General features: G+C 61.6%; 54 protein-coding genes and 2 pseudogenes (1 of these 56 running past the window's edge). 30 read left to right on the forward strand and 26 right to left on the reverse strand.

The features are described 5' to 3' along the window. Nucleotides 1-383, forward strand: partial view of a TonB-dependent receptor gene (locus tag C9422_RS17575; RefSeq protein ID WP_116581542.1) — the final stretch only. 2041 nt of this gene lie to the left of the window's left edge; the window shows 383 of its 2424 coding nt (coding positions 2042-2424); the start codon falls outside the window, past its left edge; its stop codon occupies nt 381-383. Between the two features lie 93 nt (nt 384-476). Here the strand turns inward: C9422_RS17575 and C9422_RS17580 are convergent, their stop codons facing one another. Further along, a complete protein-coding gene (locus tag C9422_RS17580) occupies nt 477-1628 on the reverse strand; it encodes an MFS transporter (RefSeq protein WP_116581543.1) in 1152 nt (383 codons plus the stop codon). 165 nt (nt 1629-1793) lie between these two features. Here C9422_RS17580 and C9422_RS17585 point away from each other — a divergent pair, with 165 nt between their 5' ends. Further along, nucleotides 1794-2786 (forward strand): diaminopimelate epimerase, encoded by a 993-nt coding sequence (locus tag C9422_RS17585; RefSeq protein ID WP_116581544.1) that lies wholly within the window; start codon nt 1794-1796, stop codon nt 2784-2786. 112 nt (nt 2787-2898) lie between these two features. On the opposite strand, the gene codA is transcribed toward C9422_RS17585, so the two are convergent. The 4 genes from codA to C9422_RS17605 all read right to left on the reverse strand — a co-directional run bounded on the left by codA (nt 2899) and on the right by C9422_RS17605 (nt 6888). After that, entirely contained in the window at nt 2899-4143 is a 1245-nt protein-coding gene (gene codA / locus C9422_RS17590; RefSeq protein ID WP_102702356.1) for a cytosine deaminase, read from the reverse strand. 189 nt (nt 4144-4332) lie between these two features. After that, nucleotides 4333-5163: an alpha/beta fold hydrolase gene (locus tag C9422_RS17595; RefSeq protein WP_116581545.1), complete on the reverse strand. Its 831-nt coding sequence runs from the start codon at nt 5161-5163 to the stop codon at nt 4333-4335. Between the two features lie 213 nt (nt 5164-5376). Continuing rightward, a complete protein-coding gene (gene queD, locus C9422_RS17600) occupies nt 5377-5733 on the reverse strand; it encodes a 6-carboxytetrahydropterin synthase QueD (protein ID WP_003223505.1) in 357 nt (118 codons plus the stop codon). A 75-nt stretch (nt 5734-5808) separates the two neighbouring features. Beyond that, nucleotides 5809-6888, reverse strand: coding sequence for a patatin-like phospholipase family protein (locus C9422_RS17605; protein ID WP_116581546.1), 1080 nt, complete (start codon nt 6886-6888; stop codon nt 5809-5811). A 322-nt stretch (nt 6889-7210) separates the two neighbouring features. Between C9422_RS17605 and C9422_RS17615 the strand changes: the two genes are divergently transcribed. From C9422_RS17615 to C9422_RS17625, 3 genes are read left to right on the forward strand one after another with little or no spacing between them, the layout of a single operon-like run. Then, nucleotides 7211-7531, forward strand: a complete 321-nt coding sequence (locus C9422_RS17615) for a PepSY domain-containing protein (protein ID WP_104447942.1) — start codon at nt 7211-7213, stop codon at nt 7529-7531. A gap of 3 nt (nt 7532-7534) precedes the next feature. Then, the gene (locus C9422_RS17620) at nt 7535-8203 is read left to right on the forward strand and encodes a response regulator transcription factor (RefSeq protein WP_007971994.1); all 669 of its coding nucleotides are present in this window, start codon (nt 7535-7537) and stop codon (nt 8201-8203) included. Continuing rightward, nucleotides 8200-9513, forward strand: a complete 1314-nt coding sequence (locus tag C9422_RS17625) for a sensor histidine kinase (RefSeq protein WP_116581548.1) — start codon at nt 8200-8202, stop codon at nt 9511-9513. The genes C9422_RS17620 and C9422_RS17625 overlap by 4 nt, the downstream gene beginning before the upstream one ends. A 123-nt stretch (nt 9514-9636) precedes the next feature. On the opposite strand, the gene C9422_RS17635 is transcribed toward C9422_RS17625, so the two are convergent. The 3 genes and pseudogenes from C9422_RS17635 to C9422_RS32955 form a co-directional block, all read right to left on the reverse strand. Continuing rightward, a complete protein-coding gene (locus C9422_RS17635) occupies nt 9637-11313 on the reverse strand; it encodes an MFS transporter (RefSeq protein ID WP_116581549.1) in 1677 nt (558 codons plus the stop codon). 280 nt (nt 11314-11593) lie between these two features. Beyond that, nucleotides 11594-12349, reverse strand: a complete 756-nt coding sequence (locus tag C9422_RS32950) for a methyl-accepting chemotaxis protein (protein ID WP_371924791.1) — start codon at nt 12347-12349, stop codon at nt 11594-11596. 102 nt (nt 12350-12451) lie between these two features. After that, nucleotides 12452-13882, reverse strand: a pseudogene (locus C9422_RS32955) (HAMP domain-containing protein); the annotation flags it as partial. A 99-nt stretch (nt 13883-13981) separates the two neighbouring features. Between C9422_RS32955 and C9422_RS17645 the strand changes: the two are divergent. The 4 genes and pseudogenes from C9422_RS17645 to C9422_RS17655 all read left to right on the forward strand — a co-directional run bounded on the left by C9422_RS17645 (nt 13982) and on the right by C9422_RS17655 (nt 17417). Then, nucleotides 13982-15298 (forward strand): Na+/H+ antiporter family protein, encoded by a 1317-nt coding sequence (locus C9422_RS17645; protein ID WP_007971986.1) that lies wholly within the window; start codon nt 13982-13984, stop codon nt 15296-15298. A 162-nt stretch (nt 15299-15460) separates the two neighbouring features. After that, a pseudogene (locus C9422_RS32960) lies at nt 15461-16279 on the forward strand (cache domain-containing protein); the annotation flags it as partial. 102 nt (nt 16280-16381) lie between these two features. Then, a complete protein-coding gene (locus C9422_RS32965; protein WP_371924792.1) occupies nt 16382-17137 on the forward strand; it encodes a methyl-accepting chemotaxis protein in 756 nt (251 codons plus the stop codon). A gap of 115 nt (nt 17138-17252) precedes the next feature. Beyond that, complete coding sequence (locus C9422_RS17655) at nt 17253-17417, forward strand: metallothionein (protein WP_015094211.1); 165 nt, start codon at nt 17253-17255, stop codon at nt 17415-17417. 32 nt (nt 17418-17449) lie between these two features. Here C9422_RS17655 and C9422_RS17660 read toward each other — a convergent pair whose 3' ends face one another. Further along, the gene (locus C9422_RS17660) at nt 17450-17728 is read right to left on the reverse strand and encodes a hypothetical protein (RefSeq protein ID WP_116581552.1); all 279 of its coding nucleotides are present in this window, start codon (nt 17726-17728) and stop codon (nt 17450-17452) included. Nucleotides 17729-17761: 33 nt separating this feature from the next. Continuing rightward, nucleotides 17762-17989 (reverse strand): DUF6555 family protein, encoded by a 228-nt coding sequence (locus tag C9422_RS17665; RefSeq protein ID WP_102701839.1) that lies wholly within the window; start codon nt 17987-17989, stop codon nt 17762-17764. Nucleotides 17990-18135: 146 nt separating this feature from the next. Between C9422_RS17665 and C9422_RS17670 the strand changes: the two genes are divergently transcribed. The 5 genes from C9422_RS17670 to mnmH all read left to right on the forward strand — a co-directional run bounded on the left by C9422_RS17670 (nt 18136) and on the right by mnmH (nt 22517). After that, a complete protein-coding gene (locus C9422_RS17670) occupies nt 18136-18915 on the forward strand; it encodes a helix-turn-helix transcriptional regulator (RefSeq protein WP_116581553.1) in 780 nt (259 codons plus the stop codon). A gap of 105 nt (nt 18916-19020) precedes the next feature. After that, a complete protein-coding gene (locus C9422_RS17675; RefSeq protein WP_007971979.1) occupies nt 19021-19194 on the forward strand; it encodes a DUF1427 family protein in 174 nt (57 codons plus the stop codon). A gap of 27 nt (nt 19195-19221) precedes the next feature. After that, nucleotides 19222-20178, forward strand: coding sequence for a zinc-binding alcohol dehydrogenase family protein (locus C9422_RS17680; protein ID WP_116581554.1), 957 nt, complete (start codon nt 19222-19224; stop codon nt 20176-20178). Nucleotides 20179-20379: 201 nt separating this feature from the next. Further along, nucleotides 20380-21414: a selenide, water dikinase SelD gene (gene selD, locus C9422_RS17685; protein ID WP_116581555.1), complete on the forward strand. Its 1035-nt coding sequence runs from the start codon at nt 20380-20382 to the stop codon at nt 21412-21414. Further along, nucleotides 21414-22517, forward strand: coding sequence for a tRNA 2-selenouridine(34) synthase MnmH (gene mnmH, locus C9422_RS17690; RefSeq protein WP_116581556.1), 1104 nt, complete (start codon nt 21414-21416; stop codon nt 22515-22517). Before selD ends, mnmH begins: the two co-directional genes overlap by 1 nt. A 138-nt stretch (nt 22518-22655) precedes the next feature. On the opposite strand, the gene C9422_RS17695 is transcribed toward mnmH, so the two are convergent. Beyond that, a complete protein-coding gene (locus C9422_RS17695) occupies nt 22656-23327 on the reverse strand; it encodes a histidine phosphatase family protein (RefSeq protein WP_116581557.1) in 672 nt (223 codons plus the stop codon). 370 nt (nt 23328-23697) lie between these two features. Here C9422_RS17695 and C9422_RS17700 point away from each other — a divergent pair, with 370 nt between their 5' ends. Further along, entirely contained in the window at nt 23698-24408 is a 711-nt protein-coding gene (locus C9422_RS17700; RefSeq protein ID WP_116581558.1) for a glutathione S-transferase family protein, read from the forward strand. 147 nt (nt 24409-24555) lie between these two features. Next, complete coding sequence (hemB, locus tag C9422_RS17705) at nt 24556-25530, forward strand: porphobilinogen synthase (RefSeq protein ID WP_116581559.1); 975 nt, start codon at nt 24556-24558, stop codon at nt 25528-25530. A 122-nt stretch (nt 25531-25652) separates the two neighbouring features. Here the strand turns inward: hemB and C9422_RS17710 are convergent, their stop codons facing one another. Together C9422_RS17710 and C9422_RS17715 are read right to left on the reverse strand one after the other, a co-directional pair. Then, nucleotides 25653-27188, reverse strand: a complete 1536-nt coding sequence (locus C9422_RS17710) for an FAD-dependent oxidoreductase (RefSeq protein WP_116581560.1) — start codon at nt 27186-27188, stop codon at nt 25653-25655. 173 nt (nt 27189-27361) lie between these two features. Beyond that, a complete protein-coding gene (locus C9422_RS17715; protein WP_116581561.1) occupies nt 27362-29572 on the reverse strand; it encodes a TonB-dependent siderophore receptor in 2211 nt (736 codons plus the stop codon). Nucleotides 29573-29854: 282 nt separating this feature from the next. On the opposite strand from C9422_RS17715, the gene C9422_RS17720 reads away from it, so the two are divergent. Further along, nucleotides 29855-30949 carry a DUF1615 domain-containing protein gene (locus tag C9422_RS17720; RefSeq protein WP_116581562.1) on the forward strand — a complete coding sequence of 365 codons (1095 nt, stop codon included), beginning with the start codon at nt 29855-29857 and terminating at the stop codon, nt 30947-30949. 76 nt (nt 30950-31025) lie between these two features. Here C9422_RS17720 and C9422_RS17725 read toward each other — a convergent pair whose 3' ends face one another. Beyond that, nucleotides 31026-31427, reverse strand: a complete 402-nt coding sequence (locus tag C9422_RS17725) for a hypothetical protein (RefSeq protein WP_095967461.1) — start codon at nt 31425-31427, stop codon at nt 31026-31028. A 261-nt stretch (nt 31428-31688) separates the two neighbouring features. Here C9422_RS17725 and C9422_RS17730 point away from each other — a divergent pair, with 261 nt between their 5' ends. Beyond that, nucleotides 31689-32312 carry a glutathione S-transferase family protein gene (locus tag C9422_RS17730; protein WP_116581563.1) on the forward strand — a complete coding sequence of 208 codons (624 nt, stop codon included), beginning with the start codon at nt 31689-31691 and terminating at the stop codon, nt 32310-32312. 125 nt (nt 32313-32437) lie between these two features. Here C9422_RS17730 and C9422_RS17735 read toward each other — a convergent pair whose 3' ends face one another. After that, nucleotides 32438-32878 (reverse strand): CBS domain-containing protein, encoded by a 441-nt coding sequence (locus tag C9422_RS17735; RefSeq protein ID WP_007976812.1) that lies wholly within the window; start codon nt 32876-32878, stop codon nt 32438-32440. 331 nt (nt 32879-33209) lie between these two features. Between C9422_RS17735 and C9422_RS17745 the strand changes: the two genes are divergently transcribed. Beyond that, nucleotides 33210-35570, forward strand: a complete 2361-nt coding sequence (locus C9422_RS17745) for a DNA polymerase II (protein WP_165824788.1) — start codon at nt 33210-33212, stop codon at nt 35568-35570. Here the strand turns inward: C9422_RS17745 and C9422_RS17750 are convergent. Continuing rightward, on the reverse strand, nt 35535-36005 hold the full coding sequence (locus C9422_RS17750; RefSeq protein WP_116581565.1) for a DUF1810 domain-containing protein: 471 nt from the start codon (nt 36003-36005) through the stop codon (nt 35535-35537). The two genes, C9422_RS17745 and C9422_RS17750, sit on opposite strands and share 36 nt — an antisense overlap. A 25-nt stretch (nt 36006-36030) precedes the next feature. After that, nucleotides 36031-36852 (reverse strand): aldo/keto reductase, encoded by an 822-nt coding sequence (locus tag C9422_RS17755; RefSeq protein WP_116581566.1) that lies wholly within the window; start codon nt 36850-36852, stop codon nt 36031-36033. Nucleotides 36853-37124: 272 nt separating this feature from the next. Between C9422_RS17755 and C9422_RS17760 the strand changes: the two genes are divergently transcribed. From C9422_RS17760 to C9422_RS17770, 3 genes are all read left to right on the forward strand, one after another. Continuing rightward, nucleotides 37125-37874: a hypothetical protein gene (locus C9422_RS17760; RefSeq protein ID WP_116581594.1), complete on the forward strand. Its 750-nt coding sequence runs from the start codon at nt 37125-37127 to the stop codon at nt 37872-37874. A 205-nt stretch (nt 37875-38079) separates the two neighbouring features. Then, nucleotides 38080-38865 (forward strand): sulfite exporter TauE/SafE family protein, encoded by a 786-nt coding sequence (locus C9422_RS17765; protein WP_095967456.1) that lies wholly within the window; start codon nt 38080-38082, stop codon nt 38863-38865. A gap of 248 nt (nt 38866-39113) precedes the next feature. Next, nucleotides 39114-39665: a DUF4174 domain-containing protein gene (locus C9422_RS17770; RefSeq protein WP_116581567.1), complete on the forward strand. Its 552-nt coding sequence runs from the start codon at nt 39114-39116 to the stop codon at nt 39663-39665. A gap of 188 nt (nt 39666-39853) precedes the next feature. Here the strand turns inward: C9422_RS17770 and ampC are convergent, their stop codons facing one another. The 3 genes from ampC to C9422_RS17785 form a co-directional block, all read right to left on the reverse strand. After that, the gene (gene ampC / locus C9422_RS17775; RefSeq protein ID WP_371924793.1) at nt 39854-40963 is read right to left on the reverse strand and encodes a class C beta-lactamase; all 1110 of its coding nucleotides are present in this window, start codon (nt 40961-40963) and stop codon (nt 39854-39856) included. A gap of 176 nt (nt 40964-41139) precedes the next feature. After that, complete coding sequence (gudD, locus tag C9422_RS17780; protein ID WP_116581569.1) at nt 41140-42483, reverse strand: glucarate dehydratase; 1344 nt, start codon at nt 42481-42483, stop codon at nt 41140-41142. A 25-nt stretch (nt 42484-42508) separates the two neighbouring features. Beyond that, complete coding sequence (locus tag C9422_RS17785; protein ID WP_116581570.1) at nt 42509-43855, reverse strand: MFS transporter; 1347 nt, start codon at nt 43853-43855, stop codon at nt 42509-42511. A 279-nt stretch (nt 43856-44134) separates the two neighbouring features. Here C9422_RS17785 and C9422_RS17790 point away from each other — a divergent pair, with 279 nt between their 5' ends. After that, the gene (locus C9422_RS17790) at nt 44135-44845 is read left to right on the forward strand and encodes a FadR/GntR family transcriptional regulator (protein ID WP_007976831.1); all 711 of its coding nucleotides are present in this window, start codon (nt 44135-44137) and stop codon (nt 44843-44845) included. Nucleotides 44846-44991: 146 nt separating this feature from the next. Here the strand turns inward: C9422_RS17790 and C9422_RS17795 are convergent, their stop codons facing one another. After that, nucleotides 44992-45903, reverse strand: coding sequence for a DMT family transporter (locus C9422_RS17795; RefSeq protein WP_116581571.1), 912 nt, complete (start codon nt 45901-45903; stop codon nt 44992-44994). A 96-nt stretch (nt 45904-45999) separates the two neighbouring features. Here C9422_RS17795 and C9422_RS17800 point away from each other — a divergent pair, with 96 nt between their 5' ends. Next, on the forward strand, nt 46000-46863 hold the full coding sequence (locus tag C9422_RS17800; protein WP_116581572.1) for a LysR family transcriptional regulator: 864 nt from the start codon (nt 46000-46002) through the stop codon (nt 46861-46863). Nucleotides 46864-46996: 133 nt separating this feature from the next. On the opposite strand, the gene yegQ is transcribed toward C9422_RS17800, so the two are convergent. Continuing rightward, nucleotides 46997-48322: a tRNA 5-hydroxyuridine modification protein YegQ gene (gene yegQ / locus C9422_RS17810; RefSeq protein ID WP_116581573.1), complete on the reverse strand. Its 1326-nt coding sequence runs from the start codon at nt 48320-48322 to the stop codon at nt 46997-46999. Nucleotides 48323-48482: 160 nt separating this feature from the next. Here yegQ and C9422_RS17815 point away from each other — a divergent pair, with 160 nt between their 5' ends. After that, nucleotides 48483-49544, forward strand: coding sequence for an AI-2E family transporter (locus C9422_RS17815; RefSeq protein WP_116581574.1), 1062 nt, complete (start codon nt 48483-48485; stop codon nt 49542-49544). Here C9422_RS17815 and C9422_RS17820 read toward each other — a convergent pair. The 3 genes from C9422_RS17820 to C9422_RS17830 form a co-directional block, all read right to left on the reverse strand. Next, a complete protein-coding gene (locus tag C9422_RS17820) occupies nt 49541-49732 on the reverse strand; it encodes a hypothetical protein (RefSeq protein ID WP_095967442.1) in 192 nt (63 codons plus the stop codon). The genes C9422_RS17815 and C9422_RS17820 overlap by 4 nt on opposite strands. 115 nt (nt 49733-49847) lie before the next feature. Next, a complete protein-coding gene (locus C9422_RS17825; RefSeq protein ID WP_007976845.1) occupies nt 49848-50042 on the reverse strand; it encodes a hypothetical protein in 195 nt (64 codons plus the stop codon). Between the two features lie 393 nt (nt 50043-50435). Further along, nucleotides 50436-50801, reverse strand: coding sequence for a hypothetical protein (locus tag C9422_RS17830; protein ID WP_103395354.1), 366 nt, complete (start codon nt 50799-50801; stop codon nt 50436-50438). Nucleotides 50802-51047: 246 nt separating this feature from the next. Between C9422_RS17830 and C9422_RS17835 the strand changes: the two genes are divergently transcribed. Then, on the forward strand, nt 51048-51866 hold the full coding sequence (locus C9422_RS17835) for a shikimate 5-dehydrogenase (protein ID WP_116581575.1): 819 nt from the start codon (nt 51048-51050) through the stop codon (nt 51864-51866). Between the two features lie 9 nt (nt 51867-51875). After that, nucleotides 51876-52394, forward strand: a complete 519-nt coding sequence (locus tag C9422_RS17840) for a cupin domain-containing protein (protein ID WP_116581576.1) — start codon at nt 51876-51878, stop codon at nt 52392-52394. 203 nt (nt 52395-52597) lie between these two features. Here the strand turns inward: C9422_RS17840 and C9422_RS17845 are convergent, their stop codons facing one another. Beyond that, nucleotides 52598-53242 carry a YceH family protein gene (locus tag C9422_RS17845; RefSeq protein ID WP_116581577.1) on the reverse strand — a complete coding sequence of 215 codons (645 nt, stop codon included), beginning with the start codon at nt 53240-53242 and terminating at the stop codon, nt 52598-52600. Nucleotides 53243-53545: 303 nt separating this feature from the next. Here C9422_RS17845 and C9422_RS17850 point away from each other — a divergent pair, with 303 nt between their 5' ends. The 3 genes from C9422_RS17850 to C9422_RS17860 are packed head-to-tail and all read left to right on the forward strand — an operon-like array spanning nt 53546 to nt 55974. Then, nucleotides 53546-54286, forward strand: coding sequence for a glycosyltransferase family 2 protein (locus C9422_RS17850; RefSeq protein ID WP_116581578.1), 741 nt, complete (start codon nt 53546-53548; stop codon nt 54284-54286). Continuing rightward, nucleotides 54283-54561, forward strand: coding sequence for a lipid-A-disaccharide synthase N-terminal domain-containing protein (locus tag C9422_RS17855; protein WP_116581579.1), 279 nt, complete (start codon nt 54283-54285; stop codon nt 54559-54561). Before C9422_RS17850 ends, C9422_RS17855 begins: the two co-directional genes overlap by 4 nt. Before the next feature lie 3 nt (nt 54562-54564). After that, nucleotides 54565-55974, forward strand: coding sequence for a glycosyltransferase family 39 protein (locus C9422_RS17860; RefSeq protein WP_116581580.1), 1410 nt, complete (start codon nt 54565-54567; stop codon nt 55972-55974). Nucleotides 55975-55980 lie beyond the last annotated feature (6 nt).

Raw genomic sequence — 55980 nt, forward strand, 5'->3', positions numbered from 1 at the left:
GCCGTGACCTGCCGTTCTACTCCCGTCAGGTGGCCACCGCCGGCCTGCGTTACGACATCAACCGCTGGACCTGGAACCTCGATGCGTTCGCCCAGTCGAAACAGCGCTCGCCGGGCACCGGGGTGAACGCCGACGGCAGTTTCAACGGCAACTACATTACCGAAGGCTCCGCCGACGGTCAGTTCGGTGATATTCCGGGTTACGTGACCTGGAACGTGCGTAGCGGCTATGACTTTGGCCCGCAGGTGTCGAACCTGAAACTGGGTGCCGGGGTGAAAAACATCTTCGACAAGCAGTATTTCACCCGCTCCAGCGACAACAACTCGGGCATGTACGTCGGCGCGCCGCGTACGTTCTTTGTGCAGGCCAGTGTCGGATTTTAACGCCTGAAGTGCAAAAGATCGCAGCCTGCGGCAGCTCCTACAGGGGGATACGATTCATGTAGGAGCTGCCGCAGGCTGCGATCTTTTCGCTGTTCAAACCCTCAACACCCTCCCGCCAATGGCCACCGCCACCAGCAGCACCGCCATCAACCCGAAGGCAAAACTCAAGCTGGCGCCATGGGCGACAAAGCCGATCAGCGCAGGCCCTGCGAGAATGCCCGCATAACCCAGGGTGGTAATGGCCGGCACGGCGATGCTCTCGGGCATGACCGTCTGCTTGCCTACAGCGGTGTACAGCACCGGCACGATGTTCGAGCAACCGGCGCCCAGCAGCGCGTAACCCACCAGCGCCGCCTCCCAACTCGAGGCGAACGTCGCCAGAAACAAGCCCGCGGCAGCCGTCAGCCCGCCGAACACAATCACCCGTGTCGCGCCCAACCGCCGTACGATTTTGTCGCCGGTCAAACGCCCGGCCGTCATGGTCAAGGCAAACGCCGCATAGCCGAGGCCCGCGTACGCCGTGTCGATGCCACGTTCCTGTGCCAGGAAGACCGCGCTCCAGTCCAGTGCTGCGCCTTCGGCGAGGAACACAATGAAGCACATGCCACCGATAAACAGGACGATGCCATGGGGCACCGCGAACGCCGGCCCTGAACTTTCACTGCCGTAGGGCAACAGGTGCGGCACGGCCCTGGCCAAGGCGATCAGCAGCATCACGATCACCACCAGCGTGGCTCCCAGTGGTGAAATCCCCAGGCCCAGCAAGCCGCTGACGCCTGCCGCACCGACGATCCCGCCCAGGCTGAACAGGCCATGGAAACCCGACATCATGTTTTTGCCGCTGGCGCGCTCGACGATCACCGCTTGCAGGTTGACCGTCGAATCCACCGTGCCGAGGCCCGCGCCGAACATGAACAGCGCCGCGATCAAGGCCGGAATCGATGACACCGTGGCCAGCAGCGGCAGGGCGGCACAGATCAGCAAGGTCCCACCGGTCGTCACCCGCCGACAGCCGAAACGCGTGGCCAGAATCCCGGCCACCGGCATCGCCAGGATCGAACCTACCCCCAGACACAGCAGCAACAGACCCAGGGCGCCTTCATCCAGCCCGGCCCGGGCCTTGGCATAGGGCACCAGCGGCGCCCACGCGGCGATGCCGAAGCCGGCGATGAAAAAGGCGATGCGCGTGGACATCTGTTCCAGGCGGCCGGGAACGAAGGTGGTCTGGCTGTTGAGGCTGGTCATATCAATCCCTGGCAAAAAACGTCACGTCCTCAACGGACAGTGATCGACCGAGGAGGGTTCGATCAGTGCCCGGAAAGTTTTACGGTCAAACAGGGCGACATCCTTGCACAGCGCTGCTGTTTTTCGCGATATGTTGAGCCATTCCAATGACACACGGAGGGCGCCATGGCGCAGAGGTACGATGCACGGGGCAATATTTACATCGTGGTAGCGCCCGAAGAATTGCGCCACCAGGGCATCGACTTGCCCGCTCAGGCGAGCCTGGCAGCACAAACTCGTCAGGCATGGGCTGCGGCGGCCATCGAAGCCTGCTGCAACTGGGCACCCGGCACGCAACCGGCCGGCAGCAAGGATCATCGCAGCGACGGGTTGCTGGTCGGACCGTTCCAGTCCTCGCCACCCTTTGACCTGTTGATCGTCAACACCGACGGTACCCTGGCCGAACGCAGTGGCAACGGGCTGACGATTTTTTCCCAGGCGTTGAGCGACCAAGGGCTTTTACCCCGCGACGAAGCCTGTCTGCTCAGGGTTCACCACGACAAGTCCGACACGCCTTCACCGGGGCAGACTTCGGTGAAAACCGCTGAAGTCGAGGGTGTGCAGGGGTTCTGGCTTGACCTTGGCCAGCCTGGTTTCGGGCCGTCGGCGGTCAGTGCCGAGGGTGTTGAAACGGCGCTGTTGAATGGCCGCGAACTCAGCCACGTCAAACCGCTGTCGGCACTCAATGGCGCATGGTCGCGCAGCCAGTTCGCGCGGGTCGGTAATCCGCATTGCGTGACGCTGGTCGAAAACGCCGACGACTTGCCGAGCAACGAGCAGATGCGAGAACCGGCGCTGGGTGAAGGGTTGATGCGAATTGCCTACGCCATGCCGGTCGGTGCAGGTAAACCCTGTCCGGCGGGGATCAATCTGCAATGGGCGATGCGCTTGTCAGAAGGGCACATCGCCGCGCGGGTATTCGAGCGCGGCGAGGGGCCGACGGCTTCGTCGGGGACCAGCGCCAGTGCGGTGGCCTGTGCGGCCTGGCGCGTGGGTTGGGTCAGGGCCGGGGAAGTGAAGGTGACGATGCCGGGTGGCACGGCGCCGATCTTGCTGGAAGAGGAGCGGGGGGAGTTGAGTCGGGTCAGTCTGTTTGGTACGGCTCGGTTAATCGATTGACTTCAAAATAGCCTTCGCGAGCAAGCCCGCTCCCACAGGGTTTTGTGAACGACACAAATCTACTGTGGGAGCGGGCTTGCTCGCGAAGAGGCCAGATCAGTCAACACCAAACTCAACTCAGCTCACTGAACTCAACCACCGGCATCGTCCGCTTCATCAACACCTTGCCCTCGCGCACCGAGTACAGCGGCAACCCCTGGCTGCGGATCACTTCGTAATCACTCTCCGCCGACAGAATCAGCAGGTTCGCCGGCCGCCCGCGTTCCAGGCCATAGCGCTCGCCGAGGTTCATGGCCCTGGCGCTGTTGTCCGTCACCAGGTCCAGCGCGCTTTGCAGGTTGCGATAACCGAGCATGTGGCAGATGTGCAGCCCGGCCTCGAGCACCCGCAAAATGTTGCCATTGCCCAGCGGGTACCACGGATCGACGATGGAGTCCTGGCCGAAGCACACGTTCATCCCCGCTTCCAGCAACTCGTTGACCCGGGTCACGCCCCGGCGTTTCGGGAAACTGTCGAAGCGACCTTGCAGGTGGATGCTTTCGGTGGGGCAGGAGACAAAGCTGATCCCCGAATGCCCGAGCAAACGAAACAGCTTGGCGCAGTAGGCGTTGTCGTAGGAGCCCATGGCCGTGGTGTGGCTGGCCGTGACCCGCGAACCCATGTCGCGGCTGCGGGCCTCTTCGGCGAGCACTTCGAGAAAGCGTGAATGCGGGTCGTCGGTTTCGTCGCAATGCACGTCGACCAGGCAACCGCTGCGTTCGGCCAGGTCCATGAGAAACTTCACCGAGCTGACACCCTGGTCGCGGGTGTACTCGAAATGCGGAATACCACCGACCACGTCCGCCCCCATGCGGATCGCCTCTTCCATCAACTCGCGACCATTGCGGTACGACTCGATGCCTTCCTGAGGGAAGGCGACGATTTGCAGGTCGACCAGGTGTCGGCTTTCCTCGCGCACTTCGAGCATCGCCTTGAGCGCGGTCAGTTGCGGGTCGGTGACGTCGACGTGGGTGCGCACATGCTGGATGCCGTGGGCGGCGAGGGCCTGGATGGTTTTTTTGGCGCGGGTCTTGGTGTCTTCCTGGGTGATGGTCGCCTTGCGTTCGCCCCAGCACTCGATGCCTTCGAACAGCGTACCGCTCATGTTCCAGCGCGGCTCGCCGGCGGTCAGGGTGGCGTCGAGGTGGATGTGCGGCTCGACAAAGGGCGGCACCACCAGATTGCCGCCGGCATCCAGGTCGCCAGGGCCCAGGGTCGGGGCCTCGATCTGGCGGGCGATGCTGCTGATCAGGCCGTTTTCCAGGTTCAACTCATGCAGGCCTTCCTGGTTGCGCAGACGGGCGTTGATGATGTGCATCGGGCGAGTCCTTTTAGCGAATCGTGTAGGCAATATCTCTACGTTAGCTCGCCAACGGCGGTCCCCGCCAGTGACATTGATCCAATGTGGGAGCGGGCTTGCTCGCGAAGGCGGTGTGTCTGCCACATAGATGCTGGATGTGCTGCCGCTTTCGCGAGCAAGCCCGCTCCCACAGGGGATTGGGTTTGTTCAGGAGGATTGTTGCAGGGGCAGAAAACGCAGCAACGCCGCGACTATGGCTTCAGGCGCATCTTCCTGAACCAGATGACCGGCGTTGGGTATCGGATGGAACTGCGCGCCGGGAATCATTTGCTGCAAGGCCCGACCGCGTTCGACGGGAATCCACTGATCGTCTTCACCCCAGAGAATCTGCACCGGGCAGCGAATCGTCGGGTACAAGCCCTCTACCTCACGGGTATAACGCTCGTCCATCTGCGCGATCTGCCGGTAGAACGCCGCTTGCCCCGGCTCCCCAAGCCACGGCTGAACGTAGGGGGCGAGTTCGGCGTCGGGGATTTCGCGCTGGATGGCCCCGCGAATATAGGTTGGCACGATGGCGCGCTGGATGTAATCGGGCAGTCCGCTGAACGCCGCTTCATGCTGGCGCACATGCTGCACGAACGGCGAACCCCAGGGCGTCAGCGCCACCGGATCGATCAGCGTCAGGCTGCGGTAATCCTTGCCGTTGAGCAGATGCGTGCGCAGGGCGGTGGCGCCGCCGAAGTCGTGGGCCACCATGTCGGGGCGATCCAGGCCCCAATGCTCCAGCAACTGTGACAGCAACTCGTTCTGCACACCGAGGGACACGTCGCCATCGACTTTCTCGGATTGCCCGTAGCCCAGCAGATCGAAATAGTGCACCCGGTGCGTGGTGATGAAATGCGGGGCAATCCGGTGCCAGACACAGGAGGAGAAGGGCGTGCCATGCACGAACACCAGCGGCGGGCCATCGCCGCGCACGGCATAGCGCACGGAGTGCCCTTTGAAGCGATAGGTCTGTTGCAGTGGCCAGTCAGTCATGGGCTTGTCCTCTTGGCGGGGGAAGAGGCAAAAAGCATAGGCATAAAAAAACAGCCGATGAAGGCTGTTCTTTATTTCTCTGACAAAACGCTGTTCCCCTGTAGGAGCGAGCTTGCTCGCGAAGAACCTCAACGATTACGCGTGGTATCTGGCAGCCCGCGGTGCTCTGGCGTCCATCGCGAGCAAGCTCGCTCCTACAAGGGGGCGGTGTCTTTACTCGCCGCGATAGATGCAACCGCTGGTGCAGGTTTCGTGGATACGAATCGCACTGAGCTCCGGCAGCAACGGCTTCATCTCATTCCAGATAAACTTGGCCAGCACTTCGCTGGTCGGGTTTTCCAGGCCTGGAATGTCGTTCAGGTAGTTGTGGTCCAGACGCTCGTACAGCGGCTTGAAGATCGCCTTGATCTCCGAGAAGTCGCGGATCCAGCCGGTGTGCGGGTCAAGATCACCGCTCAAATGGATCGCCACTTTGAACGAGTGACCGTGCAGGCGCCCGCACTTGTGGCCGTCCGGTACGTGGGGCAGGCGGTGGGCGGATTCGAATGTAAATTCCTTGAAGATTTCCACAGTGTTTTCAGCTCTGTTCAGGTGGCGTTCGCCGCAGCGATTCGGGCAGGCGGCGAGTTTACCAGTTTGTCCTGACTAAAGGGTCAGCAAGCGTTCGCCGAGGCGACCGTTGGCGGCCAGTTCGAGGAATTCGTCGCCCATGCGGCGGCTTTCTTCCATGGTGGTGCGCCAGTATTTCTGCCGGCTTGGGGCATCGCCCATGAAGCGCTTGAAGTCGTTACGGTCCGGCAGTTTGCCGTAGGGCAGGCGCGCCAGGTATTCCTTCGACGGCGCCAGCAGCAGCACGTTTTGCAAGCGGGCCGGGCAGGCGCGGCGCCACGGCAGGGTCTTGTCGAACCAGCCGGGAATCACCCGGTCGGTGAAATGCGGGTAGAGCACGATGTCATCGCCGCTGTAGGGCAGGTCCAGGTGATAGTCCAGCAGACCGCCGTCGCGGAAGGTGCCGGCACCGGCGCCCGGAAGGTCGCGCACGCCTTCCATGACCATCGGGATCGAGCCGGAAGCCAGCAGGGCCTGGCGCAAATTGCCGGCATCGAGGGCGACGAAGCGCGACGGGAAGTCGTTCAAGGCTTTGACCGGCGGCGCCAGGCGCGGGTCGTGGATGATCAGGCGTTCGAAGTGCCGGGCCAGCCGCGCCCGGCCGCGCAGGTTGTCGGCGATGACCGAGGACAGCCCCAACCCCAGGCGACCGCGATGATCGTCGGCGAGCAGGCCGTGGCTTTTGACCACCATGATGTTCAGGCGGTAGGCGCTGTTGCCGAGGATCGAGGCATCACGACCGTCGAGCAGGTCATCGAGCATGCGCCGCGAGCTCTGGCTGATTTGCGCCATGGTCACGCCCTTGGCAAAGTCTTGCTCGGTGTACAGCTGCCCGAGACGCCGGATGCCCTCGGCGGCGTCCGGCAGGCAGGCGCTGGCGAAGCGCCAGGAACCCACCGATGCACCAATCAGCGAGCGCTCCCGCGGTGCCGCCGGCAGCCACTCGCCGAACAGCGCCAGGTCCAGCCCCTGAATCCCCAGCGCCTTCGGACCGCCCGCCGCACCGGGCAAGGTGCCGATCTCGGCGGCGTTCAAGCCGCTCTCACGGATGCGCGCAAAAGCTCGCGGACCGGCCTTGAGGGTCAGGGAAGGAAACTTGATGTGGATGGCCGTCATACCGGTCTCGAATGTTGGCAAGCGGGGAATTATAAACACCACATCCCCTGTAGGAGCGAGCCTGCTCGCGATGGTCGTCAACGATTACGCGGGTAACCTGACACCCCGCGGCGTTCCAAGGTCCATCGCGAGCAGGCTCGCTCCTACAGGGGGGGCGGTGTGAGCAATGATGGCAATTCAGTTTCAATTAAGTTCAGCGGGTTAAGGTGGCTCGGCTGGCCCCCCGACGCAACGCTGGTACCATTGCGGCTTTCGAGAAGCTCACACCACTCGCATTAGACCCGGTCAGCTGGCAGTGACTCAAGGATCATCAGGATTCGTAATGAAGGTGTTTCTACTCAATCGATGTTTCGCACGCCGAATGGCGCTGCTGCTTCTGGCATTTTGCTCGGCAGTGATGGCTCGCGACCTGGACCAGGACGAAGCCCTGCGCCTGCGTCAACAGGGCGTGATCCTGCCGCTGGAGCAGCTGTTGCAGCAGGCGATGGATCGCTACCCCGGTGCAAAACTGCTGGAAGCCGAACTCGAAGAGAAGCACGACATCTACCTTTATGATGTCGAATTGCTGACGCCCGAAGGCGTGGTCCGTGAGCTGCACATCGATGCGACTGACGGCCGATTATTGAAAGACAAGGAAGACTGATCCATGCGTTTGCTGCTGGTGGAAGACCATGTGCCCCTGGCCGACGAACTGCTGGCCGGTCTCAACCGCCAGGGTTATGCGGTGGACTGGCTGGCCGACGGTCGCGACGCGGTGCATCAGGGCGGCACTGAGCCTTACGACCTGATCATCCTCGATCTCGGCCTGCCGGGCGTGCCGGGGCTCGAGGTGCTGGCGCAATGGCGCGCGGCGGGGCTGGCCACGCCGGTGCTGATCCTCACGGCCCGGGATTCCTGGGCCGAACGCATCGAAGGCCTCAAGGCCGGTGCCGACGATTACCTGACCAAACCCTTTCATCCCGAAGAGCTGTTCTTGCGCATCCAGGCGTTGCTGCGCCGCTCCCATGGCCAGGTCAACCAGCCGACGCTCCAGGCTGCCGGGCTGCACCTGGACGAGGGGCGCCAGTGCGTTGTCCGCGACGGTGCGGACATTCAGCTGACCGCCGCGGAGTTTCGCCTGTTGCGTTATTTCATGCTGCACCCCGAGCAGATCCTCTCCAAAAGCCACCTCGCCGAACACCTTTACGACGGTGAAACCGAGCGCGATTCCAATGTGCTGGAGGTCCACGTCAACCATTTGCGCCGCAAGCTCGGCAAAAGCGTGATCGAAACCCGTCGTGGCCAGGGCTACCTGTTTGGCGGGCAAGCGCGGTGAGATCGATCCAGCGTCGCTTGAGCCTGGGCCTGATCAGCGTGATGGTGGTCGTTGGCCTGGTGCTGGCGCAAACCAGCCTGTGGCTGTTCGAAATGGGTTTGCAGCGCTACCTCGAAGCCGGGTTGCGCAATGACAGCGAAAGCCTGCTGGCGGCGCTGGTGCGCGGGCCGCAAGGTTTGCAACTGGATGAACGACGTCTGTCGCCGGCCTATCAGCGGCCGTTTTCCGGGCATTATTTCCGCATCGATTTCACCGATGGCCATTGGCGTTCCCGTTCGTTATGGGATCAGGAACTGCCGGCGCTCGATCACCCCGGCCTGCACGACGATCTGCAACTGGGACCGGAAGGGCAACAGTTGCTGGTGCTGCGCACGGACTATCGACGCCTGGGGTTGCCGATCTCCATCAGCGTCGCCGAGGATTACACGCCGATACGCGAAAGCTTCCGGCGCGTACAACAGCTCGGGTTGGGCCTGGGTTTGACCGGGCTGCTGCTGATTCTGTTGCTGCAACGGATTACCGTGCGCCGCGCCTTGCGTCCGCTGGAGCAGGCCCGCGAGCAGATCGCGCAGTTGCAACAGGGCCAGCGCTCGCAACTCGATGATCAGGTACCGCTGGAACTGGAACCACTGGTGGCGCAGATCAACCACTTGCTGGCCCACACCGAGGACAGCCTCAAGCGCTCACGCAATGCCCTGGGCAACCTCGGCCACGCGTTGAAAACACCGCTGGCGGTGCTGTTGAGCCTGGCCTCGAACGAGCAGCTTGAGGCGCACCCGCAACTGCGCAAGACCCTCAAGGAACAACTGCAACAGGTCGAGCAACGGCTCAATCGGGAACTCAATCGTGCACGGTTGTCCGGTGATGCGCTGCCGGGCGCGCTGTTTGATTGTGATGCCGAACTCCCCGGATTGCTGGCAACCCTGAACATGATCCATGGCGAACACCTGGCGCTGAGCTACCGCGTTCCGGCCGGCCTGCAATTGCCCTGGGATCGTGAAGACCTGCTGGAGCTGTTGGGCAACCTGCTGGACAACGCCTGCAAATGGGCGGATGCCGAGGTTCGCGTGAGTGTCGCCGAGTTGGCGAACGGGTTTGAACTCAGTGTGGAAGATGACGGCCCGGGCATTCCCGAAGAGCGTCGCGATCAGGTGTTCGGCCGGGGAACACGGCTGGATGAGCAGACCCACGGGCATGGCCTGGGACTTGGCATCGTGCGCGACATCGTCGATAGCTGGGGTGGCAAGTTATCGCTGCTGGAAAGCGAGTGGGGCGGGCTGAAGGTCGTCATCGAATTACCCAAACACTGAAATCCATTGTGGGAGCGGGCTTGCTCGCGAAGGCGGTGTATCAGTCGATGACAGTATCGGCTGACACTCCGCCTTCGCGAGCAAGCCCGCTCCCACAGGGGGGCACTGATTGGCTGGCAAGTTTCAGGTGTGATGAATCTCCCGATCCTTGGTTTCCGGCATGAAGAAAATGCCCAGCACAGCCGTCATCACCGCGATGACGATCGGATACCACAGCCCGTAATAGATATCCCCCGTGGCCGCCACCATGGCGAACGCCACGGTCGGCAGGAAGCCGCCGAACCAGCCATTGCCGATGTGATAGGGCAGCGACATCGAGGTGTAGCGGATGCGCGCCGGGAACAGTTCCACCAGCCAGGCGGCGATCGGCCCGTAGACCATGGTCACGTAGATCACCAGGATCGTCAGGAGCAATAGCACCATCGGGTAGTTGGTCTTGGCCGGGTCGGCCTTCTCGGGGTAGCCGGCGTCCTTGAGGGCGGTGGCGAGATTGGCGGTAAAGGCATCGTTTTTGGCCTTGAAGTCGGCGGCCGGCATGCCGGTGCCCTCGAAGCTCTCGATCACTTTCTCGCCGATGCGCACCTGCGCAACGGCGCCCGGCTCGGCGTTCACGTTCTTGTAGGGGATGGCCCGCTTGGCCAGCACGGTCTTGGCCAGGTCGCAGGAACTGGTGAATTTGGCCTTGCCTACCGGGTCGAACTGGAACGAGCACTGGTCGGGATTGGCGACCACCGTGACCGGGTTTTTCTCCTGCGCAATGAACACGTCGGGGTTACCGTATTGGGTCAACGCATGGAAGATCGGGAAGTACGTCAGTGCGGCGATGATGCAGCCGGCCATGATGATGCCCTTGCGGCCGATGCGGTCGGACAGGCTGCCGAATATGACGAAGAACGGTGTGCCGATCAGCAGCGAGCCGGCAATCAGCAGGTTGGCGGTCTGCGGGTCGATCTTTAGCATCTGCAGCAGGAAAAACAGCGCATAGAATTGCCCGGTGTACCAGACCACTGCCTGGCCGGCGGTGCCACCGAGCAGGGCCATGATCACGATCTTGAGGTTGTCCCAGCGGGCGAAGGATTCGGTCAGCGGTGCCTTGGAGGATTTGCCTTCCGCTTTCATTTTCATGAACACCGGTGACTCGCTCAGTTGCAGGCGGATGTACACCGAGATAATCAACAACAGGATCGAAAGCAGGAACGGAATCCGCCAGCCCCAGGCTTCGAAGGCTTCCGTGCCCAGCGCGGTACGGCAGGCCAGGATCACCAGCAGTGAAAGAAACAGGCCAAGGGTGGCTGTCGTCTGAATCCACGAGGTGAAATAGCCGCGCTTGCCCTTGGGCGCATGTTCGGCCACGTAGGTGGCTGCGCCGCCGTACTCGCCGCCCAGCGCCAGGCCCTGCAGCAAGCGCAGGCTGATCAGGATGATCGGTGCGGCCACGCCTATGCTCGCGTAGCCGGGCAGCAAACCCACCACGGCCGTCGAGACACCCATGATCACGATGGTGATGAGGAAGGTGTGCTTGCGTCCGATCATGTCGCCCAGGCGGCCGAACACAATGGCGCCGAACGGCCGGACGGCGAAGCCGGCGGCGAAGGCGAGCAGGGCGAAGATGAAGGCTGTCGTTTCGTTGACGCCGGCGAAGAAGTGCTTGGCAATAATCGCCGCGAGGGAGCCGTACAGGTAGAAGTCGTACCATTCGAACACGGTGCCCAGGGACGAGGCGAAGATGACCTTGCGCTCCTCCTTGGTGATCCCGTGGTTGGGCGCGCTGCCCGTGGTTGCATTGTCGATTGCTGCCATGAGTATTCTCCGTCTTGCTCTTGTTGTAGGCCGGAGTTCTCACCAACACTTGCCGTACCCAGGCCCTGGGGCTGAAGTCATCGGATCACGTGGCTTGCATTCAAGTTGACGCCAGAAAAAGCTGCAAGGTTCCTTGAAGCATAATCAAGGTCCGGCAGATATCCACTCGGGGTGCGTCAGGTGGTGTCGGATGCAAAAGATCGCAGCCTTCGGCAGCTCCTACAGGTATACGCAAAACCCTGTAGGAGCTGCCGAAGGCTGCGGTCTTTTGTTGTTCAGGTCAGACGCGGAACTGGTCCATCAGGCTCTGCTGCTGGTTCGCCAGGCTGTTGAGCGACTGGCTGACCCGTGCCGACTCATTGGCCTGGCCCGACAGTGACTCGGTCACGTCGCGAATGGTCGCCACGTTGTTGTTGATCTCCTCGGCCACCGCGCTTTGCTCTTCGGCGGCGCTGGCGATCTGCATGTTCATGTCGTTGATCACGGTCACCGCGTCGCCGATCTGGCGCAGCGCGGTCACGGCCTGGCCAACCTGCTCGACACTGCCCTGGGCCTGGCGATGGCTGTTGTTCATCGAGCCCACCACTTCCTGCGTGCCGCTTTGCAGTTGTTCGATCACCAGACGGGTTTCCTCCACAGACTCCTGGGTACGCCGCGCCAGGTTGCGCACCTCATCGGCGACCACGGCAAAACCGCGTCCGGCCTCACCGGCACGGGCCGCTTCGATCGCCGCGTTGAGGGCCAGCAGGTTGGTCTGCTCGGCAATCGCGCGGATCACTTCCAGCACCGTGCCGATCTTCTCGCTGTTGGCGGCCAGGCCTTCGACTTGAACCATGGCCGCGCTCATGTCGGCGGCGAGGTTGTCGATGCTGGCGGTGGTGCGGTCGATCACGGTCAGGCCCTGACGGGTCGCCTGATCGGCATCGCGGGCGGCGTGTGCCGCTTGCGCGGCGCTGCGGGCGACGTCCTGGGCGGTGGCGCTCATCTCGTGGGAGGCGGTCGCGACCTGATCCACCTGGCGGTACTGCTGCTCCATGCCGGCGCTGGTCTGGGTGGCGATGGCAGACGACTGGTCGGCCGTGCTGCGGGCGTCCTGCACCGAGCGTTTCACTTCGGCAATGATCGGTTGCAGCTTGTCGAGGAAGCGGTTGAACCAGCCGGCCAACTGGCCCAGCTCATCCTTTTTGTCGTAGGCCAACCGGCGGGTCAGGTCACCTTCGCCGCTGGCGATGTCTTCGAGCATATGCGCCACGCCGAGGATCGGTCTGGTCACGCTGCGGGCCATCAGCCACACCAGCACCAGGCCCAGCAGCGCGGCGAGCACGCCAAGGCCGAGCTCGACCAGTGTGCCGGCGGTGTTGCTGTCGTCCAGTTGCTTTTTCAGGGTTTCGGCGGGGCCGACCAGGACTTTCTCCGGCACGTCGAGCAGTACGCCCCAGGATTTGCCGCCGGGAATCGGCTGGAAGGGTGCCAGCACTTTCAATTGCTGATGGCTGTGCAGGCTGGCGGTTTTGCTGCTGGCGGCCAGCATGCGCAGCAGTTCGGTACCGCTGGCCTTGTCCACGGCATCCAGGCGCTGGCTGAGTTTGCTGGCGTCCGGGCTGTAGCCGGCGAGCAGGCCCGCCGGGCTGATGATGCTGACACTGGTCTGGCCGTCGTAGAGTTTCTTGCTGGCCCCCAGGCTGACCGCTTGCAGGCTGTTGAGGTTGATGTCCACCGACAGCGAGGCGATCACCTTGCCGTTGACCATCAGCGGGAAAACGATGCTGGTCATCAGCACGTTCTGGCCGTCGATCTCATAGAAGTAGGGTTCGATCACGCACGGCTTGAGCGTGGTGCGCGGGCAGGTGAACCAGGCGTTGGCCGCTTCGCCGCTGGGGCCGGTGCTGGTGTCGGCCATGTCCTTTTCCGGCAGCGCCATGGACGTCAGCTTGCCCGGCGTCGGCTGCGACCAGTAGAGGGCGAAACGGCCCTTGTCGTTGCTGCCCAGTTCCGCTTGGCCGGCGAACAGGTCGTCCTTGCCGTCCAGCCCGTTGGGTTCGAACACCAGGGACAGGCCGAGCAGGTCCGGATTGGCCTGCAGGGCCGACTTGACCTGGCGGGTCAGGTCTTCGCGCAGGTCGAAGGCATCGAGGAAGCGCTTTTCGGCCTGCTCGCGCAAAAACAGCACCTGCCGGGAGAAACCGTGGCCGTACTGATAGGCGTCCATGAACTGCTGGCGAATCCCCAGTGCCTGGTTCTCGCCCTGGGACTCGATCCGGGCCTGGGCCGATTCGGTCAGCATCTCCATGCTCGAGGCTTTCACCAGCTCGGAGCTGTGCTCCATGCGGTACAGCGAAAGACCCACCAGCAGGGTCACGATGCCCGCCAGGCACAGCCCGGCCAGCAGGGTGATTTTCCATTGGATGGAAAGTTGTCTGAGCGACATGGAGGCGTCCTTATTCGATAAATATCTGAGACTTTGCACTGTAGCGGCATAAAAGCAGCTTTCTTGAGCGACAAGCTTCAAGCTGCAAGCCGAAAACACAAAAGCTTGCGGCTTGAGGCTTGCAGCTTGCCGCTGCTTCATTCAAAGTGCGCGCCCTCTAATAAAACCCATTCCTGTTATCCGCTGGCGGCTCACGCAGACTGCCGGGCGGACTCTTTCCGTTTGTCACGAGGTTACGAAATGAATGCAGTCATTGCCGCGGTCGGCATCATGCTGGTGCTCAGCCTGTCCCGCGTGCATGTGGTGATCGCCCTGATCGTCGGTGCGCTGGTAGGTGGCCTGACCGGTGGCCTGGGCATCGAGGCGACGCTCAAGGCTTTCAACAGCGGCCTGGGTGGCGGGGCGACGGTGGCGTTGTCCTACGCCTTGCTCGGTGCTTTTGCCGTGGCCATTGCCAAATCCGGCATGGCCCATGCGCTGGCCGACAAGGCGCTGGCAATGGTCGATCGCCAGCACGCCAGCGGCGGCGGCCAGGTCAAATGGCTGCTGATCGGCCTGCTCTGGGTCGTGGCCATCGCCTCGCAGAACATCCTGCCGATCCATATCGCGTTCATTCCGTTGCTGGTGCCGCCGCTTCTATATGTGCTGACCAAGCTGCAACTGGACCGTCGACTGATCGCCTGTGTCATGACCTTCGGCCTGATCACGCCCTACATGTTCCTGCCGGTGGGCTTCGGCAATATCTTCCTCAATGAGATCCTGCTGGCCAACGTCGCCCGCAGCGGTGTGGACATCAGTGGCATCAACGTGACCCACGCCATGGGCATTCCGGCGCTGGGCATGGTGGCGGGCCTGCTGATCGCGTTTGTCAGCTACCGCAAGAAGCGGGTCTACGACCTGGCAAAGATCGAGCAGGTCGAGCAAGTGGCGGTGCAATACAACCCGCTGAGTCTGATGGTGGCCGGCGTGGCCATCGCCGCGGCGTTCATCATTCAGTTGCTGCTCGATTCGATGATTATCGGTGCACTGGTCGGCTTCCTGATTTTCTCGGTGTCGGGCATCGTCAAATGGCGCGACACCGATGACCTGTTCACCGAAGGCATGAAAATGATGGCAATGATCGGCTTCATCATGATCGCCGCCTCGGGCTTTGCCGAAGTGATGAAGGCCACCGGTGAAGTGCAGACGCTGGTCGAGTCGTCGGCGTCGTACATCGATCACAGCAAAGGCATTGGCGCCTTGCTGATGTTGCTGGTGGGGTTGCTGGTGACCATGGGCATCGGCTCGTCGTTCTCCACCGTGCCGATTCTGGCGGCGATCTTTGTGCCGCTGTGCGTGCAACTGGGCTTCAGCCCGTTGGCGATCGTGTGCATCGTCGGCACGGCCGGTGCCTTGGGCGACGCCGGTTCGCCGGCTTCGGACTCGACCCTCGGCCCGACCTCCGGCCTGAACATCGACGGCCAGCACCATCACATCTGGGACACCGTGGTCCCGACCTTCCTGCACTACAACCTGCCGCTGCTGGCGTTTGGCTGGGTGGCGGCGATGGTGTTGTGATCTCTAAAGATCGCAGCCTTCGGCAGCTCCTACAGGTGAACACCCTTCCCATGTAGGAGCTGCCGAAGGCTGCGATCTGTTCGAGGCGTTCAACTTTTGACCTGGCATGCCGTTAAAGCTTTTAACCACGCCAACAAAAACAAAAGAGTGAACGCCATGCGCATGAGCCTCAAGGCCAAAGTCCTGTCCCTTGCCGTCCTCCCGGTGCTGCTGTTTGCGCTGGTCATCAGCCTGACCACGCTGTTCATTCTTCAGGAACAGGCCCGCAAGGAGGTCGAGCAGACCCGCGAACGCCTGCTCAGCGATGCCAAGGCGACTTTGCAAAGCTACGTGGCCGTGGCCATGACCACGATCAAGCCGCTGTATGACGCGGCCACCCCCGGCGACGAGGCGGCGCGGGCCCAGGTGATCAAGCTGTTGTCGAGCATCACCTATGGCAAGGACGGCTACTTCTTCGGCTACGACTCCAACACCGTGCGCCTGTTCAAGGCCAACAGCCCCGAAGGCGTAGGCCAGAGCTTCAAGGACAATCGCGACCCGAACGGTGTCTATGTCAACCGCGACCTGGTGAAAGTCGCCAAGGACGGTACGCACTACCTGCAATACAGCTCGCCATTGCCCGGCAACACCCAGGTGCTGGTGCCCAAGCTCGGCTACACCGAATACCTGCCCAAGTGGGACATGGCGGTCGGTACCTCGGTCAACCTCGACGGCATCGAAGCACAAGTGGCGGTGGTCCAGGACAAGGTCCAGGAGCGCATGCAAGGCATGGTGCTGAGCATCGTCGGCGTGGCGGTCGTGGTGTTGCTGGTGATCGCGGCAGCCGGGATGTTGCTGGCCAACACCATTCTGCGTCCGTTGCATTTGATGAAAGCCAACCTCGACGACATCGCGGCGGGCGAGGGCGATCTGACCCGCCGCCTGACCATCACCAGCCAGGACGAACTGGGCGAACTGGCCGGCTCGTTCAACCGTTTCGTCGACAAGATTCATGGGCTGGTACGCCAGATCAGCGAAATGACCACGCAACTCACCGGGCTGGTGAACCAGGTGTCCGATCAGGCCAATCGCTCGGATCAGGCCATGGAGCGTCAGCGCCATGAGACCGATCAGGTGGCCACGGCGATCAACGAAATGTCGGCGGCGGCCCAGGAAGTGGCCAAGAGCGCGCAGAACGCTGCGGTGGCAGCCCAACAGACGGATGAAGAAGGCCAGGCGGCCAAACGGGTGGTGGCCGGCAGCATCGAGAAGATCCATGCGCTGGTGGACGACATCCGCAGCAGCGGCGTGTCCCTCGACAGCCTGCAAAAAGACGTGTCATCGATTGTCAGCGTGCTGGGGGTGATCCGCTCGATTGCCGATCAGACCAACCTGCTGGCGCTCAACGCGGCCATCGAAGCCGCCCGTGCCGGTGAGGCCGGGCGCGGTTTTGCGGTGGTGGCCGATGAAGTGCGAGCGCTGGCCAGCCGCACGCAAATCAGCACCCAGGAAATCCAGGGCATGATCGACCGCCTGCAGGCCGGCACCCAGTCGGCGGTGGAGGCGATGCGTCGCTCCAGCGAGGCGGGCGACGGTACCTCGGCCCAGGCCAACGAGGCGGGGGCTTCGCTGGACACCATGGCCCAGTTGATCGCGACCATCAATTCGATGAACGCGCAGATCGCCAGCGCCGCTGAAGAACAGACCGCCGTGGCCGAAGAGATCAACCGCAGCGTGCATCAGATTGCCGTGGCGGTGGACAACGTCGCCGACGAAACCCAGCTCGGCGCGCAGACTTCGCGCAGCCTGGCCGAGCTCGGTCAGCGCCTGGGCAGCCTGGTCGGGCAGTTCCGCATCTGATCAAAGCTTTTGTGGCGAGCAAGTTCCCTTGCCACAAAAGATCACAGCCTGCGGCAGCTCCTACACTTACGGTGTGCGTATGAGCACTGGCGACCACACAAGAGGAGTCAGACCCATGATTGACCGTGAAAGTATCTGCGATTGTCCGAAATGTTCCTGCAAACTCGGTGAACATCCGATTGCCCGTCACGGCAAGCATTACTGCTGTGAAGCCTGCGCCAAGCACCATGAGCACGGCGAGGAGTGCGCTCATAAAGGCTGCAAGTGCTCCCATGGCTGACGGCATTCGCGACAAGCTATGAAAAGTGGAGCCTAGTCCGGCTCCACTTCCAGCCTGAGGCTGTCATCCTCCAGGCGTTCGCTGTGGCGAACGGTACCCTGCAAGCGCCGCCCTTCGACCCGCAGCACCAGGGTGCTGGCTTGCTCCAGACCTTCCGGCAGTGGCGCCGGGACGCGTACGGCGAAGCAAAACGGGTCATTTTCAACCGCTTCCAGTCCGATCCGGCATTCGGCGCTTCTGGTGATGTGGCCGAACGGCGTGTCCAGGCCGTAGTCCAGCTGTGCAGGGCTGTAGACGGATGTCGCACTCATATCACCTCCCCCGAACCTGACGGTTGCCAGTGATCAGTTCGCCGGCCGCCACTTGACGTTTTCCACGCCGAACTTTTCAGCCATCGGCTTGCTGGTCTTTTGTACCTTCTCGCGTCCAAACCGAGGAATTCGCCCCACCCCCGCGTCACAGCTCGCCCAATGCCAGGCTTCTGCGTTATCCATTTTATCCAGGCGGATAATGAATGATTTCGGAGTGCCATGGAGTGTGTACTCGATGACGAATAATTTTGCACTGTTCATAAAGCCCCGGTTCCTCCCTGTTGTACATAAAAGGATCGCGTGCCATCAGGAAAATTCATTCGGATTGTCGGATGCCGGTGGTTGCTGGCGACAAGTTCGGCGCCCCGTTACCATGGAATCCTCCCGAACCCCAATGAACATAGACCATGGCCCTCGCCGCACCGCCTGACCTGAGTGACACCGATGTGCCGGTGCAACCGCTGGCTCGCACCTATCCGCGCGGGTTGTACATCGAGCCTCATGAGCACGTCTGGGGCCAGTTGCTGTATGCGATGAGCGGGGTGATGTGGGTCGAGACGCCGCATGAGGCGCTGGTGGTGCCGCCGCAGCGGGCGGTGTGGCTGCCGCCGGGCGTGCCCCACGGGATTCGCGTGGTGTCCGACCTGCAAATGCGCAATATCTACCTGCGACCGTCCCTGGCCGCGACCCTGGATGACAGTGTGCAAGTCATCGAAGTCGGCGGCTTGCTGCGCGAGCTGATCGTCGCTCTGGTGGAGCAGGGTAACGACGCAGCGCCTGAGTACTACGACGCGCTGGTGGGCCTGGCGCTGCTGGAACTCAAGCGGGCCAGGCGCTCACTGCTGAAAATCCCGCTGCCGGACGATTCCGACCGGCGATTGATGAATGTGTGCCAGGCGGTCATGGCCTCGCCTTCACTGGCTATTCCTTTCGAACACCATGCCGATAACGCCGGTGCCAGCGTGCGCACCCTGGCGCGACTGTTCAAGGACGGTCTGGGCATGGGCTTCGCCGAGTGGCGGCGTCAGGTGCAACTGGCGACGGCGGCGGCCGGGTTGATCCAGGGCGTTGCGGTCAGCACGATTGCCCGGGAGCTGGGCTATTCGCCGAGCAGCTTCAGTGACATGTTCCGGCGTGAACTGGGAGTTGCCCCTTCGCAGTTTCCTGTGGCGCAACGCCAGGACTGAATTCGCCGACGCCAGGCTTTGGCCGACATTCAGAAGCACTTGGCCGATGCTCAAAGGCGTCGCCCTCTAGACTCGGCGCATACCTCAATTGCTGCGGAATCTGCCATGAACTACCTCCTGTCACTGGCTATCGGCCTGGGTGTCGGTCTGCTCTACGGCGCCCTGGATTTTCGTTCCCCCGCACCTCCGGCCATCGCGCTGGTGGGCCTGCTCGGCATGCTTGCCGGCGAAAAGCTCTGGCCGATGGGCCGCGAGCTGGTGGCTGGCTGGATCTCCTGAACCCTTTTCGACTCGATGGATACGCCCATGAAAGCTCTGCAATTCGATAAAACCGGTGATCTCTCGGCCCTGCGCTACGTGGAGGTACCTACGCCTGTTCCCGGCGCCGATGAAGTGCTGGTCGAGATCAAGGCCGCAGGCCTCAACCCCAGCGATGTTAAGAACGTGCTGGGACGTTTTCCCTACACCACCTTGCCGCGGATTCCCGGTCGGGATTTTGCCGGGGTGGTCGTGGCCGGTCCGCAGGCGCTGATCGGTCAGGAAGTCTGGGGCACGGGCCGCGAACTGGGCTTTTTCGCCGACGGTTCCCATGCCCAGTTCGTCAAGCTGCCGGCCAATGGCGTGGCGCTCAAACCCACGCACCTGAGCTTTGCCCAGGCTGCCAGCCTCGGTGTGCCGTACACCACGGCGTGGGATGCGCTGGAGCGCAGCCTGGTGACGGCCCAAACCCGTGTGCTGGTCATCGGTGGCGGGGCGGTCGGCAGTGCCGCGCTGGCCTTGGCCAAGGTGCGCGGAGCCCGGGTACTGGCGGCCGCGCGGCGTCCGGAGCAGGTCAAGGACTTGCAGGACCAGGGCTATCAAACCCTGCAACTGGATAAACCCGAGGATTTCGCAGCCCAGGTCAACGCGGTCTATGCCGGCGGTGCCGAGGTGATTTTCGACACCACCGGATTCTGGCTGCCGGCCTCGGTGCCGGCCCTGGCCGCGTTCGGCCGTATTGCGATCATCGCAGCGCCCGTGGACGGTCACGTGCAACTGCCAGCCCTGGCGTTGTATCGCAAGGGTGGCTCGGTCGTGGGGATCAATTCGTTGCTGTACGGGGTGCAAGCGTGTGCAGCGATGCTCGACCAGTTCGGCAAGTTCTTCGATCAGGACCTGTTGCCGCTGCCGCAGGGCTTGTTCGAGTCGCCATTGGCCGAAGGGCCGGAGCGTTATGCCGAGGTGAATCAGGGCAGCGGCGACAAAGTGATCCTGCTGCCATAACCCAACCTCCTGTGGGAGCGGGCTTGCTCGCGAAAGCGGTATTCCTGTCACATGGATGTTGATAGTGCCGACGCCTTCGTCGGAACGCCGCCCGGAGCAAGCCCGCTCCCACAGGGGGCCGGTATCCACCAGCGCATCTCCTGCAAAGAAAAAGGCGCGATTGCTGTAGGATTAGTTACCTAGACTCCAAGAGGTGACCCTATGAGCGAGCCGATTCGCCTGACCCAATACAGTCACGGCGCCGGATGCGGTTGCAAAATTTCCCCCCAGGTGCTGGAAGTGATCCTGGCCGGCAGCGGGGCGCAGAATCTCGACCCGAAACTCTGGGTCGGCAACGCCTCGCGTGACGACGCGGCGGTGTATGCCATCGATGAAGAACGCGGTGTAGTGTCGACCACCGACTTTTTCATGCCGATCGTCGACGATCCCTTCGATTTTGGCCGAATTGCCGCCACCAACGCCATCAGCGATATCTACGCCATGGGCGGCGATCCCTTGATGGCGATTGCGATCCTGGGCTGGCCGGTGAATGTGCTGGCGCCGGAAATCGCCCGGGAAGTGATTCGCGGTGGGCGTTCGGTGTGTGACGCAGCGGGCATCCCGCTGGCAGGCGGACACTCCATCGACGCACCCGAGCCGATCTTTGGCCTGGCCGTCACCGGTCTGGTGGAAAAGCGCCACATGAAGCGCAACGACACCGCCACCGCCGGTTGCCTGCTCTATCTCACCAAGCCCCTGGGCATCGGCATCCTTACGACGGCCGAGAAAAAGGGCAAGTTGCGTCATGCCGACATCGGCCTGGCCCGGGACTGGATGTGCACCCTGAACAAGCCCGGCAGCCGGTTCGGCAAGCTCGATGACGTGACCGCGATGACCGACGTCACCGGTTTCGGCCTGCTCGGGCACCTGGTGGAAATGGCCGACGGCAGCCAGCTCACGGCGTGCATTGAATATGACCGTGTACCACGCCTGCCGGGTGTCGAGTATTACCTCGAACAGGGCTGCGTACCGGGCGGTACGCTGCGCAATTTCGACAGCTACGCCAGCAAGCTCGGACGCCTTCAGGAGCTGCACAAACGTGTGCTCTGCGACCCGCAGACCAGCGGCGGCCTGCTGATTGCCGTAACGCCGCAAGGCAACGAGCAGTTTCTTGCCGTGGCCGCCGAACTGGGCCTGAGCCTGGAACCGATCGGTGAACTGGTCGAGCGACAGAGCAACGCAGTCGAGGTGTCTTGATGTTCGTCGACTGCACCGATTACCGCGACATCTTCCTCAACGACCGGCCCATGATGGACGCGCGCGCGCCGGTTGAATTCAACAAGGGCGCGTTTCCCGGTGTGATCAACCTGCCGTTGATGAATGACCATGAACGCCAGCGGGTCGGCACGTGCTACAAGCAGCACGGCCAGCAGGCGGCCATCGTGCTCGGGCATCAACTGGTATCGGGCGCGGTCAAGGCCGAACGCATCCAGGCCTGGGCCGATTTTGCCCGGGCGCATCCGGACGGCCTGCTGTATTGCTTTCGAGGCGGCCTGCGCTCGCAGATTGTCCAGCAATGGCTCAAGGACGAGGCCGGCATCGACTATCCACGGGTGGGCGGTGGCTACAAGGCCATGCGTACCTTCCTGCTGGACACCCTCGATCAAGCGGTTGCCCAGTGCGATTTCGTCCTGCTGGGCGGGATGACCGGTACCGGCAAAACCGAGGTGCTCATGCAACTGGGCAACAGCGTGGACCTTGAAGGTCATGCCAACCACCGCGGCTCCAGTTTCGGCAAGCGCGCCACCGGCCAGCCCTCGAACATCGACTTCGAAAACCGCCTGGCCGTGGATGTGCTGAAAAAACGCGGCCGGGGTATCGAGCAGTTCGTATTGGAAGACGAAAGCCGTGCGGTGGGCAGTTGCGCGTTGCCGTTGCCGCTGTACCAGGGCATGCAGCAGTTCCCGATGGTCTGGCTGGAAGACAGCCTGGAAGGTCGGGTCGAGCGGATCCTGCGCGATTACGTGGTGGATCTGTGCGCCGAATTCATCGACGTGCATGGCGATGACGGCTTCGCACTGTTTTCCGAGCGGTTGCTGGAGAGCCTGAACAATGTGCAGAAGCGCCTGGGCGGCGAACGTCATCGGCGCATGCTGGTTTTGATGGAAGAGGCGTTGGCGGAGCAGGCCCGCAGTGGTGCGGTGGATCTGCACCGGGGCTGGATCGAAGGGTTGCTGAGCGAGTATTACGATCCGATGTACGCGTTCCAGCGGGAGAAGAAAGATGCGCGGATCGAGTTTGCCGGAGAGCGGGGGGCGGTTCTCGAGTATTTGCGCGAGCGGGTGAATCAACGAAAGTGATGTCATTTTTACTGGCCCCATCGCGAGCAAGCTCGCTCCCACAGGGTTCAGTGGTGCTCATGCCTTAGTGATCACACTGCAAATCCAATGTGGGAGCGAGCTTGCTCGCGATGAGGCCCGATCAAGCAATGCACAACCTCAGGTCGGGCAGGTTTCAGCACCATTATCCAGACCTTGCTTGTACACATGGCTCTGCAAACTGGCCTTGCCGTTGTGCCAGGTCAGGGTGAGTACATACAGCGAATCGTAGTCGCTGGATTCCCAGTCTTCGGTGATGGTCGTTTTCTTGCCGGTGGCGTCGCCGGCCACCTTGTTGATCAGCTCCGGCAGGTAGCCGTGCGACCAGGCGGTGTAGATGACCGAGTTGTGATACTTGTCGTGAAGCAGTTCATCGGCCAGTTCGCTGGTGTCATTGGCGGAGAAATTGATGTTCACCGGCAGGCCCAGCTTGATGGCGCTGGGGCTGATGGTCATCAGGGGACGGATGTAGCTGTAGGAATTGTCGAACTCGCCTTCCTCGACGTTACGGGTCGGGTTCGCCGCAAACACGTAGTCGGCCTTGCCGAACTTTTCCGGCAGCAACGTGGACAGGTCGATGGCGCGGTTCAGGCCCTGGCAATTGAGCTGGCCGAGGCCGCCGTCGGGTTTTTCGCCGTGGCGCAGGAACACCAGCGTCTGGGTGCCGTCCATCGGTTGGGCGCGACTCAGGCCGGATTCCAGCAACAGGAACACCGCGCTGACCGCCAGCAAGACGGGCAACAGCACGTAGGCGCGATGTTTAAAGCGTTTGGTAAAGTTGAACAGATTCATGAATAAAAGGTTCTTCAGCGCAATTTGGTTAAGGCTGACAAACCTTTACACCACGACTTTCCAGCGTCGGGTGTGTTCCATGTCGTTGAAGCCGGTCCGTTTTCAAAGGGGGGTGGTGCTCAGAGTCCCCTGATTCCGTTTGGTTCGATTCCGGCCAAGAGCGCAGCAATGTACCGGTAACCTTTAGCGGATTGCACTGAAGGTTATCGACAGGATGTTGCGGATTTATGGACAGGCTATATCAGATGGTGGTGAAACCGTCGTGATCTCTCTTGATCTCCTCTATCAGCGAGATTGATGGCTCCAGGGGATCGCTGAGCCGATATCTCCATTATGATCGTCACTCTCACTGTCTTCGTGGATCCTGCCCATGACCGATTTGTCCGCATTCCCCATCACCCGCAAATGGCCTGCCCAATACCCGGAGTGGATTCAGCTGTACTCCTTGCCGACCCCCAACGGCGTCAAGGTTTCGATCATGCTCGAGGAGATCGGCCTGCCGTATGAGCCTCACCGGGTAGGTTTCGACACCAATGACCAGATGTCCCCGGAATTCCTGTCGTTGAACCCCAACAACAAAATCCCGGCGATCCTCGACCCCCACGGCCCGGACGACAAGCCGCTGGCGCTGTTCGAGTCGGGAGCGATCCTGATCTACCTGGCCGACAAGAGCGGGCAACTGCTGGCCCAGGAATCGGCCGCGCGCTACGAAACGATTCAATGGCTGATGTTCCAGATGGGCGGCATTGGCCCGATGTTCGGCCAGCTCGGCTTCTTCAACAAATTCGCCGGCAAGGACTACGAAGACAAGCGTCCCCGTGATCGCTATGTCGAGGAGAGCAAACGCCTGCTCAAGGTGCTCGACGGCCGGCTCGAAGGGCGCGACTGGATCATGGGCGAGCGCTACACCATCGCCGACATCGCCACCTTCCCGTGGGTGCGCAACCTGATCGGTTTCTATGAAGCCGGCGATCTGGTGGGCATTCAGAACTTCCCCAACGTCACACGGGTGCTGGAGCGCTTTCTGGCACGGCCGGCGGTGGTGCGCGGGTTGCAAATTCCAAACCCCGTCGCCAGCTGATACACCGCAAAACCTGTGGGAGCGGCGGTGCGGCGGTCCGACTTGCTCGCGAAAGCGGTGGGTCAGTCAATATCAATGCCGTCTGACACTCCGCCTTCGCGAGCAAGCCCGCTCCCACATTCTGTCCTCTGATATCCAGGAATCCCCATGTCCAGCCAGTTCCCCGAAGCACGCCCACGCCGTCTGCGCCGCAATGCGAGCCTGCGCAGCCTGTTCCAGGAGACCGAGTTCAGCCTGAACGACCTGGTACTGCCGATTTTCGTCGAAGAAGAAATCGACGACTTCGTGCCGATCAAAAGCATGCCCGGCGTGATGCGTATTCCCGAGTCGAAGCTGGCCGGTGAGATCGAGCGCTACGCCCGCGCCGGGATCAGGTCGGTGATGACTTTCGGTGTGTCCCATCATCTGGACAGCAGCGGCAGCGACACCTGGCGCGACGACGGCCTGGTCTCGCGCATGTCGCGCATCGCCAAGGACGCGGTGCCGGAGATGATCGTGATGTCCGACACCTGTTTTTGCGAATACACCGACCACGGCCATTGCGGCGTGCTGCACAACCATGAGGTCGACAACGACCAGACCCTGATCAACCTCGGCCGGCAAGCCGTCGCGGCGGCCCGAGCCGGTGCCGATGTGATCGCCCCGTCGGCGGCCATGGACGGGCAGGTCCAGGCGATCCGCCGGGCCCTCGATGACGCCGGGTTTACCCAGACGGCGATCATGGCCTATTCGACCAAGTTCGCCTCGGCGCTCTATGGTCCGTTCCGCGAGGCGGGCGGCAGTGCGCTCAAGGGCGACCGCAAAAGCTACCAGATGAACCCGATGAACCGCCGCGAAGCGGTGCGCGAGTCCTTGCTCGACGAACAGGAAGGCGCCGATGCGCTGATGGTCAAGCCGGCCGGTGCCTACCTGGACATCATCCGCGACATCCGCGAAGCCTCGCGCCTGCCGCTGTCGGCGTATCAGGTGAGCGGTGAATACGCGATGATCAAGTTTGCCGCCCAGGCCGGGGCTATCGATGAAGACCGCGTGGTGCGCGAGAGCCTGGGGGCGATCAAGCGCGCCGGGGCAGACCTGATTTTTACCTACTTTGCGATGGATCTGGCGTTGGCGGGGATCTGAAAAACAACGCATAACCCTGTGGGAGCGGGCTTGCCCGCGATAGCGGTATGTCAGACATATAGATGCTGGATGTGCCGCCGCCATCGCGGGCAAGCCCGCTCCCACAGGGGGATGTGGTGGTCTCAGGGCGTGCCAAAAAACGCGCGGATCCCGTGATCACGGAAATATCGTTCGATCACTTTCGGGTCCGCGCACGTCTCGGCAATCGCTACATAGGTATCGGGCCGCAACAGATAAAAGCCGTTGCGCCCCAGGCCCGCCGCTTCGAACGCCGGTCGCCAGTCGAACACATGCAACGGCAGATGGTGCTCGTGGCACCAGGCGATCATTTCGTCGCTGGTGTCGCCATAGACATGCACCTGCCAGGAAATGCATTTGAGTGACTCAAAGTTGTCCCCCTCACCGTCATGGGCCCAGGGCAGGCGATCACCGCCATGCACGTGCCCGGCAACGCCTGTGCTCAATGGCATGCCCCGATAATTCAGGGTGATCTGCGACACCGTGCGAAACAGGAACTGGCGGGAGGTTTCGAACGAGGTGATTTTCGGGATCAGGAACGGCGCCAGGCGCGTACGCAGCAAATCGGCCATCGGCCCGTCGGCGGTAACGAAGGTGAAGACCCGATCAGTGGTCGCCACCAGTTTGCGGGCGAAGGCGATGCGCTCGGTTTCATAGGTGTCGAGCAGCCTGGCCTCGGCAGCGCCGCTCAGCACGGCCGCCAGTTTCCAGGCCAGGTTGATGGCATCGCCAATCCCGGTGTTCATGCCCTGGCCGCCCGCCGGGCTGTGCACGTGGGCCGCATCGCCGAGCAGAAACGCCCGGCCATTGCGAAAGTGATCCGCCACCCGGTGATGCACGCGGTAGGTCGAGAACCAATTCAGTTGCTCGATCTGCACCTTCATGTGCTCGATGGCCCGGCTGCTGACGTCTTCGAAGCACAGGGTCTCGGCGTGGTCGGCACGTTCGTCGCGTACGGTGCCGATCAAGCGCGCGCGGCCACTGCCCGCCAGTGGGAACACGGCAAGGAAGTCCGCCTCGTCGAGGTCCACGTGCAGTTCACCGTTGAATGTCGGGCCGCGGCCCTGTACGTCGGCGACGTAGAAAATCTGCTGGTAAGTACCGCCGGGAAACCCGGTATCCAGGGTCTTGCGCACAATCGACCGGGCGCCGTCGCACCCGGCGAGGAAACAGGCCTGACAGATTTCCTGCTGGCCGTCGGGCAGATTCAGCGTGGCGGTGATGCCGTCGGCGGTTTGCTCGAAGCTGGCCAGTTCGGTGTTGCGTTCCACCGAGATGCCGAAGGCTTGCAGGCGCTCGATCAACAGCCGTTCGTGCTCGTCCTGCGGGAAAATTTCCAGGAACGCGTAGGGTGTCAGTCCCGCGCCGACCTGGGTCAGTGGCAGGTGCGCCACGGGTTCACCCTTGACCCAGAAATTGGCGGCCGCCACCCGATGGCCGTATTGCACAACCGCGTCGGCCAGCCCGAGTTGTCGATACAGTTCCAGCGTCCGCGCCTGGACAGCCAGCGCCCGGGACGTGGTGCCAGGGGCCGAGGCTTTGTCGACAATCCGCACGCGCACGCCCAGTTTGCTCAGCCACAACGCCAGGACCAGCCCGGTCGGGCCGGCGCCGATGATCAACACATCGCTTCTGTGCATGAACTCATCCTCCTCGCTGGGTAGAACAAGTATGGACGACCCGGCCCCCTGTAGGAGCGAGCCTGCTCGCGATGAACGAAAGAGCGCCGCGTTAATCCTGAGAGTACGCGTTATCGTTAACGTCCATCGCGAGCAAGCTCGCTCCTACAGGTATAGGGTTGGGCTGCCCTCAATCAGAAGTCGATAGTCCCCGACAACTTCGCCGTGCGCGGTTCGCCCTGGGTCAGGTAACCCCCCTGGGCCGATTCCCAGTAGCTCTTGTTGGCGACGTTTTCCACGCCCAGGCGTACGGTCACGTCTTTCTCCTGGACCCTGAACGCGTAGCGGGCGCCGGCATCGAAGCGGTTCCAGGCCGGCAGGCTGAGGTTGTTCGCCGCGTCGGCGTATTGGCCGCCGGTACGCAACATGCGTCCGTTCAGGGCTACGCCCGGCAGGCCCGGCACGTCCCAATCGACACTGGCATTGAACTGGAAGCTCGGCACGCCGATGGCCCGGTTGCCATCGTTGAGGCCGTCCTGGGTGTTCTTCAGTTCGGTGTCCATCACGGTCACGCCGCTGAGCAGGCGCAGGCCGTCGATGGGTTCGCCGAAGACATTGAGTTCCACGCCCTTGTTGATCTGTTCACCGTCATGAACGAACACGGCGGTGGTGTCGTCGATGACTTGGGTGTAGCCGTCAGCCGGTTGTTCGATGCGGTACACACCGAGGGTCGCACCATAGGTGCCCATGTCGACTTTGACCCCGGCTTCAACCTGTTTGGAGCGCGACGGTGCAAACACTTCATTGCCGTTGACCACGACCCTGGAGCCGGAGGTCGTCGGAGCCGTCGGCCCCTGGGCCAGGCCCTCGATACGGTTGGCGTAGAACGACACGTGGTCCCACGGCTTGAACACGATGCCGTACACCGGCGTGGTGATCGACTTGTCGTAGTTGGACGTGCGGTTTTGCGTGTCGTAGTCGTAGCCTTGAACGACCAGCTGTTGACGGCGTACGCCCAGGGTGACCAGCAGGCGATCATCGATAAAGCCCAGGGTATCGGACACGGCGGCGCTGCGCATGAAGGTTTTTCCGGTGATGCCCGGATCGCCCAGGTCACCGCCGGAGAAGCCGCCCGCCGGCGCCGGAACGTCAATCGGGTGGTAGATGTTGTTCGGGTATTGGGTCAGATCGAAATCGAAGGCGTTGCGCTGTTGGGTCCAGATCCCGGCCAGGCCGAAGTTCAGTTTATGGGTCACCGGACCCGTGGCAAAACGGCCATTGAGGCCGGCCATGGCACTGGTGTTGTCTTCTTCGTGGGGAATGAACGAACCGCTGGTCACCGAGCTGCCATCGTTGCCCACCAGGGTGGTGGAGTCGTAGTTGCCGACTTCACGGGTGTGCTTGGCACCGCCGGCGGCATAGGCGGTCCAGCTGTCGTTCAGGTCGTATTCGGCGCGCAGCATGCCGAAGGTGTCCTCGATCTCGCTGAAGCCCCACTTTTGCGCGTAGTTGGTGTCGGCGGAGGGGGCATCCGGGATGTGCGTGGCGTCGCCAAGGTTGACCGAGCTGCGGCCGCCGTTGATGCGTTCCTTCGAATAGACGAAATCGCCGGACAGGCGTAGCGCATCGCCGCGGTAGTCGAGGCCCAGGGCGAACAGTTTGGAGCGCTGGTTCTCGTCGTCGATGGCGGTGTCGCCTTCACGTTGGGACAGGTTCAGGCGGGCACCGAAGCGGTTGTCCTCGCCAAAGCGCTGACCGATGTCCAGGTGTTCGCCGATGCGCCCGTCGTCGCTGATGTCCGTGGTGAACCGTCGCAGCGGCACGTCACTGGCGCGCTTGGGTTGCAGGTTGACGCCGCCACCGATGCCGGAACCGGTCGGGGTGACACCGTTGATGAAGGCGTTCGGCCCCTTGAACACTTCCACGCGCTCCAGGGCATCGGTGGAAATGATCTGCCGTGGCAGGATGCCGTACAGGCCGTTGAATGAAATATCATCGCCGTTCAGGGGCAGGCCGCGAATCATGAAGGTCTGGGCCTGGTTGGAAAAACCGGAAGCCTGACGCACCGAGGCATCGTTGAGCAGCACGTCGCCGACGGTTTCGGCCTGCTGGTCGCGGATCAACGCTTCGGTGTAGGACGTCATGGTGAACGGAACGTCCATGATGTCCTGGTTGCCCAGGATACCCAGTTGAGCGCCGCGTGCGACCTGACCACCGGCGTAAACCGGGGGCAGGTCGGACGGTGCCGGGGCCTGGGCGTTGACATTGACGTCGCCCAGTACCAGCGGTGTTCCCTGGGCCTCGGTTGTTTCGGGCGTTGCGGCATGGGCCGTCAGGGACAAGGAGCAAAACAGGGCCAGTAGCGTCGGGCGAAAAGGTACGCGCAGTCGTGCTGGAGTGGTCATGATGGGTTCCTGGGCGGCGCGCGGCCGATTGAAAAAAAGGGGCGGCGCGGGAACTCCATGCGCAAATGCGACTCCTGATGCAAATGGTAGTTGTTCTCAGTAACGTTGTGCAATGCGTTTTCTGCAAGGCACACAGGCATTTTCTGCAAATGCAGATTTCGGATAGCGGAGCTTCAGGGCCGTTTCAGTGACTAATAAAGGCACGTGGTGGACAAGGGTCATAGCCGCTGCCCTGCCATTGCTCGTATGGTTAAGCCGGACCCAAGGACTAGATGGAACGACATGCAAGCTAATCGATTGATCTTCAGCATCGCCGCTTTATTGATACTGGCCGGTTGCGGCAGCCAACGGACCCAGGAACCGGCGGCGCGTAGTCCGGCGCAGGTGAAGGCTGAGATTGTGCGATTGCTGCCGGCCAAAGCCGCCGATCCCCAGGGGTGGGCCACGGATATCCAGGTGGCGTTTACCGCGCAAGACATCTCGCCGACCACGCAAAACCTGTGCTCGGTTTTGGCCGTGACCGAACAGGAGTCGACCTTCCAGGTTGATCCGAGCGTACCGGGCCTGGGCAAGATCGCTCGCGACGAGATCGACCGTCGCGCCGCCAAGGCACACATTCCCGGCCTGCTGGTGAACAGTGCGTTGAAGCTCGACTCGCCCAACGGCAAGAGCTACAGCGCCCGCCTGAATGCCGCGCGCAGTGAAAAGGAGCTGAGTGGCATTTTCGACGACTTCATCGGCATGGTGCCGATGGGTAAAATCCTGTTCGGTGGCTTCAACCCGGTGCATACCGGCGGACCGATGCAGGTCAGCATCGATTTTGCCGAGCAGCAGGCCAAGGGTTACCCGTATCCGGTGCAGGGCTCGATCCGCCATGAAGTGTTCACCCGGCGCGGCGGCATGTATTTCGGCATCGCGCACTTGCTGGGATATCCGGCGAGCTACCCACAGCCGCTGTACCGCTTTGCGGATTTCAACGCGGGTTGGTACGCCAGCCGTAACGCCGCGTTTCAGAACGCGGTGAGCCGGGCTTCCGGTATTCCGTTGGCGCTGGATGGCGACCTGGTGCGTTACGGTTCGATCATGCCCGGCACCACGGAACTGGCCGTGCGCACCCTCGGCAAGCAACTGGACATGCGCAATCCGACGATCCGCGAGCAACTGGAAGAGGGCAATACCCTGGCATTCGAAGACAGCAAACTCTATCGACGGGTTTTCGAACTGGCCGAACGGGCCGAGGGCCGGCCGCTACCCCGTGAAGTGTTGCCGGGGATCGTGCTGCAAAGCCCGAAAATCACGCGCAAACTGACCACCGCATGGTTCGCCAAACGGGTCGATGAACGTTACCAGCGCTGCATGGCGCGGGCAGGGGAGTAATCGCGAGCTAAAAAGCGCATAAAAAACCCGGCGGGTGAGGCCGGGTTTCGTCGAGTCCTGCGGTAAAGCCCTGCATTCAGACAGCGCGGCTTTCGATCAGACGGTCGGAACCACCTTCGGCGACGCGGTTTTCGATCAGGCGATCGGAACCACCTTCGGCGACGCGGTTTTCGATCAGGCGATCGGAACCACCTTCGGCAACGCGGTTTTCGATCAGGCGATCGGAACCACCTTCGGCGACGCGGTTTTCGATCAGGCGATCGGAACCACCTTCGGCAACGCGGTTTTCGATCAGGCGATCCGAACCACCTTCAGCGACGCGGTTTTCGATCAGACGATCCGAACCACCTTCAGCCACACGGCTTTCAATCAGACGATCCGAGCCGCCTTCAGCGACCACAGGTTGAGCAGAAGTTGCGGCGAAAGCGTTAACTGCGAAAACCGAGAATGCGATGCTGAGGAGGGTCTGGCGTTTCATGATGGTGTGCTCCGGGGTGCTTATGGGTGGGTATGGAGCAGATGTTACGCCGCGGATTTTTTAAGAGAACTTCATTGAGGTGATGGTGAACATCGATGGCAGTGATAGGACCTGAGCTATACCTCTTGTGAGCTTGATGGTGCGATCGTCGGATGGTCGCTGCGTGGCAGGTGGCGGCTTCTACACTGGAAAGCTGGCGCGTTCCTCTGCCGGGACGGATGATGAGGCACTGCAGAGATCGCGGTGTGCAAGGAGACGATCATGTACCAGCTCTACGGTCATCAGAACTCCGGGGCCGCGGCCATCGAAGCCGCCCTTGAACTCTGTGATGTTCCCTATCGCTTCATCGATGTCGAGGCGTCCGCAGAGGCGGCCCATGCGCTGGAAAAACTCAATCCGCTCAAGCAGATTCCAACCCTGCAACTCCCTGATGGCGCTGTCCTGACCGAGAGCGTGGCGATCCTGATTCACCTCGGGCTGAGCTTTCCCGCGTCGAGGTTGTTGCCCCAGGACCCCGCCGAGCGGGACCAGGCCATTCGCGCCATGGCTTACATCGCCAGCAATTGCTATGCGGCCATCGGCATCATCGATTACCCCGAGCGCTGGCTGGCCGGGGCGGACGAGTCGTCCAGGCAGAACCTCATGGAGGGAACCCGCCGGCGCCTGCACTGGAGTTGGGAGGTGTTTGCCGACCAGTTTTCGGGCGAGCTGTATCTGGGCAGCGAGAAACCAGGGGCCCTGGATGTGCTGACGGCGGTGATCTCGCGATGGGCGGGCAGTCGGGAACATTTGCGCACTGCGCGGCCCGGGTTTTTCGCCTGGCTGGAACGCATCGACCGCCATCCGGCACTGGCCCCGGTGTTCGCCCGGCATTGGCCGGCCTGAACACCGAATACCAAATGTGGGAGCGGGCTTGCTCGCGAAGGCGTCGTGTCAGACAGCATTCATGTTGACTGACACGACGCCTTCGCGAGCAAGCCCGCTCCCACAGGGGATCTTCGGTGTGTCGATTATTCCCCGCGAATGTACTGCTCAAGCTGGCGAATCAGCTCCGCCTGTTCGGCAATCGCTTCCTTGACCAGGTCACCGATCGACAGCAGGCCGATCAATTTGCCGCCTTCGACCACCGGCAAGTGACGCAGGCGTCTATCGGACATGATGCCCAGGCAGGTATCCACGGTTTGATGGGTGTCGACGGTAATCACCGGTGACACCATGATGTCGCGCACCGGCGTGCCCACCGAGGAGCGGCCGTGCAGCACCAGTTTGCGCGCATAGTCCCGTTCGCTGATGATGCCCAGCACTTCATCATTCTCCACCACCAGCAAGGCGCCGACGTTTTTCTCGGCCATCTTCATCAGCGCTTCGAGCACCATGTGATCGGGCTTGATCTGGTGCACTTCCTGATTCTTCTGATCTTTGAGCTTGAGCAGTTGGGCGACGGTTTTCATGGTGGTTACTCGGGTGTTGTCGTTGTCCTTGAAGAATCGTAGACGCAGGCGCTCAGGGCAAGGGCGAAAGCGGCAGATAACACGCAAAAAACGTCATTCGGCGGTTTTTCTTCGCTAAACCCCTTATTTCAGGCCAACGAACCACCTGTGGGAGCGGGCTTGCTCGCGAAAGCGGACTGTCAGCCAGCAAAGATGTTGACTGTGCTGGCCCCTTCGCGAGCAAGCCCGCTCCCACAGGATCGGTGTCTGCCTGACAGGCCTGCGGCGAACGCGCTATCGCGACGGATGCCGGGTAGAATCACCCTCTGAATCAGTTTCGAGGTTTGCAGTGGTGGATTTACAGCAGGGCTTCGTCCTGACCCGGCATTGGCGCGACACTCCGGCCGGTACGGAAGTCGAGTTCTGGCTGGCGACCGACAGCGGTCCCCGGCGCATCCGCCTGCCTTTGCAGCCCTCGGTGGCGTTCATCCCGGCTGCGCAGCGTCTGCAGGCCGAAAGCGTCTTGCATGACGAGAAGAACGTCGAGCTCAAGCCCCTGAGCCTGCAGGATTTCGAACATCGCCCGGTCCTCGGACTCTACTGCCGGCAACATGGTCAGTTGATGCGCCTGGAAACCGCATTGCGCCGAGCCGGTATCGACGTGTTCGAAGCCGACGTGCGCCCGCCGGAACGCTACATGATGGAGCGCTTCATCACCGCGCCGGTGCGCTTCAGTGGCACGCCGAATGCCGAGGGCCTGCTGCTCGACGCACAGATGAAGCCCGATTCCGACTTTCGGCCGAGCTTGAAGCTGGTGTCCCTGGACATCGAGACCACGGCCCAGGGCGAGTTGTACTCGATTGCCCTGGAAGGCTGCGGCGAGCGTCAGGTGTACATGCTCGGCGCGCCCAATGGCGACGATAGCCAGGTGGATTTCCAGCTCGAGTACTGCGATTCGCGGACCCTGTTGCTGAAAAAACTCAACGACTGGTTTGCCCGGTTCGACCCCGACGCGATCATCGGCTGGAACGTTGTGCAGTTCGACTTGCGGGTGCTTCACGAACACGCCCGGCGCCTGGCGGTGCCGTTGAAACTGGGGCGTGGCGGCGAGGAAATGCAGTGGCGCGAACATGGCAACGGCAACCATTACTTCGCTTCAGCCGCTGGCCGCCTGATCATCGACGGTATCGAGGCCCTGCGTTCGGCGACCTGGAGCTTTCCCTCGTTCAGCCTGGAAAACGTCGCGCAAACCCTGCTCGGCGAGGGCAAGTCCATCGACAACCCGTACCAGCGCATGGACGAAATCAATCGCATGTTCGCCGAGGACAAGCCGGCGCTGGCCAAATACAACCTCAAGGATTGCGAACTGGTCACGCGGATTTTCGCCAAGACCGAGTTGCTCACCTTCCTGCTGGAGCGGGCCAGCGTCACCGGTCTGCCGGCCGATCGCATGGGCGGTTCGGTGGCGGCATTCACCCACCTGTACATGCCGCTGATGCACCGTCAGGGTTTCGTCGCGCCGAACCTCGGTGGCAAGCCACCTGAAGCCAGCCCGGGCGGTTTCGTCATGGATTCGCAACCGGGACTGTACGAATCGGTGCTGGTGCTCGACTACAAGAGCCTCTATCCGTCGATCATCCGCACCTTCCTGATCGACCCCGTGGGGCTGATTGAAGGGCTGAAGCATCCGGATGACAGCGAATCGGTGCCGGGCTTTCGAGGTGCGCGCTTTTCCCGCACCCGACATTGCCTGCCCTCCATCGTCGCCCGGGTCGCCGAAGGCCGGGAAACCGCCAAGCGCGAACACAACGCACCGCTGTCCCAGGCGCTGAAAATCATCATGAACGCGTTCTATGGGGTGCTCGGCTCCAGCGGTTGTCGCTTCTTCGACACGCGCCTGGCGTCGTCCATCACCTTGCGCGGGCACGAGATCATGCTGCGCACCCGCCAGTTGATCGAGGCCCAGGGGCATGCGGTGATTTACGGCGACACCGACTCGACCTTCGTCTGGCTGCGTCGCGCCCACGGCCAGCAGGAGGCGGCACAGATCGGCCAGGCGCTGGTGGCACACGTCAATCAGTGGTGGCGCGAGCATGTGCAGCAGGAATATGGCTTGCAAAGCGTTCTCGAACTGCAGTTCGAGACCCACTACAAGCGCTTTTTGATGCCGACCATTCGCGGTGCCGAAGAGGGCAGCAAAAAGCGCTACGCCGGACTGGTGACCCGCGCCGATGGCAGCGACGAAATGGTCTACAAGGGCCTGGAAACCGTGCGCACCGACTGGTCGCCGCTGGCCCGGCAATTCCAGCAAGAGCTGTATTCGCGGATCTTCCTGCGCAAGCCCTATCAGGATTACGTGCGTGACTACGTGCGCAAGACCCTGGCCGGCGAGTTCGATGACCGGCTGGTTTATCGCAAACGCCTGCGCCGCACCCTCGATGACTATCAGCGTAACGTCCCGCCCCACGTACGCGCGGCGCGCCTGGCCGATGAGTACAACGACAGCCAGGGTCGCCCGCGGCAATACCAGAACGGCGGCTGGATCAGCTACGTGATCACCGTCGCCGGCCCCGAACCGCTGGAAGTGCGCAGCGCGCCCATCGATTACGACCACTACATCACCCGACAACTGCAACCGGTGGCGGACGCGATACTGCCGTTTGTCGACGACGACTTCTCAACCCTGATTGGGGGGCAACTGGGCCTGTTTTGAGTCCATCAGCGACAAGGTCCAGTCATCCAGGATGCCGTGGAAGTACTGGTTCAAGGCTTGCTGGAAAAGGCTGTCGGCGGCATCGACCTGGGCGAACAGGGTCATCGAGGAATGAAATTTCAGGTCGTCGGGATGACCGAAAATCCCGGCCACCGAGCGCTCCCGGATGTTCAGCACTTCCTGGGTGCAGGTGCGCAGGCGGGCGCCGAGCAACGGATGTTCAAGGTAGGCCAGGGCCTCCTCTCGCGAGCGGATGGCAAAGCGGCGCGACATCTCGCTGCCGCCGAGCCCGGCAAACTGCGGAAAAATGAACCACATCCAGTGGCTGCGCTTGTGTCCGTTGTTCAGCTCGTCTTGAACCCGGTCGAATACCGGGTCCTGAGCCTGGAGAAAGCGTTGCAGATTGAACGGGTCCAGGTGGTCGGTGCTTCTCATGGCGAAGCTCTCTGACTGCGTTGGCTCAGACCATGGCCAGCCGCTGTTTGCGTTGTGGCGCAAGAAACGCGTGGTCCAGCGCCTCCAGATCCCCGGGTTCAAGTTGCAGTGTGGCGGCTTGGGCATTGAGTCGCACATGTTCGGGCCGGACCGCTTTGGGGATGGCGATCATGCCGTCCTGGCGCATTATCCATGCCAGCGCCACCTGTGCTGGCGTCACGCCGTGCCGGGCGGCCACCTGCTTGAGCGTGGCATTGGCGAGCATTTTTCCACCCTGGCCGATCGGGCAGTAAGCCATGACCGGCAGCCGTTGCTGTTGGCTCCAGGGTAACAAGTCAAATTCTATGCCGCGCTGCTCCAGATTGTAGAGCACCTGATTGGTGGCGCAGGCCGGGGCGTCCAGTTCCAGCAGGTCGTCGAGGTCGAAATTGGACACACCCCAACGCCCGATCTTGCCGGCTTCGCGCAGGCGCTCGAAGGCGTCGACGGTTTCCTCCAGTGGAAACTGGCCGCGCCAGTGCAGCAGATACAGATCGATGTAATCGGTGCCGAGCCTGCGCAGGCTGCGCTCGCATGCCTGAGGAATGCCCTGGCGGCTGGCGTTGTGCGGGTACACCTTGCTCACCACGAAGACGCTGTCGCGCTGGCCGGCGATGGCATCGCGGACCACTTCCTCGGCGCCGCCTTCGGCGTACATTTCAGCGGTGTCGATCAGGGTCATGCCCAGTTCGATGCCCAGGCGCAGTGCCGCGACTTCTTCCCTGTGCCGTGAGTGGTCCTCGCCCATCTGCCAGGTACCCTGGCCAATGACGGGCACCTGGGCGCCAGCCAATTGAAGCGTGCGCATGCAAACCTCCTGTGTGTTCGGTGATGTAGGAGCTGCCGCAGGCTGCGATCTTTTGATTTTAATTGTTCAAGATCAAAAGATCGCAGCCTGCGGCTGCTCCTACGGGGAGTGTGGACCGTTTCATGATGTTCTGATCCGTTTTTTCTATGAACATTCCCCTGCCAGTGATCGATTGGTGTCGCCCGATACTGCACTTTTTCGAAATGTCCGGCTCTATCCATGGCAGCCTGCGGCGATCCCCACCGTCGGCCCATGCCCAAGTTCAACAACCCATGGCTCGAGTTTCACCTGCGATCAGTACAAAAATCCGCCGTCATTGCCTGCTGCTGGCAGGTCTGTCGATGTTCTTCGTCACCGGTTGCAGCCCGCAGCAGGGCGGCGACATCTTCACCCAGATGCGCGAAGGCCAGCCTCAGGAGTTCCTTCAGACCAGTGTCGACCGCATGGCCACCCTGACCATGCGCGACAACCTCGACAGCCTTTACCTGCTCATGGGCAAGCTCTACCTGCGCAACCCCGATGAGCTGAAAAAGTCCGGTTTCCTCGATGCCCGTACGGCCGGCAAGCAAGTGCGCCTGGCCATTGAACAGCAGCAGCCATTACCGACCCTGGGCGGCAAAAAGGACCTGGCGGCCCTGCGTTTTGCCATGAGCCCGGAGTTTCTCGGCGATCGGGTCGGGGCGTTCATCTATGCCATCGGCAGCATGCTGGTGACCGCCCATGGCAATCGCACCGAGTTCTACATGACCGATACGATCAACCCGGTATTCGTCAGCAATGCCGCACGCAATATCGAGATTGCCACCTGGATCCTCAGCCAGCGACAAGACAAGGAAGGCCAACCCCTGCTGTTTTCCAACGAAATCTCGGAGGAGGGCAGCAACCTGAGCTTTGCCGTCGAGTTCGGCAAGATCGTCGCCCGCCTGGACCTGCTGACCCAGATGCTCGACGAGCGCTACCGACGCATCGGCCTGAACTACGCTCAGAGCCTGCTGTTCCTGAATTTCCTGCCGGTGCAGTGAGTCCTGTGGGAGCGAGCTTGCTCGCGATGTCTGAGTGTCAGTCGCCATTGATGCCAACTGATACACCGCTATCGCGAGCAAGCTCGCTCCCACAGGCTTGCATGATGGTTCCGGAATAAAGATAGATCGCATCGATATAACTGGTTATAAGAAATATCGCTATGCTGCGGGCCAGATTTCCCCTGCGATCTTTGTGGACGTATCAATGGATTTAGTGAACATCGGGTTGGTCGTGGCCGGGTTGGTGGTTGGCTTTATTGTCGGCATGACTGGCGTCGGTGGCGGGTCGCTCATGACCCCGATCCTGCTGTGGTTCGGTATCAACCCGGCGACGGCGGTCGGTACCGATTTGCTCTACGCGGCGATCACCAAGTCCAGCGGCGTACTGGTTCACCGAAAGAACAACAACATCGACTGGGCGATTACCGGTTGGCTGACCCTTGGCAGCGTGCCGGCGGTGGCACTGACGTTGTGGTTCCTGAGCAGCCTGCACTCCAGCCCCGATGCGATGAACGCGATCATCAAGCAGGCCCTCGGCTTTGTGTTGTTCGCCACGGCACTGGCGATCCTGTTCAAGAAGCGTCTGCTGGATTTCGCCCACAAACGTGCTGGCGGCCACTACAACCCCAGCGGCTCGCGCCTCAATGTCCTGACGGTCATCACTGGCCTGGTCCTCGGCACCATGGTCGCGCTGACGTCCATTGGCGCCGGTGCACTGGGCACCGTGGCCCTGTTCATTCTCTATCCAATGCTGCCGACCCGCCGCCTGGTCGGCACTGAAATCGCCCACGCCGTGCCGCTGACCCTGGTCGCCGGCCTCGGCCATGCAAGCATGGGCAACATGGACTGGCAGGTCCTGGGTTACTTGCTGGTGGGTTCGTTGCCGGGGATTTACCTGGGCAGCCACCTGACCGGGCGCATCTCCGACGAACTGCTGCGTCCTTGCCTGGCGACCATGCTGTTGCTGATCGGCTATAAGCTGGCGTTCTGATTCAATTCGTTACACCGACCTCCTTCGCGGGTGCAATGCCCAGTCGGTGCCTGTCCGGGCCCCCCTTGCGACCCGCTTGATCCTTGAACTGCCTTGAACTTTGTAAGTCCTGAGATGACCCCGAGTTGTTGCGCAATGACCGCCCTGACCTAAGCTTGGGACAAGGCGAAAAAATTTGCGGTACGTCACCCGGAACGATCGCCGCGATGCGCAATCATTAGAGCGTGGATATCAAAAAGGAGATGCGCATGCTCATCAGGTCACTGACCATGGCTATCTTGCTGGCGATTGCCGGCACCTCGTTCGCCGCTGATGGCGACTCACCGCTGGACATGGACAAGGGCAGGGCCCGACCACTGATTGTCATCGCTCCAAGCACTGTGGATCCGACCTGGGTCAGCCTGAAAAAGTCACTGGATGAACCGACCAACCGCAAGGGTTTCACCGACCGCAACATGGTGCTCTACACCGTGCTCAACCTGATGGGCCAGCGCGACGGCAAAGACCTCGGCCCCCAGGACACGGCGGCGCTGATCCGCTCGCTCAAGCTGGGTGCCGGCGCCAAGACCAAGGTGATTCTGGTCGGCAAGGACGGCGAAAAGAAACTGGAACAATCGGACGCCATCAAGCTGGACGAGATTTTCAGCGCAGTCGATCAATTGCCGGCGGCCGAGAAAGAATTTACCGCGACAGTGGCCGCTCCCGTCGCTGAAGCCGAGCCGGCGGCCAAAGGCGCCAAGCCCGGGAAAAACAGCAAACCGGCCAAGCCCGCCAAGCCGCCGGAAATGCCGGATGATTGATCCGGCCCTGAATCCTGGTGGTAAGCAATTAACCGGTAGGAGCGAGCTTGCTCGCGATGGGGACCTGACATTCAACATTTATATTGACTGTTGCGACGTCATCGCGAGCAAGCTCGCTCCCACAGGTTTCGTGTGTTAACTGATCAGTATCAACCTCCAGTTTTTTTCTCTGGGAGCGTGAACCAAACTTATTGGGCAAGCGCACTCAAAATCTGATGCGCAATCCTGACCCGCTGCGCATTCGGGAAGTTTTTGTTGGCCAGCATCACAATGCCGATTTCCTTCGATGGCACGTACAGCACGTAAGCGCCAAAGCCACCGGTTGAGCCTGTCTTGTTGATCAGCACGTTCTGCGGCTGCGCTTGTGGCGGATTCAGCCACTGGACTTCATGGGCCTGCATGGCCATCGGCGTGGAGTTGCCGTCCAGCAAGCGATCCAGAGTGATCGGGTAGCGATACATCTCCCAGCCCAGGCCCTGGGTCATGTCGCCAACGCTGTAGTAGGCGCTATGAGTCAAGGCGATGGCTTGTTGCAACGGCTTGTCCAGAGACGCCGGCTGCATGTTTGCGCCGACGTAGGCCAGCAAGTCAGAGGCGCTGGTTTTCACCCCGTACGCCTCGGAATCCAGCGCCCCCGGAGTGACCCGCACCGGCTTGTCGTCCTTGTTGTAGCCTTGGGCGTACAGCGCCATCTGGTCCTGCGGCACATGCACATAGGTGTGCTTGAGGCCCAGTTTCGGCAGCAGGGTTTTCTCCATCAGGTCATCAAACGGCTGGCCCATGCTGTGGGCGGCGAGGTAGCCGAACAGGCCAAGGCTGGGGTTCGAGTACAGTCGGTGGCTGCCGGGGGCGTAGAGCGGTTTCCATTGTTTGTAGTAGCCGAGCATTTTGTCGGCCGAATCAGATTCGGCAGGAAATTGCAGCGGCAGGCCGCCGGCGCTGTAGGTGCCCAGTTGCAGCACGCTGATGTGGTCGAAGGCGCTGCCGCGCAAGGCCGGCAGGACCTGGCTGGCCTTGTCCGACAGTGACAGCTTGCCCGTAGCCTGGGCGTAGGCGGCGAGGGTGGCGGTGAAGGTTTTGCTGACCGAGCCGATTTCGAACAGGGTGTCCTGTGTGACGGGGCTGCCGGTTTCCGTCGAGGCGACGCCATAGTTGAAGTAGTGCGCTTGGCCGTTGACGGTGACCGCCACGGCCATGCCGTGGATACCCTCGGCCTGCATCACCGGTTGTACGGCGGCGTTCACCAGCGTCTCGATTTGATCCTGTGCCACGCACTGGCCTGCGGCAAATATCGCCATGCCGGCGGCGATGGTTTTCAGCCTGTCCATGTGGGTTTAATCCTTCGTTGATTCAGTTGCGCGCCATTTTAGGGGGTTAAGCGCCAGGCTCCGAGCGCTTTTTAAACCGGCCGCCAACAGGCGGCCACGCGCAACCCTTGAATCAACTCACTTGGCGATTCAACTCACTTGGCGTTTCAACGCACCAGGCACGGCCGCTTGTTATCGAACGTCCAGCCCGGAATCAAAAACTGCATGGCCACGCTGTCATCCCGCGCCCCCAGGCCCATGCCTTTGTACAGTTCATGAGCCTTGGCGACCTGATCCATGTCCAGCTCCACCCCCAGCCCGGGTTTCTGCGGCACCTGCACGCAGCCGTCGACGATTTGCAGCGGGGCCTTGGTCAGGCGCTGGCCGTCCTGCCAGATCCAGTGGGTGTCGATGGCAGTGATCTCGCCCGGCGCGGCGGCCGCGACGTGGGTGAACATCGCCAGGGAAATGTCGAAGTGGTTGTTGGAGTGTGAACCCCAGGTCAGGCCCCATTCGTGGCACATCTGCGCCACGCGCACCGAACCCTGCATTGTCCAGAAGTGCGGATCGGCCAAGGGTATGTCGACCGACTGCAACTGGATCGCGTGGCCCATCTCCCGCCAGTCGGTGGCGATCATGTTGGTTGCGGTCTTCAGCCCCGTGGCCCGGCGGAATTCAGCCATGACTTCGCGTCCCGAGTAACCGTTTTCCGCCCCGCACGGATCTTCGGCGTAGGCCAGCACGCGGTGCTGATCGCGGCACAGACGGATGGCTTCCTTCAGTGACCAGGCACCATTCGGGTCAAGGGTGATACGCGCATCGGGGAAGCGTTCGGCGAGGGCCGTGACCGCTTCGATTTCGGCGTCGCCGCTGAGCACGCCACCCTTGAGCTTGAAGTCCTTGAAGCCATAACGCGCGTGCGCCGCCTCGGCCAGGCGGACCACCGCATCGGCGGTCATGGCTTTTTCGTGACGTACGCGGAACCAGTCGTTGTCGGCGTCTGGCTCGCTGCGGTAGGCGAGGTCTGTTTCGTTGCGATCACCGACATAAAACAGATAGCCAAGCATCTTCACTTCATCGCGCTGCTGGCCTTCGCCAAGCAGGGCGGCGACCGGCACGTCCAGGTGCTGGCCGAGCAGATCGAGCAGCGCGGCTTCGAGGCCGGTGACGGCGTGGATGGTGATGCGCAGGTCGAAGGTCTGCAATCCGCGACCGCCGGCATCGCGGTCGGCGAAGGTCTGGCGTACCTGGTTGAGAATCTTCTGGTAAGTGCCGATCGGGCTGCCGACCACCAGGCTGCGTGCGTCTTCCAGGGTCTGGCGAATGCGTTCGCCACCCGGCACTTCGCCGACGCCGGTGTGGCCGGCGTTGTCCTTGAGGATCACGATATTGCGGGTGAAAAATGGGCCGTGGGCGCCGCTGAGATTGAGCAGCATGCCGTCGTGGCCGGCCACCGGAACGACCTGCATGCTGGTGATGATCGGGGCTTTGGCGATGTCGTGTGCGGTCATGTCGTTATCCTTTTAAACCAATGATTCAGGCGTGGTGGGGCGCTGGTTTGCCCGCTGCGGTGACGGGGGCGACCTTGGGTTTGTTGCGTGCGGCAAAGACGATGATCGCGGCGATGATCGAGGTCGCGGCCAAGCCGTAGAGTCCGCCCTGGATGGAGCCGGTGCGTTCCTCCAGCAGACCGAAGGTGGTCGGCGCGACGAAACCGCCGAGGTTGCCCACCGAGTTGATCAGCGCGATGACGCCGGCGGCGATGCGTGCGTCCAGATAAGCCTGGGGAATCGGCCAGAACAGCGACGAGGCCGATTTGAAACCCAGCGCCGCAAAGCAGATCGCGACGAAGGCGAAGACCGGCCCGCCGGTGGTGGACATGAACATCCCGGCAGCGGCGATCAGCAGGGCCACGGCGACCCAGGCTTGCTGATGCTTCCACTTGGCCGACAACGAGGCGAAGGCATACATGCCGACAATCGACAGCAGCCACGGAATCGAGTTGAACATTCCGACCTGGAAGTCGCTGAGGTCGCCCATCTTCTTGATGATGCTCGGCAGCCAGAAGGTCGCGGCGTAGATGGTCAGCTGGATAAAGAAGTAGATCACGCAGAACAGGATGATCTGGCGATCCTTGAGCAGCTTGCCCAGCGACGGCTTGATCGGTGTGGCGGCTTCGCGGGCCAGTTGTTCGTCGTCGATGGCCTTGACCAGTGCGTCCTGCTCTTCGCGGCTCAGCCATTTGGCGTCGTGGGGTTTGGAATCGAGCCAGAACCAGACAAAAACACACAAACCCACCGAGAACATGCCTTCGATGAAGTACATCCATTGCCAGCCATGCATCCCGAATCCACTGATTTGCAACAGCAAACCGGACAGGGGGCCGGAGATCAGCGAGGCAATCGCCGAGCCACTGAGGAAAATCGCAATCGCCTTGCCACGCTCCACGCCAGGCAACCAGCGGGTGAAATAGTAGATCACCCCGGGAAAGAATCCGGCCTCGGCCACGCCCAGCAGAAATCGCAAGATGTAGAAGTGGGTTTCGTTCTGGATGAACGCCATGCCCGCGGCGACCAGGCCCCAGGTCAGCATGATCCGCGTCAGCCAGATACGCGCACCGACTTTTTGCAGGAGGATGTTGGAGGGCACTTCGAACAGCGCATAACCGATGAAGAACAGACCGGCGCCGAGGCCGTACGCGGCCGCGCCAATGCCCAGGTCGTGTTCCATGTGGGCGCGGACGAAACCGATGTTCACTCGATCAATGTAATTGACGATGAACATGATGACGAACAGTGGCAAGACGTGACGTTTGACTTTGGCGATGGCGGACTTCAGCGCTGAATTGGCGTCGTCGTGCATCCCGGAGACGGATGTATTCACTGCGTTTTCTCCCACTCGTTATTTTTATGCGGGGTGAAGCTGGGTGCTGCGTTGTTGATAGACATCATACAACTAGGTTTTTTGATCTTGCAACCGCCTTTGCTCAATGAAATGGCGCTGTATTAGAGATTTTTATTCTGGTGGCGGTGGCGGGTGGTCTTTAAAACGAATCAATATGAGCGAGCTGTTGAGTGTTGTCATACAAGTTGAGCGAGATTTTTCAGGATTCCCGCCCGGCGCGGTGCTACGATTCGATAGCCCTGATTTCCGGACACCTTCATGCAAGAAGACCTCGAAGCCCCCGCCCGCAAGCGCAGCCACAACCTGGCCCATGACCTGGTGGAGAAACTGACCCAGCGCATCCTGCTCGGCCAGATGTTGCCCGGCGACAAGCTGCCGTCGGAAAACACCATCGTTCAGGAACACGGGGTCAGTCGCACGGTGGTGCGCGAGGCGATCTCGAAGTTGCAGGCCTCGGGGCTGGTGGAAACCCGGCATGGCATTGGCACGTTCGTGATCGAGCGCGCACCGGAGCAGGGGCTGCGGCTGAATGTCGACACGGCGTTGGGGGTGCGCAGCATTCTAGAGTTGCGCATGGGCCTGGAAACCCAGGCGGCGGCGCTGGCAGCAACTCGCCGCACCGATCTGCAACTGGCGCAGATGCGTGAAGCGCTGGACGACTATCAAAGCCTGCTGGCCAACAACGACAGCTGTGTCGAAGCGGACCGGCGTTTTCATCTGCTGATCGCCGAAGCCACCGGCAACGTCTGCTTCACCGAAATCATGCAGCACCTGGGCAGCGCCATGATCCCGCGCACCCGGGTCAATGCCGCCGAGCGCGGGGCCGTGGACTTGAGCAAACTCGGTGAGTTGGCCAATCTTGAGCACGAGGCGATCCTCAACGCCATCAAGCGCCAGGACCCGGACGCGGCGCGGGCGGCGATGTGGTTGCACCTGACCAACAGTCGTGACCGGTTTTCGGCTAGCTGATAGTCAGTGACACCGCGTCATCGTTCTTCGCGAGCAAGCCCGCTCCCACAGGTTCTGGGTCGTGCTCAGGAACCGCGGCCACCATGAAACCCTGTGGGAGCGAGCTTGCTCGCGATAGCGCCAGACCTGACAGCGAAAAACCTGAATCAGACCCTGACAGCCTGAACCACCACAGCCCGCCGCTCCAGATTCAACGCCAGCACACTCGCCAACACCACCAGCCCGCCGACCACGATCATCAACGTCGGCCGTTCGCCGAGTGCATAAGACGCCATCACCATCGCCGTCGGCGGTGTCAAATACAGCGTCATGGTCGCCCGGCTCAAATCGACATGCGCCAGCACATAGGCCCAGGCCAGGTACGCCAGGGCACTGGGGAATATCCCCAAGGCGATCACCGCCCACTGCACGCGCAGCGGCGCCAGGGCGACTTGATCGACAAGGCCGGGCAGAAAAATCAACAGCAGCACCGTACCGGACCACACCGTGTAGCACACCAGCGTCAGCCCGTCGTAACGCCCGGTGTGATGTTTTTGCAGGGCAAAGTAGAGGCTCCAGGACACCGCCGCCAGCAGGATCAGCAAGCCGTGGGCGTCAATGCTGCCCAGGCCATGATCGCCCGCCACCACTATCACCACGCCAAACAACCCGAGCAGCACACAACCCCAGCGCCACAGGCTCACCTGATCCTTGAACACGAAGCGCGCTATCAATGTGCTGAACAGCGGCGTGGTCTGGGCCAGGACGCTCGAAGCGCCAGCGCTGACTCCCTGCTGGCCGAAGTTGATCGCCACGTGATGCAGGCTCACGGCAAAGAAACCCAGGCCGAACATCAGCGGCAAGTCTCGCAGGCTGGGCAGGCGGATGCCTTTGATGACCGCGACCACGGCCATGAACACGGAGGCCAGCAGGAAGCGCAGCAGGGCCAGGTGCACGGGGTCGTAGGCCTGCAAGCCGATATGAATGCCGGTCGGGGAGTAGCCCCAGCACGCCACGACAAACGCCATGGCCAGAATGATTTTCCAGGGTGAAACGGGGGAGGGTGTGAGCGGCGTCATGGTCGTGCACCTGAGGGCTGATGCACGGAGTATCAGAAAGCCTATCGTTCGCCACAACTGACTTATACTGCGCTAATCGTTCACTATTGGTGATGTATGGAGCTGGCACAGATTCGCATGTTCAAGACCGTGGCCGACGTCGGCAGCATTGCCCGCGCGGCTGAATTGCTACATTGCGTGCCGTCCAACATCACGGCACGGATCAAGGCCCTCGAGGCTGAGCTGGGTGTCGCGCTGTTCCTGCGCGAAGGCCGAGGGCTGCGCATCAGCCCGTCGGGGCAGACCTTCCTGGCCTACGCCTCGAAAATTCTCGCCCTGACCGCCGAGGCCAAGCGGGCGGTCGACCCTTCGGCCGAACCCTCAGGGCCGTTGCGCATCGGCGCCATCGAGTCGTCGGCCACCGGGCGGTTGCCGCGCCTGCTGGCGAAATTCCACAAGCGTTTCCCGCAGGTGGCGCTGGAGCTGACCACCGGCGCCTGGGGGCAGTTGCTCGATGACACGCTCAATCACAAGCTCGACGGCGCCATCGTGGCGGTGGATGTCGAGCGTTCGCACCTCAAGCGCACGCCGATGTACCGCGAAGATTTGCTGCTGATCGCCTCGACATCCCTGGGGCCGTTGCGCGACATAAGCGATTTGCAGGACCAGACCGTGTTCATGTGGCCCCAGGGCTGTCCGTACCGGGCGGCGCTGGAGCATTGGTTGTTGCGACAGGGGCAGGCACTGCCGATTGTCAGCCTGGCCAGTTATGGCGCGATTGTCGGTTGCGTCAGTGCCGGGGCCGGTGTGGCGCTGGTGCCCAAGGGGATCTTCGACCAATACGCCAAAGGCGCGGGGTGCGCGGGGTTTGAGTTCCCTGAACTGACCGCCGTCGACAACCTGTTTTACTGGCACGAAAACGCCGGGGTGCACCCGGCGCGCGAGGCGTTCGTGGCGATGCTCCGCGAAGAGTTTGCCTGACGCAGTACCTGTGGGAGAGCCTGTGGGAGCGAGCTTGCTCGCGATGACGGAGTGTCAGTCGCCAACAATATTGACTGATACACCGTCATCGCGAGCAAGCTCGCTCCCACAGGGTTTTGTGTGTATTTGAAGGTCAGTTCACACCTACGTCCCGCATCAGCAAACCAAACTGCAGATCCACCGCATCCGGTATCGGCAAATACACCGTATGCCCATCCCCCGGTGCAACATCGATGGCTTCACCCTTGGCGTTCTGCAGCTGATGCAGATCGAAGTGGAAGTTGCCCTTGGGCGTCATCAGCTCCATGTGGTCGCCCACGCCGAAGCGGTTTTTCACCTTGACCTCGGCCAGGCGATCCTGGCGCTGCCCGGTCAGCTCACCGACAAACTGTTGCCGTTCCGACACTGAGCTGCCGTTCTGGTAGTTCTGGTATTCGTCATGCACATGGCGACGCAGAAAACCTTCGGTGTAGCCGCGCTGGGCGAGGGATTCCAGGTCGCTCATCAGGCCACGGTCGAAGGTCCGGCCGGCCGCGGCGTCGTCGATGGCCCGGCGATAAACCTGGGTGGTGCGCGCGCAATAAAAGTGCGATTTGGTCCGGCCTTCGATTTTCAGCGAATGCACGCCCATCTGCGTCAGGCGTTCGACGTGCTGCACGGCACGCAGATCCTTGGCGTTCATGATGTACGTGCCGTGTTCGTCTTCGAAGGCGGGCATCTGTTCGCCGGGACGATTGGCTTCCTGCAACAGGAACACCTGATCGGTGGGTGCGCCGATGCCCAGGGTCGGTTCGGGATCGAATGTCTGCACGATCTCGCCCAACTGGTTTTCCGTGGCCGGCTGCGCCGTGTATTTCCAGCGACAGGCGTTGGTGCAGGAGCCCTGATTGGCGTCGCGCCTGTTCATGTACCCCGACAGCAGGCAGCGCCCGGAATAGGCCATGCACAACGCGCCATGCACGAACACCTCCAGTTCCATGGCAGGCACTTGTCCGCGGATCTCGGCGATCTCTTCCAGCGACAGCTCCCGCGACAGGATGATCCGGCTCAAGCCCTGTTGCTGCCAGAACTCGACGCTGGCCCAGTTCACGGTATTGGCCTGCACCGAAAGGTGGACCGGCATCTGCGGGTAGTGCCGGCGCACCAGCATGATCAAGCCGGGGTCGGACATGATCAGCGCATCGGGGGCCATGGCGATCACCGGTTCAAGGTCCTTGAGGAATGTCTTGAGCTTGGCGTTGTGCGGCGCAATGTTCACCACCACGTAGAAGCGTTTGCCCTGCGCCTGGGCCTCGCGAATGCCGAGGGCGAGGTTGGCGTGGTCGAATTCGTTGTTGCGCACCCGCAGGCTGTAGCGCGGCTGGCCGGCGTACACGGCATCGGCGCCATAGGCGAAGGCATAACGCATGTTTTTCAGGGTGCCGGCGGGGGCGAGCAGTTCTGGCGCGGTGAGGTTCATGGCGGTGTCGGTCGCAAAAGCCGCGCAGGATAAACGCTCGGCACGGAGCGTTTATTGACCTGGATCCATGTCTGGTCAACAAAGAGATGGCACTCGCGCGAGCCGTAGCGGACTAAACATCAGGGCCCAAGTGTTGCGTCCCGGCGGGCATGGATCGGATATGAACGAAGAAACCCTGAAAGACAGATCGCTGACGATCCTTCTGGCCCTGGTGAGCGTCGCCTTCATCTGGATCCTGCTGCCGTTCTACGGCGCTGTGTTCTGGGCGGTAATCCTCGGCATCCTCTTTGCACCGCTGCAACGGCGGCTGCAGCTGAAGTTCGGCTGGGAGCGCAACCTCACGTCACTGCTCACGCTGAGCATCTGCCTGTTGATTGCGATCCTGCCAGTGATAGTCCTCAGCATCCTCCTGATCCAGGAGGGGGCCGCGCTCTACAAGAACATCGAGAGCGGCGAACTGGACATCGCCGGGTACGTGGCGCAGTTCAAGCACATCCTGCCGCCGTATTTCCAGCACCTGCTGGACCGCTTCGGCATGGGCGAGCTGAACGGATTGCGAGAAAAAATCGTCAAGAGTGCGATGACCGGCGGGCAGGAGCTGGCCGCCCAGGCCTTCATTTTTGGCCAGGGCACGTTCGAGTTCATCGTCAGTTTCTTCATCATGCTGTACCTGCTGTTCTTCTTCCTGCGCGACGGCGCGGAACTGGCGCGCAAGGTGCGTGCGGCGGTGCCGTTGGAGGAACAGCAGAAACGTCGTTTGCAGCTCAAGTTCAATCGCGTGGTACGGGCCACGGTGAAGGGCAACCTGCTGGTGGCGATCACACAAGGCGCGCTGGGTGGCCTGATTTTCTGGTTTCTGGACATTCCCAGCGTATTGCTCTGGGCGGTGTTGATGGCGTTTCTGTCGCTGTTGCCAGCGGTGGGGGCGGGGATTGTCTGGGTGCCGGTGGCGGCGTTTTTCCTGCTCACCGGGGCGATCTGGCAGGGCGTGGTGTTGGGATTGTTCGGGATCTTCGTGATCGGCCTGGTGGATAACGTGCTTCGACCGATTCTGGTGGGCAAGGACACCCGGATGCCGGATTACATGATCTTGATTTCGACCCTCGGCGGCCTGGCGATTTTCGGGCTCAACGGCTTTGTCATCGGCCCGTTGATCGCGGCCCTGTTCATGGCTAGCTGGGACATTTTCATCGAAACCAAACCGCGGGTGCAGCTGCCCTAGGCGCTGAGCCTGCCGGACTGGCCGGTGCCGATGCGTTGCGACAGCTCCCGGGCGGCGGGCAGCGAAGTCAGCGGGCCACTGATCTGTACACCGTCCTGCACCAGATACCAGCAGGCGAGCATGCCCAGCTCTCTGAGCTGTGCGGGGACGGCGCTGCCGATAACGGACATGATCTGAACCTGGGACATGAAAAGTACCTCCATCAATCTGTGGAGCTACTTTAAGGTCCGGGTGCCTCGAGGAGTAATCAACGCTTTCGATAGTGGTCATTGATGCCAGCGGGGGCAAATGACCGTTGGTCGGTCAGTTGACCACCTGATCGAGCATATTGACCACTTCCTGCTCGTTGAGCAGGCCCTTGCGCACCAGGTTTTGCGTCAGCAGCGAGAGAAACTTGGCGCTGCGATGACCTTCCAGGTGTTTGAGTTCGGTCAGTGCGTTGTACACCTTGCTGGAGGTGCACAGACCGACGATGCGGTGCGGGTTTTGCGTTGGCATGTGGTCGTCCTTGTTGTTATCAACCTGTTTTCGACGGACAGCACCGAGCTTGCGGATCTGTCATGACAAAAATATGACCGTTTTTCGCCACACGGCAGAAAACCGGTCGAGTCCATCTTGCCCGTTTCTGCCGCGCGCACTGTCCCGATAGCGACCTTGGCGAGATTTATCCAGACCTGCACCGCCCAATGGGCATAAAAAAGGTGGTTCATGTCATTCCGGGAAACACCGATACCTGTAGGAGCTGCCGGAGGCTGCGATCTTTTGATCTTCAGCAATCTCCAGATCGCAAAAGCAAAATCAAAAGATCGCAGCCTTCGGCAGCTCCTACAGATGTTTCCGTGAAGTCCCATAAAAAAAGCCCCGCTGTTTCAGCGGGGCTTGATGAGTTCGTTACCAGCGCCCGTAGTGGGGGCCGTAGTAGCCGCGTGGCGGGCCGTAGTAACCACGGGGTGGCCCATAGTAGACCGGGGCCGGGCGGTAGTAGATCGGTTGCTGCACGTAGACCGGGGCCGGCTGGTAGTAAACCGGTGGCGGTGGCGCGTAATAAACCGGAGGCGGTGCTGCGTAGACCGGTTGCGGCGCGACATAGACCGGGCGGTTGGCGTTGATCAGAGCCGAACCTACGATGGCAGTACCGACGATCGCGCCAAACACCGCCGGACCCTGCCAGTAATTGCCACCACCATGGGCTTGCGCCTGTCCCGCGATAGCGAGGGCGCCGATCAGCAAGGCTACTGTGGGGATTTTACGGATCATGATAGTTCCTCGGTTCTTCAGCCCGGCGCCTGTGTCTGCAATAGATCCAGGGATTGTCGCGGGGATACTACTAAGACAGCGTTTTTTCGAAAAACAGCACGGCCGCCAGGTAAATTTTGTGTAAGGTCTGTACCGACTTTCTTACCGACCTGTTTAAGCCCGTGCGTCCAGGCTTTCATGATCGATCAGATCCCGATGGAGGGCTAATCCCGTCCATCCGAAAAGTGCATTTGAAGGAGCTTTGCCATGCAGATGAACCCTAACAAAGACACCCAGCTGTGCATGTCCCTTTCAGGGCGCCCCGGGAACTTTGGCCTGCGTTTTCATAATCATCTGTATGAACAACTGGGCCTGAACTTCTACTACAAGGCCTTTGCCAGCCAGGACCTGCCGGGCGCCGTCGCCGGCATTCGCGCCCTGCGCATTCGTGGTTGTGGCGTGTCGATGCCGTTCAAGGAAGCCTGCATTGAACTGGTGGATGAACTGGACGCCTCTGCCGCCGCCATTCAATCGATCAACACCATCGTCAACACCGACGGTCATCTCAAGGCCTACAACACCGATTACATCGCCGTTGCCCAGTTGCTGGAAAAACACCAGGTGCCCAAGGACTCCACCTTTGCCCTGCGCGGCAGCGGCGGCATGGCCAAGGCCGTGGCGAGCGCCTTGCGCGATGGCGGCTACGAGAACGGCCTGATCGTGGCCCGCAACGAGCGCGCCGGGCAGGCGCTGGCGCAGTCGTTGGGCTATGAGTGGCAGGCAGAGCTGGGCAATTGTCGCCCGCAGATGTTGGTCAATGTCACCCCGATCGGCATGACGGGAGGGCCGGAGGCCGAGCAACTGGCCTTCGAGGGCGATGTGATCGAAAAAGCAGACACTGTCTTTGATGTGGTGGCGATCCCCTCGGAAACGCCGCTTATCGTGCGTGCCCGTGCCGAAGGCAAGCGGGTCATCACCGGGCTGGAAGTGATCGCGATCCAGGCATTGGAGCAATTTGTGCTCTATACCGGTGTACGGCCAACGGATGAGCAGTTCCAGAAGGCCGTGGCGTTTGCCCGCAGCTAGGAGGTGTCCATGCACCCGCCCATTCTCAATCTGAACACTGTCGAGCTTGAACCGCTGCCCGAAGCGTTTGCGCCGACCGGTGAAACCGCCGGTCGCTATCAACAGCGTCTGGCCCGAGTCGGTCAGCAACTGGGGGCGCAAAAGCTGGGATATCGCCTGTATGTGCTGGAGCCGGGCATGCGCGGCAGTCCGTTTCACAGCCATCGGGTCAATGAGGAAATGTTCTACGTCGTGGCCGGGGAAGGGCAGGTCCGCCTGGGAGACGAGCGTTTTCCAATCCGCGCCGGTGATGTGATCGCCTGTCCACCGGGTGGGCCTGAAAAGGCCCATCAGATCATCAATACCAGCAACGGCGAGTTGCGGTATCTGGCCGTCAGCACCCAGCAATCGCCGGAGATCTGCGAATACCCGGATTCCGGCAAATATGCCGTGATGGATGACTTCAAAGTCGATGCCGAGGGTAATGCATCGGGATTTGTCGCGGTGGCCCGGCAGGCCGATGGGGTGGATTACTGGGACGGGGAGTAACCTCCCACAGGTTCTGTGCCAATCACAAATGTCAGTCAGTCCACAGCTCCACTGTGGGAGCGGGCTTGCCCGCGAAAGCGTCGGCACATCCAGCATTGATGTGACTGACAATCCGCTTTCGCGAGCAAGCTCGCTCCCACAGGTTTTGTGTCAATCTCAAATGTCAGTCAGCCCACAGGTTTTGTGCCAGGCAAAAATCCAGGCTATTCGAGCCGTGCCAACCGCTCTTCCAGCGCCGCAATCCGCGCCTCCAGCTCCTCGATCCGTTCAACCGAAACCCCACTGCTGCCGCGCTCGGACGGGTTCTGCCGGGCCGCCATGATTGCCTCGATATCCGCCGGATCACCCAGGGCGTGGGTGTAGCGGTCTTCGCGCTGGCCGGCCTGACGCGGTATCAGCACGGCCAGGCCCCTGGCAATCAGGCGTTCCAGTTGATGCACGACCTGTTCGGCGTCTTCGAATTCATGCATGCGGCCGCTGCGGGTCAGCAGTTCATTGACGGTCTGCGGGCCGCGCAGAAACATCAGCCCGGTCAGGATCACCTGCGCCGGCACCAGTTCCAGAGCCTTGTCGACCTTGTGTTCCCAGCGGTCGGCACGGCTGCCCATCACCAGCCTGGCGAAGCCGCGTCCTTCGAGTGCACGCAGGCTCTGGCCGACCTGGCCCGGCGTCAGGTTCATCACCGGTTCGCGGCTGGTTTTCTGGTTGCAGGCGATCACCAGCGCATTGAGGGTCAGGGGATAGGTTTCCGGGCTGGTGGCTTTTTTCTCGATCAACGAACCCAGAATGCGGATTTCCGTGCTGTTGAGCCGTGGTTCGTCAAAAGTCGTCTCTTGCTCAGTGCTCATGGTTCTGCATCCTTAGCCGATTCATGTTTTTCACTTGCGTGGGTGCACTTTAGATGGGCAGGCGCCAATGGCAACAGAATTCGCTGTGTCATCAGGGCAATGATGACAAAAAGTGCATGGAATATTGACGCGATTTTTACAAACGGCCGGGCACCGTGTGCGAGGTCGCGCGAGTGTGTCCACGGGACGGGGCACTGTTGGCGTCATCGCCGTGAAAAGCTGAGTACTGCATCGAGTCGGCCGGTGTACGACACCTTGATTCGCCTCTGATAAAAGAAATCCAATAAAGGCGAGAGTGACTCCATGAGCCAAGACATTTTTGTATCCGTACTGATTCCCGCCAAGAACGAAGCGAACAACCTCAAGCCGCTCATTGAGGAAATCCGCGTGGCGCTGGCCGATGAGTCGTACGAAATCATCGTGGTCGACGATGGCAGCACCGATTCGACCCTGCAGGAACTGCGGCAGATCCGCCAGAGCGGGCTGAACACCCTGCGCATCCTCCATCACGAGCGGTCGCTGGGGCAGAGCACGTCGCTGTACCACGCCGCCCGCGAGGCCCGCGGGCAATGGCTGGCGACCCTCGATGGCGACGGCCAGAACGACCCGGCGGACATCCCCGGGATGCTGGCGCTGGTGCGCGGCGAACCGGGCAAGGCCGATGTGCAACTGGTCGCCGGGCACCGGGTCAATCGCCGCGACACCGCGAGCAAACGCTACGCCTCGCGGTTCGCCAACAACCTGCGCCGCCGCCTGCTCAAGGACGCCACCCCGGACACCGGTTGCGGCCTGAAGCTGATCGAGCGCGCGGCGTTCCTGCGCCTGCCGTACTTCGACCACATGCACCGCTTCATTCCGGCGCTGATCCAGCGTCACAACGGGCGCATGATCGTGCACCCGGTCAACCACCGGGCGCGCACGGCCGGGGTGTCGAAATACGGCAACCTCGACCGCGCACTGGTCGGCATTCTCGATTTGTTCGGCGTCTGGTGGCTGATCAAGCGCACGCGGCTGAACACCATTGCCCAGGAGATAGAAGGATGAATCTCTCCCGCGAAGCCCTTTGGCTGGCCGTCGGTTTTATTGGCCAGATCGCCTTTACCGGGCGGTTTGTCCTGCAGTGGCTGTACAGCGAGTACAAGAAACGCAGCGTGATCCCGGTGAGCTTCTGGTACCTGAGCATCGTCGGCAGCACTTTGTTGCTGGCCTATGCCATTTACCGAGAGGACCCGGTGTTCATCGTCGGGCAGGCCTTCGGCTCCCTTGTCTATTTTCGCAACCTGCAGTTGATCGCTAAAAGTAAAAGCCTGAAGGAGTAGGTCATGCGCGGATCGTTATCGACCCGAAATATTACGTTGCTCGTGGCCATCGCGGTTGCGTTGCTGTTTTTCTGGGGACTGGGCAGCGTGCCGTTCCTCAGTGTCAACGAGGCCCGCCGCGCCGTCACCGTGCGCGAAATGCGCGAGGCGGGAAGTTGGCTGCTGCCTTACATGAACGGCGACTTGTATCTCTCCAAGCCGCCGTTTTTCTATTGGGCCGGTCTGGTTTCAACGGCGGTGTTGGGCAGCTTGTCCGAGTGGAGCGTACGCCTGCCTTCGGCGCTGGCGGCTGCCTTGTGCTGTTTTGGCACCTATCTGTACGGCGTCCGGCAGGTGGGGTGGCAGGTCGGATTGTTCGCCGTGGTGTTCCTGGCCGCGAACGGTGCCTTCAGCCTGTTCGCACGGCGCTCGGAAATCGAGATGCTGTTGACCCTGCTGTGCTTCGGCGCGCTGCTGGCGGCCTGGCAGTTCATCTTCCTGCAGGGGCGAGCCTTGTGGAGTCGATTGAGCTACGTACTGCTGGGGTGCGCGCTGCTGACCAAAGGGCCGGTCTGCCTGTTGTGGGTGACGGCACCGATCCTGACCTATGCCTTGATCTACCGCGATGCCCGGGCCAAGGCTTATCTGTGTGACGGTTGGGGCTGGCTGATTGCCCTGGTGCTGGGCAGTTCCTGGTACGTGGCGGTGTCGGTGAGCCAGGGCTGGGGCATCTGGGCCTCGATCATCAGCGAAGACATCGTGAAGAAGATCGACGGGCAGGGCGCCGAGGCCTGGTATGCCTATCTGCTGTACCTGGCCGGTGATTTCTTCCCGTTCTGGCTGATCGTGTTTGTACAGCCGCGCAAGTTCTGGGCAATGATCCGCGCGCGCCGCGAGGCCGGCATGCTGCTGTGCTGCAGCCTGTTGCCGCTGCTGGTTTTTTCCCTGTTCACCGAAAAGCATGGCAAGTACCTGTTGCCGGTCTATCCGTCCATGGCGTTGCTGCTGGCGATGCACTGGTCGGCGCTGCTCGATGAACTGAAGGGGCGCTGGCGCACGACCCTGGCCGTTGTGCCCTACGTGATGCTGGCCGGGTTTGTGGTGTTCTACATGTTCGTCGAAGCGCGGGTGTTGTCGCACCGGGTCGGCGGTCTTGAGCAGGTTGCCACGCTGGCCGACGGGCAGCCGGGGCAGAAGGCTTACACCCTCGGTGAGCCGGATATCCGCCTGGTCTATTACATGGGCCGGCCGGTGGCGCCGCTGACGGTGGCGCAGTTGCAATCCGAGTCCCGTCCGGCGGGGCTGCTGTTCCTGCAAGAGCCTCTCGCGGCTGAACTGCAGAACCTGGCGTCGTGCCAGGTCGGTGAAATCAACCCGTACCTCAAGCCGCACCGTTCAGCGCTGCTCGTGCGCATGGGGGGCGACTGTCGCTGATCGGCT

Origin of the sequence: Pseudomonas sp. B1(2018), from assembly GCF_003097365.1 — a bacterium.
Lineage (GTDB): Bacteria > Pseudomonadota > Gammaproteobacteria > Pseudomonadales > Pseudomonadaceae > Aquipseudomonas > Aquipseudomonas laurylsulfatiphila.

What these genes read in the sequence shown, in the direction of transcription:
- hemB (WP_116581559.1), top strand. Translation starts at nt 24,556, where the DNA reads ATGTCCAGCCAGTTCCCCGAAGCACGCCCACGCCGTCTGCGCCGCAAT.
- C9422_RS17635 (WP_116581549.1), bottom strand. Translation starts at nt 11,313, where the DNA reads ATGGCAGCAATCGACAATGCAACCACGGGCAGCGCGCCCAACCACGGG.
- C9422_RS17660 (WP_116581552.1), bottom strand. Translation starts at nt 17,728, where the DNA reads ATGAGTGCGACATCCGTCTACAGCCCTGCACAGCTGGACTACGGCCTG.
- C9422_RS17605 (WP_116581546.1), bottom strand. Translation starts at nt 6,888, where the DNA reads ATGACGGCCATCCACATCAAGTTTCCTTCCCTGACCCTCAAGGCCGGT.
- C9422_RS17715 (WP_116581561.1), bottom strand. Translation starts at nt 29,572, where the DNA reads ATGACCACTCCAGCACGACTGCGCGTACCTTTTCGCCCGACGCTACTG.
- C9422_RS17580 (WP_116581543.1), bottom strand. Translation starts at nt 1,628, where the DNA reads ATGACCAGCCTCAACAGCCAGACCACCTTCGTTCCCGGCCGCCTGGAA.
- C9422_RS32950 (WP_371924791.1), bottom strand. Translation starts at nt 12,349, where the DNA reads ATGGAGCAGCAGTACCGCCAGGTGGATCAGGTCGCGACCGCCTCCCAC.
- C9422_RS17735 (WP_007976812.1), bottom strand. Translation starts at nt 32,878, where the DNA reads ATGAAAACCGTCGCCCAACTGCTCAAGCTCAAAGATCAGAAGAATCAG.
- C9422_RS17820 (WP_095967442.1), bottom strand. Translation starts at nt 49,732, where the DNA reads ATGTCCCAGGTTCAGATCATGTCCGTTATCGGCAGCGCCGTCCCCGCA.
- C9422_RS17795 (WP_116581571.1), bottom strand. Translation starts at nt 45,903, where the DNA reads ATGACGCCGCTCACACCCTCCCCCGTTTCACCCTGGAAAATCATTCTG.
- C9422_RS17755 (WP_116581566.1), bottom strand. Translation starts at nt 36,852, where the DNA reads ATGCGCACGCTTCAATTGGCTGGCGCCCAGGTGCCCGTCATTGGCCAG.
- C9422_RS17765 (WP_095967456.1), top strand. Translation starts at nt 38,080, where the DNA reads ATGGATTTAGTGAACATCGGGTTGGTCGTGGCCGGGTTGGTGGTTGGC.
- C9422_RS17730 (WP_116581563.1), top strand. Translation starts at nt 31,689, where the DNA reads ATGTACCAGCTCTACGGTCATCAGAACTCCGGGGCCGCGGCCATCGAA.
- yegQ (WP_116581573.1), bottom strand. Translation starts at nt 48,322, where the DNA reads ATGAACCTCACCGCGCCAGAACTGCTCGCCCCCGCCGGCACCCTGAAA.
- C9422_RS17615 (WP_104447942.1), top strand. Translation starts at nt 7,211, where the DNA reads ATGAAGGTGTTTCTACTCAATCGATGTTTCGCACGCCGAATGGCGCTG.
- C9422_RS17790 (WP_007976831.1), top strand. Translation starts at nt 44,135, where the DNA reads ATGCAAGAAGACCTCGAAGCCCCCGCCCGCAAGCGCAGCCACAACCTG.
- C9422_RS17645 (WP_007971986.1), top strand. Translation starts at nt 13,982, where the DNA reads ATGAATGCAGTCATTGCCGCGGTCGGCATCATGCTGGTGCTCAGCCTG.
- C9422_RS32965 (WP_371924792.1), top strand. Translation starts at nt 16,382, where the DNA reads ATGGAGCGTCAGCGCCATGAGACCGATCAGGTGGCCACGGCGATCAAC.
- C9422_RS17770 (WP_116581567.1), top strand. Translation starts at nt 39,114, where the DNA reads ATGCTCATCAGGTCACTGACCATGGCTATCTTGCTGGCGATTGCCGGC.
- C9422_RS17840 (WP_116581576.1), top strand. Translation starts at nt 51,876, where the DNA reads ATGCACCCGCCCATTCTCAATCTGAACACTGTCGAGCTTGAACCGCTG.
- C9422_RS17855 (WP_116581579.1), top strand. Translation starts at nt 54,283, where the DNA reads ATGAATCTCTCCCGCGAAGCCCTTTGGCTGGCCGTCGGTTTTATTGGC.
- C9422_RS17860 (WP_116581580.1), top strand. Translation starts at nt 54,565, where the DNA reads ATGCGCGGATCGTTATCGACCCGAAATATTACGTTGCTCGTGGCCATC.
- C9422_RS17655 (WP_015094211.1), top strand. Translation starts at nt 17,253, where the DNA reads ATGATTGACCGTGAAAGTATCTGCGATTGTCCGAAATGTTCCTGCAAA.
- C9422_RS17830 (WP_103395354.1), bottom strand. Translation starts at nt 50,801, where the DNA reads ATGATCCGTAAAATCCCCACAGTAGCCTTGCTGATCGGCGCCCTCGCT.
- C9422_RS17750 (WP_116581565.1), bottom strand. Translation starts at nt 36,005, where the DNA reads ATGAGAAGCACCGACCACCTGGACCCGTTCAATCTGCAACGCTTTCTC.
- ampC (WP_371924793.1), bottom strand. Translation starts at nt 40,963, where the DNA reads ATGGCGATATTTGCCGCAGGCCAGTGCGTGGCACAGGATCAAATCGAG.
- selD (WP_116581555.1), top strand. Translation starts at nt 20,380, where the DNA reads ATGAGCGAGCCGATTCGCCTGACCCAATACAGTCACGGCGCCGGATGC.
- C9422_RS17845 (WP_116581577.1), bottom strand. Translation starts at nt 53,242, where the DNA reads ATGAGCACTGAGCAAGAGACGACTTTTGACGAACCACGGCTCAACAGC.
- C9422_RS17675 (WP_007971979.1), top strand. Translation starts at nt 19,021, where the DNA reads ATGAACTACCTCCTGTCACTGGCTATCGGCCTGGGTGTCGGTCTGCTC.
- mnmH (WP_116581556.1), top strand. Translation starts at nt 21,414, where the DNA reads ATGTTCGTCGACTGCACCGATTACCGCGACATCTTCCTCAACGACCGG.
- C9422_RS17800 (WP_116581572.1), top strand. Translation starts at nt 46,000, where the DNA reads ATGGAGCTGGCACAGATTCGCATGTTCAAGACCGTGGCCGACGTCGGC.
- C9422_RS17620 (WP_007971994.1), top strand. Translation starts at nt 7,535, where the DNA reads ATGCGTTTGCTGCTGGTGGAAGACCATGTGCCCCTGGCCGACGAACTG.
- gudD (WP_116581569.1), bottom strand. Translation starts at nt 42,483, where the DNA reads ATGACCGCACACGACATCGCCAAAGCCCCGATCATCACCAGCATGCAG.
- C9422_RS17850 (WP_116581578.1), top strand. Translation starts at nt 53,546, where the DNA reads ATGAGCCAAGACATTTTTGTATCCGTACTGATTCCCGCCAAGAACGAA.
- C9422_RS17595 (WP_116581545.1), bottom strand. Translation starts at nt 5,163, where the DNA reads ATGACTGACTGGCCACTGCAACAGACCTATCGCTTCAAAGGGCACTCC.
- C9422_RS17815 (WP_116581574.1), top strand. Translation starts at nt 48,483, where the DNA reads ATGAACGAAGAAACCCTGAAAGACAGATCGCTGACGATCCTTCTGGCC.
- C9422_RS17720 (WP_116581562.1), top strand. Translation starts at nt 29,855, where the DNA reads ATGCAAGCTAATCGATTGATCTTCAGCATCGCCGCTTTATTGATACTG.
- C9422_RS17665 (WP_102701839.1), bottom strand. Translation starts at nt 17,989, where the DNA reads ATGAACAGTGCAAAATTATTCGTCATCGAGTACACACTCCATGGCACT.
- C9422_RS17835 (WP_116581575.1), top strand. Translation starts at nt 51,048, where the DNA reads ATGCAGATGAACCCTAACAAAGACACCCAGCTGTGCATGTCCCTTTCA.
- C9422_RS17825 (WP_007976845.1), bottom strand. Translation starts at nt 50,042, where the DNA reads ATGCCAACGCAAAACCCGCACCGCATCGTCGGTCTGTGCACCTCCAGC.
- C9422_RS17710 (WP_116581560.1), bottom strand. Translation starts at nt 27,188, where the DNA reads ATGCACAGAAGCGATGTGTTGATCATCGGCGCCGGCCCGACCGGGCTG.
- C9422_RS17680 (WP_116581554.1), top strand. Translation starts at nt 19,222, where the DNA reads ATGAAAGCTCTGCAATTCGATAAAACCGGTGATCTCTCGGCCCTGCGC.
- C9422_RS17700 (WP_116581558.1), top strand. Translation starts at nt 23,698, where the DNA reads ATGACCGATTTGTCCGCATTCCCCATCACCCGCAAATGGCCTGCCCAA.
- C9422_RS17670 (WP_116581553.1), top strand. Translation starts at nt 18,136, where the DNA reads ATGGCCCTCGCCGCACCGCCTGACCTGAGTGACACCGATGTGCCGGTG.
- C9422_RS17695 (WP_116581557.1), bottom strand. Translation starts at nt 23,327, where the DNA reads ATGAATCTGTTCAACTTTACCAAACGCTTTAAACATCGCGCCTACGTG.
- codA (WP_102702356.1), bottom strand. Translation starts at nt 4,143, where the DNA reads ATGCACATCATCAACGCCCGTCTGCGCAACCAGGAAGGCCTGCATGAG.
- C9422_RS17725 (WP_095967461.1), bottom strand. Translation starts at nt 31,427, where the DNA reads ATGAAACGCCAGACCCTCCTCAGCATCGCATTCTCGGTTTTCGCAGTT.
- C9422_RS17585 (WP_116581544.1), top strand. Translation starts at nt 1,794, where the DNA reads ATGGCGCAGAGGTACGATGCACGGGGCAATATTTACATCGTGGTAGCG.
- C9422_RS17760 (WP_116581594.1), top strand. Translation starts at nt 37,125, where the DNA reads ATGGCTCGAGTTTCACCTGCGATCAGTACAAAAATCCGCCGTCATTGC.